Origin of the sequence: Microbacterium testaceum StLB037, from assembly GCF_000202635.1 — a bacterium.
GTDB classification, from domain to species: Bacteria; Actinomycetota; Actinomycetes; order Actinomycetales; family Microbacteriaceae; genus Microbacterium; species Microbacterium testaceum_F.
In genome coordinates, this window is the sequence record NC_015125.1 from 1,421,008 (window position 1) to 1,477,967 (window position 56,960).

The window sequence follows — 56,960 nt, forward strand, 5'->3', positions numbered from 1 at the left end:
GTCCATGGCATCCGCCGCCGATGACGACGTCGCGGCCATCGCCGCCGGAAACACCGCGTACGAGGAACGGTTCGGCCGAGTCTTCCTCATCCGCGCCGCGGGGCGCACCCCGGGCGAGATGCGCGCCGAGCTCGAGCGCCGCCTCGGCAACGACCCCGCCGCCGAGACCATCGAGGCCACCCGACAGCTCGCCGAGATCGCCCTGTTGCGCCTGCGGACGACGTTCGCCGACGATGCCCCCGCCGAGCCCGAGGACGCCGAATGACCCACCTCACCACCCACATCCTGGATGCCACGGCGGGCACGCCCGCAGCCGGCGTCGCCGTCGCGCTGGCCCGGCTCGACGGCACCCCCGTCGCCGAGGGCACGACCGACGCCGATGGCCGCCTCGCCCTCGGCCCCGAGCGGCTCGACGACGGCGACTACGCCCTGACGTTCGAAACCGGCGCCTACTTCCGCGGGCGCGGCGTGGCGTCGTTCCACCCCGTCGTGTCCGTCGCCTTCACCGTCGCGGGCGGAGCGCACCTGCACGTGCCCCTGCTGCTGAGCCCGTTCGCCTACTCGACCTACCGCGGCAGCTGAGGAGCGTCATGAGAGTCATCGTCATCGGCGCGGGCGTCGGCGGGACCTCCGCGGCCCTCGCCCTGCAGAAGCTCGGCCACGAGGTCGTCGTCTACGACCGCATGCGCGAGAACCGGCCGGTCGGCGCCGCCCTGTCGCTGTGGTCGAACGGCGTCAAGGTGCTCAACTGGCTCGGCCTCGGCGCGGAGGTCGCCGCCCTCGGCGGCCGCATGGACGACATGGCCTACTACGACGGCCACACCGGTGACGAGCTCTGCCGCTTCAGCCTCGCCCCCGTCACCGAGCAGACCGGCCAGCGCCCCTACCCGGTCGCCCGGGCCGACCTCCAGCAGCTGATGATGGATGCCGTCGGCTCCGCCCACATCCACCTCGGCAAGCAGCTGGCCGGCGTGTCCGAGGCCGACGGCGTCGTCACCGCGACCTTCGCCGACGGCTCCACCGACACCGCCGATCTGCTGATCGGCGCCGACGGGGCCCGCTCGCTCGTGCGCGACTACGTGACCGAGCCCAGCGGCATCCGTCCCGAGAGGTCGTACTCGGGGTACGTCAACTACAACGGCCTCGTCGCGGCGGACGAGCGGATCGGCCCGCTCGATCAGTGGACCACCTACGTCGGCGACGGCAAGCGGTGCGCGGTCATGCCCGTCGCGGGCGACCGGTTCTACTTCTTCGTCGACGTACCCGGCCCCTCCGGCGTGATCGAGGACCGCATGGCCGCCCTCGAGGCCGCCTTCGGATCGTGGGGTGCGCCCGGGGTGCGGGCGCTGCTGGACGCCATCGACCCGGACGAGTCGCTCAACCGCGTCGAGATCTGGGACATCGACCCCTTCGACACGTGGGTGCGCGGGCGCGTGGCGATCCTCGGCGACGCCGCGCACAACACCGCCCCCGACATCGGCCAGGGCGCGTGCTCGGCGCTCGAGGACAGCTTCGCGCTCGGCATCGTCTTCGCGACCTCGACCCTCGGCGTCGAGGACTCGCTGAAGCGCTACGAGCGGATCCGCACCGAACGGGCCGGCGACCTCGTGCTGCGCGCCCGCAAACGCGCGCACGAGACGCACGCCTTCGACGTCGCCGCGACGCAGGCCTGGTACGACGGCCTGCGCCGGGAAGACGGCACGGGTGTCATCCGCGGCATCGTCGGCAACATCGAGGGCAGCCCCGTGGAGTTGGGCGCGAGCGTGATGCGCTGAGGCCGCTCCGGCCCCGACGTCAGCGCTGCACGACCACCGACCGGTCCACCTCCACGTCCCCGCCCACCACCGTCAGCAGCACCTCGGCGGTCGCGAACGCGTCCGGATCCGCCGACAGCGGGTTGGCGGAGAACGCCGTGAGGTAGGCCGGCATCCCCTCTCCGATCGTGCCGCCGGACTCGCCGACCGAGCGCCACCATCCGCGCGTGTGCGCGTCGAGGGCGACCGGGGCGTCGAGGGCCTGATCGGGGAGGACGGGCGTGACGTCCGCGCGTCCCGCGGGGCGACGGAGCATCGCCGCGGCGAGCGTGGCCCGCGCGTCGTACGGGGCCACCGGCCAATCCGACCCGAGAGCCACGACCACACCCTTCTCGTGCAGGTCGCGCGTGCGCCACGCACGGTCGGCGCGCTCGTCGCCGAGGCGGCGGGACCAGTTGTCGGTGTGGTCGGCGCGCGTGAAGTGCGTGCAGTGCGTGGGTTGCATGCTGACCGAGACGCCCGCGCGGACGATGAGCTCGAGGACGTCGTCGGGCAGCGTCTCGATGTGCTCCATGCGGTGCGGAACCCCCGTCCGCTCGAGCCCGTTCAATGTCGCGGCGACGAACTCGATGCCGCGATCACCGATGGCATGGGTCGTCGTCGGGATGCCGCGAGCATGGAAGTACTCGACGGCGGCGACGTACTCCGGCGGGCTCAGCCACAGGGATGCCGTCGACTCGCCGAGCGTGTCGGGCTCGCGCAGCCACGCGGTGCCGTTGTCGATGGTGCCGTCGATCATGAGCTTGATGCCGCGCACTTCCCACCGGCGGCCGTGGCGGCCCTGGATATCCGCGAGCCGCGCCCAGTCGCTCTCGGCGGAGCCGGGGACGGCCATCGGGGAGACGCGGAGGCGGATCGGCAGTTCTCCCTCCGCTTCGATCGCGTCGAAGAGGTCGAAGGCGTCGGGGTCGGAGGAGTCGAGCATCTGCCCGATCGTGACCCCGGTCTCGGCCATTCCGCGGAAGATCGCGACGAGCGCCTCCCGCCTCTCGTCGAAGGTGAGGCTCGGCACGATGCGCGTCACCCGTCCCGTGGCGCTGTGCTCGAGCAGGTAACCCGTCGGCGTCCCGTCCGCGTCGACCGCGATCGACGATGAGTCGTCGAACGTCTCCGCGCCCGTGATCCCGGCGCGCTCGAGAGCCGCCGCCGAGGCGATCGCGGAGTGGGCGTCGAAGAGCTGCACGAACGCGAGACGGTCCGGCGGCAGCAGGTCGAAGAGCCGCGCGGACGGCGCCACGGCGCCGAAGACGTTGGGGTTCAGCCCCCAACCGAAGACCCACTCCCCCGCGTCCCTCGCTTCCGCGGCGAGCGCTCGCTGTGCCTCGTCGAGCGTCTCCGCCGTGCTGAGGTCGACCCCGCGGGTCATGCCGATCCCCGCCACCGGGTGGATGTGCGCATCGACGATGCCGGCGGTGAGCGTCGCGTCGCCCAGGTCGATGACGCGCTGAGCGCGCGCTCTCCACGAGTCAGCGGCATCCCGGGTCCCCACACCCACGATCTGGCCGTCGTGGACCGCCACGAATCCGGCTTCCGCGGGAGCGCCGGCCAGAGCCGACGGTGTCAAGACCGCTCCCGCGAGCACCAGCAGATCGATGTTCTCCGGCACGGATGCCCTCCTTCTTCCTGAGCGACGGGTGTCGCCCCCAGCGGATGCCGTCACTTCTGCCCCAGGAAGGACTCGCGCGGCAGTTGGTCGATCGCCTCGGTGGTGGGTTCGACCTCCGAGAAGTCGAGCTTTGGGACGGGCCGACGGAACATGCGCGTCTTGACCGCGAGGATCACGACGCCCACGAGAGCCCACGCGCCGCCGATGATCCACGTCACCCCCTCGAGCGAGCTCAACAACCACAGCGTGAGAACGAAGCCGATCGCCGGCACGATGCCGTACCGCACGAGGCGTCCCGCGGTGAGCGCCGTCCGCTCCCGACGCGGCGGGAAGAGATACGTGCGGATGACCGAGAGGTTGACCATGGCGAAGGCGAGCAGAGCGCCGAAGCTGATCATGAACGCCGCCTGCGACAGCGTCACGAACAGGCCCGCGAGGGCGACGACCGACACGAGTGCGGTCGCGACCACCGGGGTGCCGTACTTCTTCGACAGACCGCCGAGCGGACGCGGCAGGATGCCGTCACGCCCCATCGAGAACAGGATGCGGGACACCGCCGCCTGGCCCGCGAGTCCGGCCCCGAGGCACCCGATGACGGTGATGAAGACGAAGGCACCGCCGAGGATCGGGCCCCCGACATGGTCGAAGAGCACCGCGCCCGCGGCATCCAGGAGCGCTTGCGGCGCGGCACTCCAGTCGGGGAGGTGGTAGGCGAGGGCGCCCACCCACGCGACCGCGATGAACAGCAGTCCGCCGACGACGGTCGTGACCATGATCGCGATGGGGATGTCGCGGCGCGGGCGCTTGGCCTCCTCGGAGAGGGTCGAGACCGCATCGAACCCGAGGAACGAGAGCGAGAGCACCGCGGCACCGGTGAGGACCGGGTTGAACTGCGCGCTGCCCGGGAGGAACGGCTCGAAGACTCCGGGGGCGTTCGGGTCGCCGATCGCGGTCTTGATCGCGAAGAAGGCGAAGACGACGACCGCCGCGAACGAGATCAGGACGACCGCGGTGTTGACCTTGCTCACCAGTGAGATGCCGAGGACGTTCAGGATGAGCGCGACGATGATCGCGCCGAGGGTGAACACCCACACGGGCACGGCGGGGAACTGGGTGTTGGCGTAGAGCCCGAGGATCAGGAAGTTGATCATCGGGATGAACAGGTAGTCGAGCAGCAGGATCCACCCGGTGAGGAACCCGACGCCTCCACCGAACGACTGCTGCGCGTAGGTGTAGGCCGAACCGGCGACCGGGTACCGGCGGACCATCGCGGAGTAGCTCGACGCGGTGAACAGCATGACGACCAGCGCCACGACGTAGGACGCGACGAGGTGCCCCTCGGTCAGCTGGTTCACGATGCCGTAGGTCGTGAAGACCGTGCCGATGGCCATGTACGAGATGCCGAAGAGGGTGAGTCCGGTGACGCCCATCGAGCGGGGAAGAGTGGTGCGGGAACGCTGAGACATGAGCGAACTCCTTGGGTGAGGTGCGATCACCAGCGATCGCGCAAAACGAACATAGTTCGATTTACTCCCACGTACAATGATTTTTCCGGCTCGACGGCGAGGAAACAGCGTGAGCGCAGCAACGACGGCAGCAGCCGAGGCCGACGAACGACCTCGGTCCGTGGGGCGCCCGCGAGTCGGCGTCCTCTCTCGCCGCCTCATCGGCGAGACCGCCCTGCGCCTGCTCGACGACGATCGAGACACGGGTTTTCGCATGAGCGACCTGGCTCGGGCACTGGGCGTCCGCGTGTCATCGCTGTACAACCACGTCGAGAACAAGACGGCGGTCTTCGCGGAGATCCGCGAGATCCTGGCCGAACGGATCAACGGAGAAGCCGCGCCGGACCCCCGGTGGGACCGCGCCCTGCACAACTGGGCGCACGCCTACCGCGCGGCGTTCGCCGCGCACCCCTCCACGGTCGCGTACCTGTCCGCCCTCCCCCTGGACCCGCATTCGACCGTCGGCACCGCCTACGACCAACTGGCTTCCCAGCTTCAGGATGCCGGCTGGTCCACCGCGGAATCGATGAGCGTCATCGTGGCCGTGGAGTCCTTCGTGCTGGGTTCGGCACTGGACGCCTCCGCCCCCCAGGACATGCTCGATCCGGGCGACCGGACCGATGTGCCCCGCTTCGCCGGCGCGTACATCGCGCGCCGCGAGCTGGCCGCGGCCGAAGGAGTGACTCCCGCCGACCTCGCGTTCGCTCTCGGCCTCGACGCCCTGCTCGAGGGCCTCCGCCTGCGCCTGGAGCGCGCGGCCGCTTGATCCGCCCCCCCCCAAACCCGGGCCTCACGGCGCCGGCACACGGCGAGCAGAACTCCCGAGAAACCGGATGCCGAGCACCCGGCGACCGCAGAAACACGCGCGGCCTGAACCGCAAACGACGAGAACTCAGGAGTTCTGCACGCTCCGCCCGGCGGGCCCGCCGGGCGTGCGCGTCAGACGCGGAAGACCGCGTGCACGTCGCCGCCGAGAGCCTCCCGACCGCCGAGGCCGTCGATCTCGAGCAGCGTCGCGATGCCGATGACCTCGCTCCCCACCGTCTCGAGCAGCTCGCGGCCGGCGGCGAGCGTGCCGCCCGTGGCCAGCACGTCGTCGAGCAGGAGCACGCGCGCACCGGCGGCGTTGTCGTCGTGCATCTCGATGGTCGCCGAGCCGTACTCGAGGTCGTACTCGATGGCGGCCGCGGGCCGGGGCAGCTTTCCCGCCTTGCGGATCGGCATGAGCCCGACGTTCGCGGCGATGGCGGCCGCACCCGCGAGGAGGAAGCCGCGCGCCTCGACTCCCGCGACGGCGTCGAACCGCCCCGCGAAGGGCTCGATGAGCGCCTCGACGACGGTGCGGAGCGCCGCGGCATCCGTCAGCAGGGGCGTGATGTCGCGGAAGACGATCCCCGGCTTCGGGTAGTCGGGAATGCTCGTGATCAGCGATTCGGCACGGGCGAGGTCGGAGGCGTCGGGCACCGCCCCAGCCTAATCGCGCCCGCGCCGCCGTGCCTTTCCCCGTTGAGTGTCCAAAACACCCGGACGAATTTCGAAAGCCTCCGGGTGTTTTGGACACTCACGTGCGCGAGCGGGCGCGCGCGCGAGCGGGAGCGCGCGGGGGCGGGAGAGAGCGGGAGCGGGAGCGGGAGCGGGAGCGCGAGCGCGCGCGGGAGCCGGAGCGCCAGCAGGAGCGGCGGCGAGGGAGGCGCTTGACGGCGATGTAAGCGCTTGCACTAACGTAGCCCGCATGACTTTCACGCAGCAGGACTCGCGACCCGAACTCGCGTCCGCACCCGGCTCGGAGTGGTGGCGCACCGCCGTCATCTACCAGATCTACCCCCGCTCGTTCGCCGACGCCTCGGGCGACGGCCTGGGCGACCTGCCCGGCGTCACCACCCACCTCGACGACCTGAAGCAGCTGGGAGTGGATGCCATCTGGCTGAGCCCCTTCCAGCGTTCCCCGCAGAAGGACGCGGGGTACGACGTCGCCGACTACCGCGACGTCGACCCGATCTTCGGCACCCTGGCCGACTTCGACGCGATGCTCGCGGGCGCGCACGAGCGTGGCATCCGGGTCATCGTCGACCTCGTTCCCAACCACTCGAGCGATCAGCACGTGTGGTTCCAGGAGGCGCTGAAGGCCGCGCCCGGCAGCCCCGAGCGCGCGCGGTACATCTTCCGCGACGGCAAGGGCGAGAACGGCGAGCTGCCCCCGAACAACTGGGAGAGCGTCTTCGGCGGCGGCATGTGGAAGCGCGTGACCGAGGCCGACGGCACCCCCGGTCAGTGGTACCTGCACATCTTCGACGAGAGCCAGCCCGACTTCGACTGGACCAACGACGAGGTGCGCGCGGAGTTCCGCGACATCCTGCGCTTCTGGCTCGACCGCGGGGTCGACGGATTCCGCGTCGACGTGGCGCACGGCCTCATCAAGGCCGAGGGGCTGCCTGACTTCACGCCCGACCCCGAGGGCGGCTCCATGGGCGGCGACACCGCCGAGGTGCCCTACTGGGGTCAGCCGGGGGTCCACGACGTGTGGCGCGAGTGGCACGAGGTGCTCGCCGAGTACGACGGCGACCGCGCGCTCTGCGCCGAGGCGTGGCTGCCCACCGTCGAGCAGACGGCGCTGTGGGTGCGGCCCGACGAGATGCACCAGGCGTTCAACTTCCACTACCTCGAGACGAAATGGGATGCCGCCGCCCTCCGCGCCGTCATCACCGAGTCGCTCGAGGAGTACGGCGCCGTCGGCGCCCCGAGCACCTGGGTGCTGTCGAACCACGATGTCGTCCGCCACGCCTCGCGCCTCGCGCTGACGGCCGAGAACCCGCAGGGCGCGGGCATCGGCCCGAAGTCGCCCGGCCAGCCCGACCCGGTGAAGGGGCTGCACCGCGCCCGCGCCGCGACCTCGCTCATGCTCGCGCTCCCGGGCTCGTCGTACCTCTACCAGGGCGAGGAGCTCGGCCTGCCCGAGGTCATCGACCTGCCCGACGATGCTCGCCAGGACCCCACCTGGTTCCGCACGAACGGCGAGCGCTACGGGCGCGACGGATGCCGCGTGCCGATCCCGTGGACCGCCGACGCCCCCGCGTACGGCTTCAACACCACCGGCGAGTCGTGGCTGCCGCAGCCCGCCGAGTGGGCCGCCCTCGCGCGGGACGCGCAGGTCGACGACCCCGCCTCGACGCTGTCGCTCTACCGTTCGCTGCTGGCCGAGCGTCGCGCCCGCAACCTGGGTGCCGGCGACGTCGAGTGGCTGGACGGCTACGGCGAGGATGTCGTGGCGTTCCGGAACGGCTCGCTCACCGTGATCGCGAACCTCGGCGACGAGGCTGTCGAGCTCCCCGCGGGCGAGGTCCTCGTCGCGAGCGGTCCGCTCGACGGCGACCTTCTGCCCACCGACACGACCGTCTGGATCGCGGCGGCGTAAGCCGCGGCATCCGGAATCGCGAGACCGTGGCCGGTATCGACGACGTCGCCCGCGCGGCGGGAGTGTCGACGGCCACGGTCTCGCGGGCGTTGAGCGGGCGCGGTCCCGTCTCGACCGCGACGCGCGATCGCGTGCTCGCCGCCGCCGAACGGCTCGGGTACGTCGTCTCGGCGGCCGCATCGACCCTGGCCACCGGGCGCGCCCGGGCCGTCGGGGTGGTCGTGCCTTTCCTCGACCGGTGGTTCTTCAGCACGGTGCTCGCCGGGATCTCCGACGCGCTCGTGCGCGAGGGCTACGACATCACGCTCTACAGCGTGAGCGCCGACCCCGCCGAGCGCCGCCGCGTGTTCGACGACCACCTGCGGCGTCGCCGTATCGACGCGGTCATCACGATCGCGATCGAGATGGATGCCGCCGAGTCGGCGCTCCTTCGCTCCCTCGGGGTCCCGGTGGTCTCGATCGGCGGCCCCAACCCGCTGCTGACCACCCTGACCGTCGACGACCGCGCCGTGGGGCGCCTCGCCACGGAGCACCTCATGGCTCTCGGCCACCGTCGCGTCGGCCACATCGGCGCCGATCCCACGACCGACGCGGCGTCCTCGGTCCCCGCCCTGCGTCGCCGCGGCTTCACCGAGACGATGGATGCCATCGGCGCCACCGCCGTGTTCGAGCCGGCCGACTTCACCATCGAGGGTGGCTCCGCGGCGGCCACCCGCACGCTCAGCGGCGAGGATCCTCCGACGGCGATCTTCGCGGCATCCGACGAGATGGCGATCGGTGCGATCCTCGCCGCGCGCGAACTCGGCCTGCGCGTGCCCGCCGACGTCTCGATCATCGGCGTGGACGGACACGAGCTCGGGCGATGGTTCGGCCTCACGACCGTCGACCAGTTCGCGCGCGGCCAGGGCGAACGCGCAGCCGAGGCGGCTCTCGCCGAGCTCGACGGCGCCGAGCCCGCACCCGGCCTCGGGACCCTCCCGTTCGAGCTGGTCGATCGCGGGTCGACGGGTCCGGTCGAGGCCTCGCGGCGCTGAGGCACCCGACTACGGCACCGGGGTCCGGCATCCGGCCAACGGACCGATGACGGGCGCACGGCGACGCGGGGCCTCGGCATCCCGGGCCCCGCGCCGAGATCAGCGCGCGGATCCCTGCAACGACCCCGTGGTCTCTTCGGCCGGGTCGGTGACCAGGCACGAGATCTCGCGGTCGCCCTGGGTCCAGGTGTCGCTCGAGGGACCGATGTAGTTGTACTCGAGCGTCGAGTCGGCGTACGAGACGCCGATGTAGGACTGGAACGCGGCGTCGCACTGCTCCTGCGCCGAGGCGGTGATCGCGTCGTCGCCGGGGAAGGTGCCGTCGGGCACCGTGAAGTTGCCGAACACCTCGTACGTGTGCGGAAGACCGCAGTCGACGAGGTTGTCGCTCGTGATGTATCCCGTCGAGATGTCGTCGAGGCACTGTCCGACCTGCAGCGACAGGAACTCGGTCGGCGCGTTCTGGTTCGGGTCGAAGAAGCCCCCGTCGTCCGTAGACTGCGCCTCCTCGGCCGCCGCGCCGATCGCGATGAAGACGAAGAAGAGGATCACGCCGACGATGCTGAGCAGCGTCATCACAGAGCCGACGATGATTCCGGCGATCGCGAGCCCGCGACCCTTCTCCCCGGTGCGCTTGACCTGAGAGAGCCCGACCGCGCCGGCGATGATGCCACCGATCGGCACGACGAAGCCCAGCACCAGCGCGAAGATCGACACGACGTTGGTGCGGTTCGCGTAGTCCACGGGCGGGGGGATGGATGCCGACCCGGCGTAGGCCGGCACACCGCCCGGCTGCGCCCCGGCGTACGGAGCCCCAGCGGAGGGCGCGCCGGTGTACGGCGGGGCGGGGGGACCCGCCGGGGTCTCGGGCGCCGCCGTGCCCTCGGGCGCCGGCGCACTCTCGGGAGCGGGAGCGCCCTCGGGAGTCGGAGCCCCCGGTGCCGCGGCGTCCGGCGCCGGCGCCGGCGGGACGGGAACTGCGCCCTGGACGAGACCCTGCTCCGCGAGCCGTACGCCGGTCCGGTGCGCCGCTTCGCGGACCACGTCGCCCGCCTTGACCGCGCCGACCGCGCCGCCCTTGAAGAAGCCGCCGGCTGCGGAGTGGACGAACTCGACCACCGCGCCACCCGGCTCGTCCCTCACGTGGACGTCGAAGCGGACGTGCATGTCCTGCCCGGCGAAAGCGCCCGCGATGAGGGTCGTGCCCAAGCTCCCGCGCGACACGTCGAGCGACCCCGTCGCCGTCGGCTGAACGGTGAACCCCTGCTCGACGAGAGCTGAGGCGACGGCGTCACGCGCCGGTCCGGCGGGGAGTGTGAGACGGATGACGACGGGCTCGGGCATAGCAACTCCTGGGGATTTTCCGCGACGGCGTCGCGCAGAACAGGAGCATCATAGCGATGCGCCCCACCCCCCGCTCGGACGGGCGAGGGCGTGACAAAACCCCTCCGGAGCGCTAGCGGATACGGCCGGGGAGGTCGTCGCGCGTCAACCGGTCGGCCTCGGCGAGGACGCTCCGCGCCGCGTCGCGCGCCTCCTCCACGTTCCACAACAGCACGCCGACGACCCGGTCGTCGTCGAGGTAGTAGACGACGCCTCGCTCGGGGTCGATCCAGTCCTCGACCGTGTCGAGCGAGGAATCCAGCGTTCCGACCGCCTCGTACCGGATGCCGAACACCGCGGAGTAGTAGTACGGCGTGTGCGTGTACGGCTCGGCGGCGCCCGCGAGGTTGCGCCCCGCGGCCCGCCCCTGCTCGTTCGCGTTGTCGACGTGCTCGACGCGGCGACGCCCGAGAAGACGGTCGGGGTAGCTCGCGACGTCGCCCGCGGCCCACACCCCGTCGGCGGAGGTGCGCAGCTGCGCGTCGACGACGACGCCGTCCTCCACGGTGAGCCCGGCCGCCTCGGCCAGCTCCGTGGCGACCTCGATGCCGAGGCCGCTGACCACGGCGTCCGCGCGCACCACGTCGCCGTTCTCGAGCTCGAGGCGCACGCCGTCGGCATCCGCTTCTCCGCCCGTGACCTTGGCGCCGGCCACGATCTCGACGCCCGCGTCCCGAAAGAGCTTCTCGAACCGTTCGGCGAGGGCGGCGGGGAAGATCGCGTCGCCGAGGACGGCGCCGGTGTGGATGAGCACCGTGTCGACGCCGTTCTGGATGAGAGCCGCGGCGAGCTCGGAGCCGATGTAGCCCGCGCCCACCACCGCGATGCGGTCGACCTCGTCCGCGAGCGCACGCAGTCGGCGGTAGTCCTCGGCGGTGCGGAACGTCAGCACCCGCGCACCGCTTGAGCGGTCCTCGATCGGCAGGGGGACGGGCTTGCCCCCGGTGGCGAGGAGAAGGGTTCCGTACGTGAACGTCTGGCCGTCGGCATCCACTTCGCGTGCGTCGGGGCGGATCGCCGTCACGCGCGTGCGCAGGCGGATGTCGGCGCCGGCGTCGTCGGCGGTGCCGAGCGGCACTTTCTCCCACGTGAACTCGTCATCGGTCCAGAGCTTCTTGCTGAGCGCGGGCCGCGTGTAGGGGGCGTCGACGTCGTCGCTCAGGATGCCGATCGTCCCGTCCGCATCGAGCTCCCGGATGCCGCGCGCCGCCGTGTCCGCGACCATGCCGCCGCCGACGATGAGGTGATCGAAGTGAGTGGTGCTCATGCGGCCAGCCTCGCCGTCGCACCCGAGCGACCGGGGCGGCTTGCCAGGGGTCGTGGCATCCGGTAGCGCCGCCGGGGCGGTATCGGCCGGGGCGCGTGGCCGGGAGGCGTGGAAGCACTGTTGAGTGTCCGAAACACCCGGACGTTCTTTCGAAGCGTCCGGTGTCTTGGACACTGAACGGCGCGACACGAGCGCGACGCGGGACCGGACACCGCCCTCAGCGGCGAACTAGGCTCGGGGCATGAGCGTCGACCTCGAGAATCTGTACATCGACCTGCACGCCCACCCCGAGCTGTCGTTCCAGGAGACGCGCACGGCGGGCGTCATCGCACGGCACCTCACCGAGCTCGGGCTCGAGTTCGAAGAGGGGGTCGGCCGTACGGGCATCGTCACGCGGATCGACAACGGCGACGGCCCGGTCGTGTGGCTCCGCGCCGACACCGATGGCCTGCCGGTCGAGGAGCAGACGGGCCTCGCGTACGCGAGCACCGCCCGCGGCACCGACCCGGCGGGCAACGCCGTGCCCGTCATGCACGCGTGCGGGCACGACATGCACATCACCGCCATGATCGGGGCGCTCGAGCGGCTCGTCGCGACGACCGACGAGTGGTCGGGCACCGTGATCGCGGTGTTCCAGCCCGCCGAGGAGTACGGCGCGGGTGCACGCGCGATGCTCGACGACGGCATTCTGGACCGGTACCCGAAGCCCGACATCGTGCTCGGTCAGCATGTGACGCCGCTCCCCGCGGGCACGATCGGCGTGCGCCCGGGCACCCAGATGGCGGCATCCGACGGGCTCACCGTCGTCCTGCATGGCCGTGGCGGACACGGCTCGCGCCCGCACTCCACGATCGACCCGGTCGTCATGGCCGCGGCGACGGTCATGCGGCTGCAGACGATCGTGTCGCGCGAGGTCGACCCCCGCGACGTCGCCGTCGTGACCGTGGGCTCGATCCACGCGGGGCTGAAGAACAACATCATCCCCGCCGAGGCGAAGCTCGAGCTGAGCCTGCGCTACCCCGACGACGCCGCCCGTGACCGCGTGCTCGAGAAGGTCGAGCGCATCGTGCGCGCCGAGGCGCAGGCCTCCGGCGCCGAGCAGACCCCCACGATCACCACCGACCACACGCTGCCGCCGACGATCAACGATCCGGACGCCACGGCCCGCCTGACCGCGGCCTTCCGTCGGGCGTTCGGCGAGACCAGCGTCGTCGACCCGGGCATGTTCACCGGCAGCGAAGACGTCTCGTGGTTCGCGCGCGACGCGGGCGTGCCCCTCGTTTACTGGTTCTGGGGCGGGGTGGACCCGCAGGCCTTCGCCGACGCCCTGGCCGGCGGCACGATCGAGCGCGACATCCCCACCAACCACTCGCCCTTCTTCGCCCCGGTGATGCAGCCGACGATCGACCGCGGTGTGGAGAACCTCGTCGTGGCGGCGCGGGAGTTCCTGGGCTGAGGTCGGGGCACGCGTCTGCGGTGGCGAGCTGCCGAAGCCGCCGGCCAGGCACGGCATCCCGGTCGCTGCCAGGCGGTCGTTCAACGAAGGCGCCCGCACCCCCAACGGGCGCGGGCGCCTCCGCGCGGTCGCGGGACGTCAGCCGAGCTTCACCGTCGACGGCTGCCCGACGCGCACGGGCGCGATGACGACGTAGTCGACGTCGGGCGCGTACGGGCCGTCGTTTCCGAGCACGAGCGCACCACCCGAGGTGGTCAGCGTCACCGGGATCGTCTTCTCCCAGAAGCTGTTCCACGAGTAGGTGTAGCGGAAGTACCCCTCCCCGACGAGACCCTTCCCGCTCTCCGACACCTGCAGGCGCCGGTCGACCACCTGCGGGTTGTAGTCGTGACGACCCGAGACCTCGGCGTTGGTGTACTTCACCACGACGTCGTAGTCGCCCGCCGTGTTGAAGCCCGAGGCGCGCGGGATCGTGAGGGTGTTGCCGGCACCGTTGCCGAGGTATCCGACGTACTTCCCGCCCGAGGCGTTCGTGCCGGTCGAATCGGCGATCGTCCCGACCGCGACGGCGCCCACGCGGGTGCCGGACTCGGCCTCCACCTTGATCGCCGCGCTGTCGGCCGAGGTGACGCGCGTGGTCGTCACCGAGGACAACAGGATGCCGCTCTGCGAACGGACCTCGATCTCGTTGATGCCCTCCGCGAGGTGCAGGCGCGCCGTGGTCGACCACGTTCCCGCCGACGACGCGGATGCCGTGGCCACCCGGCGTCCGTTCAGATCCACGGCGACGTCGGACGCGCCGGTGGTGCGGTAGTCGACGCGGACGTCGTAGTACCCCGAGTCGAACGCCGTGGCGTAGACGTCGGCGCGACCGTCGGAGCCGATGCGGGCGGAACCGCGGGCGCCGGTGACGTCGTACGCGAGAGCGGCGGCGCCCGCGAGGCGGATCGTCGAGGCCGGGTAGACGGTCCGCTCCCCGTCGGTGACGTCGGTGAGCACGAACTTGTCCAGCGTGATGTCGGAGTTCGGCAGCACGGCGGAGCCGTTGGCGCTGGCGCGCAGCGACAGCACGTGCGAGCCCTTCTTCAGCGCCACGGTGACCTCGGCGCTTCCGCGGTACTTCCACTTGCTCGTGTTGTTCAGAGCGAGATCCGCCGTGTACTGCACGGTCGCGGCCGAGGCGCCGTCGACGAACAGTGCGTGACGCCCGGGCGTGCCCGGCGTCGCCCCGATGACCTGGAAACGATAGGTCCCGTCGCGAGGAACGTCGACGGTCCAGTCCGCCTTCGCGGAGGCGTTGTTGAACGAGCCCACGTCACGGCCGTGCGAGGCGAGGAAGATCCACCCGCCGTTGCCGGTCGGCGACTGGTCGTAGACCGTCGCCCCCGTGATCGCGGTGTCTTCGGCCTCGATCGACGTCGACCAGGGCTGAACGGTCGTGGCCACGGCATCCCGCTGCGGGGTCACGACCACCTGATAGCCGGCGTAGCGGTCGTAGTTCGGGACGCTCACCTGAAGGCCACCGTTGGTCACCGTCACACCGGAGAGCGACGCGACGACACGCGGGGTGGCCGCGAGTCCCTCGGCGCCCGACAGCGGAGCCTCGCGCACCTCGACGTCGACGCGCGAGCCGAACACGCTCGAGCTCAAGCCGTTCAGCGCGAGGGAGACCGTGTCGGCACCCGACCCGCCGTACAGGACCGTCGCCTTCTTGTCGGTGGCGTCGATCGCGCCGATGCCCTGCAGGGTGTCCGCGACGTTCAGCTGCGGCGGGGTGACCTTGACCGTCTTGCTGCCGGCGAGGTCGCCGTACCACTTGAACATCCACCAGCCGGCGTTGGCGCCGTTGGGCCGCGCGGAGTTGTCGGAGAAGTTGCCGGCGTAGTTCCAGTACGCCGTCTGGGCGTCGACCTTGGTGTCTTCGAACATCGAGAACCACTGGATGAGCTGACCGGGCACGCCCATATCGCGCAGCAGACCGTACTCGGTGATGTTGATCTGACGCGGGCTGATGCCGCGATCGGCCTCCAGCTTGCGGTACTCGGCGTAGTGCGACCGGTAGGTGGCGAGGTTGTCGATGCCGAGTTCGTGCCAGATCATGAACTGCGGCAGGGTGTTGGTCTGCTTCGCATAGTCGAGCCAGGTGGCCGTGCGGGTGGCGCGCCAGGAGGCGTCGCCCGGGCCGCCGATGACCGGATCGCCCAGACCGTGACGTGCGTACACCGCGCGGATCTTCTCGACCGCCGCCTTCCAGTCGGGCAGGAACTGCTGGGTGAAGACCGTGTTGTCGGCGTACCAGTTGCCCCCGTCCGGCTCATTGAACGGGATGAAGACGTAGTCGTTCGGATGCGCCGACTTCGTCGCGACCGCTTCGGTGACGAACTCGACGACCTCGAGGTAGTCCCAGATGCCGTTGGACTGGTTCGTGTACGTCCCGTCAGCCTGGTTGTAGGTGCGGTCGTCGCCGGGGCGCTTGCCCCCGTTGTACGGCCAGTCGGGGTAGTAGTCCTGCACGTAGATGTCGAGCTGTGTCCCGTTCTTGGCGAAGAAGCCGTTCTCGACTTTGAGCGCGTCGCCGCTCGGATGCTGCGTCCCGAAGGGCGCCTTCTGCGAGGTGTTCGTGAGGTGGGCGCCGTTGATCAGCGCTGAAGTGGGTGCTCCGGCGTCACCGAGGCCGTACAGGGTGCCGGACGCCCCGCCACGGAAGTCGCCGGTGGTGGTGGCGAAGTCCACGGACAGGGTGTCGGTGGTGGCGGCGGTTGCGGGGGGAGCGACAGCGGCGAACGTGCCGAGCAGAACGGCGCAGGCTGCGCTCGCAGCGATCCATCGGGGGTGTCTCATCGGGGGTGTCTCCATCGATCAGAGGACGCGGCGTTGCGCCCGAGGGAAATGTAGCCGGGTTTGATAGCGGTTTCAAGATTGGTGTTGATAACGCTTTCAAACTGAGCTAGCGTCCTCCTCAGTTCGACACGACGGAGAGACGAATGACGACGACGCAACCCGCAGCCACCGGCGCGCAGCCCACCCTGGCGTGGGGCAACGACCGGGTGACGCTGACGTTCGACTGGGATGCCGAGTCGCCCGTCACCTGCTCCGCCGTCACCGTCGCCGGCCGCACCGTGCCCGTGCACCGCGTCCCCGCCGTCGAGGTCCTCACCGCAGATGCCGGCCACCGCCCCGCCTCCGGGCGCCTCGCCCACACCGAGCACGGCGCGCGGCTCCGATATGTCGACCACCGCGAGATCGACGAGAACGGCACCCGCCGGCTCGTGATCCGGGAACGCTCGGGCGACCTCGAGGTGCGCCTCGAGCTGACCGCGCGCGACGGGGTCGCCGCCATCACCAGCCGCGTGATCGCGAGCAACCTCGGCGACGGACGCATCGTGCTCCGCGCCGTCGCGTCGTGGGTGGCCGGATTCACCGCCCGTGATCACTCCGGCGACGCCCTCGCCGGATGGGAGCGCCTCACGGGCACCAACGACTGGCTCGGCGAGGGTCGGTGGACGCGCACTCCCCTGCGCGGTCCCGACTTCGTTCCCCTCGCCGAGCACCTCACCGGACACAACCCGCGCGGAGCGCTGGCCGCCGTCTCCACGGGGACGTGGTCGACCGCGCACCAGCTGCCGACCGGCATCCTGGAATCCCGTGAGGCATCCCTCGCCCTCGCCTGGCAGATCGAGCACAACGGCGCGTGGCGGTGGGAGATCGGCGAGGACACCGCGGGCGGCTACCTCGCGCTGTCCGGCCCCACCGACGCCGACTCCGGGTGGAGTCGCGTCCTCGCCCCGGCCGAGAGCTTCGAGAGCGTCCCCGCGACGCTCGCCCTCGGCATCGATGCCGTGGCCGCGATCGGGGCCCTGACCGACCACCGTCGGGCCACGCGCCGGGCGCACCGTGACAACACCGCGATGCCGGTGATCTTCAACGACTACATGAACACCCTCGACGGCGACCCCACCGCCGAGAAGCTCCTCCCCCTCATCCGCGCCGCGGCCGGAGTGGGCGCCGAGGCGTTCTGCATCGACGCCGGCTGGTATGACGACTCGGGCTACTGGTGGGACTCGGTGGGGGCCTGGATGCCGTCGACCACCCGCTTCCCGAGCGGATTCGGCGAGGTGATCGACGCGATCCACGCCGAGGGGATGATCGCCGGACTCTGGTTGGAGCCCGAGGTGGTCGGCATCCAGAGTCCGATCGCCGATGCTCTTCCCGCGGAGGCGTTCCTCCAGCGCAACGGGGAGCGCGTGGTGGAGCACGACCGGTTCCATCTCGATCTGCGTCACCCGGCCGCGCGCGCGCACCTCGACGCCGTCGTCGACCGCCTGGTGTCCGAGTTCGGGATCGGCTTCTTCAAGATCGACTACAACATCAACCCCGGACCCGGCACCGACCGCGACGCCGACAGCGTCGGCGACGGCCTGCTCCGCCACAACCGCGCGCACCTGGACTGGCTCGACGGCGTGCTGGATCGGCATCCGGATCTCATCGTCGAGAACTGCAGCTCCGGCGCGATGCGTATGGACTACGCGATGCTCTCGCGCCTGGCGATGCAGTCGACCTCGGACCAGCAGGACTTCCGCAAGTACCCGCCGATCGCGGCGAGCGCGCCGATGTCGATCCTCCCCGAGCAGGCCGCGAGCTGGGCCTACCCCCAGCCCGAGATGGATGCCGAGGAGTCGGCGTTCTGTCTGGTCACGGGCCTGCTGGGTCGCTTCTACGTGTCGGGGCACCTCAACCGCATGGGCGACGAGCAGCGCACGCGCGTCGCCACCGCGATCGCTGTCGCGAAGGACCTGCGCGGCGAGATCGCGACCGCGCACCCGCACTGGCCGCTCGGTCTCCCCCGCTGGGACGACGCGTGGGTCGCGCTGGGTCTGCGCGGCACCGACAGCGACCTCGTCTCGATCTGGCGGCGAGGCGGCGCGAACGCGACCACCCTGTCGTTCCCCCACCTCGTCGGTCACGACGTCGAGGTGACCCCGGTCTTCCCCCTGGACCTCCCCGCCTGGCACTCCGACTGGGATGCCACGACGGGAACCCTCCACGTGCGCGGCACCGATACCCGTCTCGCCGCGCGCACCCTGCGTCTGTCATATCGACTCCCCGAGGTCGACGACGACGCCCGCACCGGATCACACTGATCACACCAACAAGGAGCAATTCAATGAAGAAGCGGTTCTTCGCCGCGACGGCCGTCACCGCCGTCGCAGCACTCGCCCTGGCCGGCTGCTCGGACCCCGGCGCCGGCGGTGGCAACGCGGCCCCCGCCGACTGGCCCGCGCAGGACACCAAGCTCGACGGCACCACCCTCACGATCTGGGCGGCGCAGAACTCGAACAAGATCCCCGAGAGCGTCGTGAAGGGCTTCGAGGCGGCGACCGGCGCCACGGTCGACGTCGTGACGATCCCCGACCCGTACGAGCAGAGCGTGCAGACCAAGGTGGCGACGGGCGACAAGCCCGACCTGGCGTTCTGGCAGCCCACGGCCTCGCAGCTGACGGCGCTCAACGCGTCGACGAACCTCCAGTCGCTGGACGGCGCCCCCTTCATCGACGCCTACACGCCCGAGCTGAAGGACATCACCGGCATCCTGAACGGCACGCGCTACGCCGCCCTCATCACGACCCCGGCGGTCGAGGGCGTCTATTACAACAAAGAGGTGTTCGCGAAGGCGGGCATCACGAAGACGCCCGGCAACTGGGACGAGTTCCTCGCCGACGCGCGCCAGCTCAAGGCCGCCGGTGTGACCCCGTTCTTCGACTTCGGCGGCGGGACCCCGTGGGCCAGCCAGTGGTGGGTCTCGGTCCAGCTGGCGGACGCCGCCAAGGACGGCCTGTGGGAGCGCGTCAACAAGAACGAGGAGAAGTTCACCGACCCGACCATCCAGGGCGCGATCGACACCTATCAGGGCCTCATCCAGGAGGGCCTGTTCAACGCCAACCTGAAGACGGCGAAGTTCGAGGACCAGGGCCCCGCACTGCTCTCGGGCGAGGCCGCCATGGCCGTGCAGGTGAACTCGTTCTTCGGGCAGCTGCAGTCCCTCGCCGACACGGCGGAGCTCAACGAGAAGATCGGCTTCTTCCCGATCTCGCCCTCGGGCAACGTCGGCACCTTCATCCCCGACCAGTCGAACGCCCTCGTGACCTTCAAGACGGGGGATGCCAAGCGCGAGGCCGCGGCGCGTCAGCTGCTGTCGTACTGGCTCGGCGACGGCTACAGCGACTTCGTGCAGGCGCAGAAGACGGTGTCGCTGCAGTCCTCGGTGGCCTCGTCGTCGGATGTCCCGGAGGCGCTGCTGGACGTCAGCTCGTCCCTCGGCGACTCGGTCGGTTCGATGCAGGCCCTCGCGGTCGCGAACCCCGACCTGTACCTGAACCTCGGTGACATGATCCAGGGCACCAAGACGCCCACGGAGGTCGCCGACGCCACGCAGAAGCAGTTCGCCGAGCTGGCCAAGGCCATCGGGGCCCCCGGCTTCTGATTCCCCGGGGCGCCGGGTCTCGACCCGGCGCCCCCTTTCCGGTTTCCGGGAGGAACCACCCATGACATCGACCCTCGAGCGTCCCCGCGCGGTGACGCCGCCGCCGCGTTCCGCGCGACCCGCCCCCCGCGGTCGGCACGCGAAGGACCATCCCCTGTGGTTCCTCATCCCCGCGCTGGCGGTGCTGGTGGTGTTCTTCGCCGTCCCCACCGTCTTCAACTTCGTCTACGCGTTCACGAACTGGTCGAGCTTCAAGAGCTCGATCGACTTCATCGGCACCGACAACTTCGCGTCGCTGTTCTCCAACGGCTCGCTCGTGAACGCCCTCACCGTGACGCTGATCTACGCCGTCCTGGTGGCGATCTTCCAGAACCTCTTCGGTCTCGCGCTCGCTCTCCTGCTCGAGCGCGACACCCGCACGAACCGCGCGCTGCGCGTGGCGTTCTTCGTGCCCGTGATCATGTCCGCCCTCGCTGTCGGCTACATCTTCCAGGCGATGCTCAAGCCCGATGGGGCGCTCAACGACATCCTGAGCGCCGTGACCGGGCAGAGCGTCGACATCGCCTGGCTCGGCAGCACCACGTGGACGATCGTGGTGGTCGCCCTGATCCACGCGTGGAAGTGGATGGGGCTGTCGATGCTCATCTACCTCGCCGGGCTGAAGACCATCAACGACGACATCCTCGAGGCCGCCAGGCTCGACGGTGCCGGATGGTGGACCACGTTCCGTGCGATCCGGTTCCCGTTGCTCGCCCCCGCCGTCACCTTCAATGTCGCGACCGCTCTCCTGGGGTCGATGAACGGCTTCGACATCGTGCAGGCCACCACCGCCGGCGGACCCGGCGGCACCACCGAACTGCTCAACATCTTCATCTTCCGAACCTTCGGACAGGGCCTGTTCGCCCAGGCCACGACGATGAGCCTCGTGCTGTTCCTCGTGGTCGCGATCCTGGCCTTCCCCGTGATCCGTTTTCTGCGCAAGCGGGAGGACGTGCTGTGACCGAGACCATGACTCTGACCACCGGCCGCGCCCGGCGGATCCCCCGGCGGCGGTCGCCGCTCGGCCGCTTCGTGCAGCCGGTGGCGGCGATCCTCGTCGCGGTGGTGCTCCTCGGCATCCCGTTCCTGCTCACCGTGCTCACCGCGTCCAAGACGCAGGCGGAGGCGTTCGTCCCCTCGCTCGCCCTCCCGTCGGAGTGGCACCTGCTCGACAACTTCGCCACCGTGATCGGAGACGGACGCATGATCGCCGCCTTCGGCGGAAGCGTCCTGGTGATGGTGCCCGCGGTCCTCGGCGTGCTGATCCTCGGATCGATGGCGGCGTGGATCCTCGGGCGCCGACGCTCTCGCGGCCTCGCCTTCGTCTACGCCGTCGCGATCAGCGGCATCGTGCTGCCCCCGGCCGTCGTCACGATCGTGCTGCTGCTGCGTCAGCTGGGATTGGCCGGCACGCCCGTCGGAATGATCGGGGTGTACATGGGGATGTACATGTCAACCGTGATCTTCTTCGTCACGGGCTTCGTCCGCACCATCCCCGTCGAACTGGAGGAGGCGGCCCGCGTGGACGGGGCCTCGCCGGTCCGGGTGTTCGTGAAGATCATCCTGCCGCTGCTCATGCCGGTGCTCGCGACCGCGACCATCCTCATCTGCCTATACATCTGGAACGACGTCTTCTACGCGCTGTTCGTCGTCGGGGGTCGGCTCGACACCCTTCCGCTGAACCTGTACCAGGTGGCGAGCGCCGGTCTGTACCTTCAGAATTGGCATCTGATCTTCGCGTACATCATCCTGATGAGCCTCCCCCTGCTGATCACGTTCATGGTGGCGCAGCGCAAGATCATCTCGGGCATCACCAGCGGCGCCGTCAAATGAGGACGGGCGCCGCGCACAGACGGAGCGCAATGGACCCCTCCCGCACCAAACCGGCAACCATCGCCGACGTGGCGGCGCGCGCCGGCGTATCGGTGCCGACGGTGTCGCGCGTGCTGACCGGTGCCGCGAAGGTGAGCCCCGCCAAGCGCGAGGCCGTCGAGGAGGCCATCGCGGCGCTGGGTTTCCGGCCGAGCGCCGCAGCCCGTGTGCTGGCGTCCCGCAAGGCACAGGTGATCGCCGTGATCGCGGGGGACACGTCGCAATACGGCTACGCCGAGACGATCCGCGGGATCGAGGAGGCCGCGCGTGCTGGGGACTACACGGTGATGATCACCGTGGTCGAGAGCACGGACGACGACGAGATCGACCGCGCGATCGCGGCGACGCTGGCTCAGCCGCTGGCCGGGGTGTGCGTGCTGAAGTTCGACCCTCCCGGTGTCGCCGCTCTCCACCGCATCCCGCCCTCGCTGCCGGTGGTGGCCCTCTCGGGCGTCCGCGAGCCCGGTCTGCGCCAGGCGGTGCTCGACGAATCCCGTGCCGCGGAAGAGCTCACCGATCACCTGCTGGATCTCGGCCACGCGACCGTGCATCACGTGCGAGTCCCGCCGTCGCGCCGCGAGGACGGCCGAACGACCGGATGGCGCCGGGCGCTGAAGCGACGCGGAGCCCTCGTCCCCCCGCTGAGCGACGCGTCGTGGGATCCGCGTTCCGGGATCGAGATCGGCCGGCGCCTCGCCGATGACCCCACCGTCACCGCGGTGTTCTGCGGCAACGACGAGATCGCGATGGGCGTGATCCGAGGGATCGTGGCATCCGGTCGCCGTGTTCCCGACGACATCTCCGTCGCGGGGTTCGACGACCACCCGCTCGCCTCCCTCTGGACACCCCCGCTCACCACGGTCGATCAGGACTTCGCCGGGCTCGGTCGTCGCGGGCTCCAGCTGCTGCTGAACGAGATCGCCGGGGAGACGGGTCGCCGTTTCTCCTCGGAACGTCCGCAACTGGTCGTGCGCGAGAGCACCGCGCCGCCGCCCGCGGACGCGGCCATCCGACGCATCGTGTGATGCATCCCCTCTCGACGCCCGGCGAACCACCTGCGAGGGTGGAGGGATGAGCGCGACGCAGAGGGACGCCCAGATCACCGTCGGCGACCGCGACGGGCTGCTGCCCGGAGCCCCGATCATCGCCGGCATCCGCTCTCTCGTCATCTGGGGCATCGTCGCCGCGGTGATGATCGGGCTGTTCGTCCGCGGGTCCTACGGGAGTTGCTCCGGCGGCCTCGCGAGCGACGGCGAGGGGTTCCTCGGCGCGGACGGGAAGCCGACCGACACCGAGCCGATCTGCGGCACCGTGACGATGAGTCCGAGTCCGCTGATCTACGTCATCTTCGCGGTGATCGTCGTGGCCGCTCTCACGCGCGTGCTGGGGCGGGCGACAGACATCGATCACGCCCTGCGGATCCTGAGCAACGCGCGCATGACGATCGTGGTCGTGACCCTCGTCGGTCTGGCGGTCACGTGGTTCGCGATCATGACGCTCCGGATCGACGACTGGAGCGGGTTCGCGGTGTGGTCGCCCCTGCCCTTCGGGCAGTTCGAGGTCGAGACGCACCCGATCTCGCAGCGCTGAACCTTCCGAGGCCTTCGACGCAAGGCCTCGGTGACAGCGCGCCCGCGCGCGTACCGTGACGGTCGTGACGTTCAACGACAACGCCCGGGTCGGGGGCAATTCAGCGAAGCGCCGGGGCGGCGGAACCGTCGCCGCGGTGGGCGGCGGAGCGGTCGGCCTCGGGGCTGTCGTCGTGCTGCTGATCTCCCTCTTCACCAACACCGATCTGACCGGGCTGATCGGGGGCGGAGCCGCCCCGGGACCGGCGAGCGGCGGAGAGGCGATCGCCAACTGCGAGACCGGGGCCGACGCGAACAGCGACGACTCGTGCCGGCTGGCGGCGGCATCCCTCAATATCGATCAGTTCTGGCAGGAACGCCTCGACGGCTACCGCGAACCGCAGTTGATCATCGTCGACCAGGCGACGGGCACCTCGTGCGGCACGGCCTCGAACGCGACGGGCCCGTTCTACTGCCCGCCCGATGAGACGGTCTACGTCGATCCCACGTTCTTCGCGATCCTCCGCGAGCAGTACGACACGACCGCGGGCCCGCTCGCGCAGCTCTACGTGCTCGCGCACGAGTACGGCCACCACGTGCAGAACCTCACCGGGGTCATGGAGCAGTACCCGAACAACGGCACCGGCCCCGACAGCAACGGCGTGCGTACGGAACTGCAGGCCGACTGCTTCGCCGGCGCGTGGGTCACCGCGGCCGGCGAGCAGGTCGACGAGGACGGGACGCCCTACCTCCAGCCGCCGACGGCGCAGCAGATCAGCGACGCCCTGGCGGCAGCGGCCGCGGTCGGGGACGACCACATCCAGGCCGAATCGGGTCGCGGCATCAACCCCGAGAGCTGGACGCACGGATCGAGCGAGCAGCGGCAGCGCTGGTTCGACGCCGGGCGCGAGGGCGGCGTGAATGCCTGCGACACGTTCGCCGTGGCGGGGTAGGACCTGTAGGTCGCGGCATCCGGTTCGTCCGTCCGGCGGAGTTCGCCATAGGCGGCGGGCCGTCCCGCGAGTTCCCGCGTGACACGCCGGTTCAGGATGCCGTGCCCCGGCGTGTCCGCGGTCGACTCCGCCTGACGGCACCGGCCCCACCGCCGACCGCGGCGCCACCACCCCACCTCCGCGGGACGGTGGCGCCGCGGCGGCGCGTCACTCCTCGCGCGGACGCGTCCGGAGGATGATGACGACCAGGACGCCCACGAGCACCACGACGCCTCCGCCGACGAGGAGCCCCAGCGTGAGGCCCGACAGGCCGCCGCTCGGAGCCGTGTCGGGCGCGGCAGAGGGCGCCTGCCCCGCGCTGACCGCCGCCGCGCACGGGGACTGCTCGGCCCCCGCCGACGCGCCGGCGGCCGTCGAGGTGAACGAGAACGACCCCGAGATGGGGTGCCCGTCGGACGAGATCGCCCGCCACTCCACCTGGTATTCGCCGGGGGCGCCCAGCGCCACAGGAGCGGTCAGGGTCGGCCCGGACAGGTCGACGCAGTCCGTCTCGTAGTGGCGTCCGTCCGGCCCGAGCACGATGACGATGTTGCCTCCGTCGTACCCGAGCAGGTTGGCGCTGAAGTCGAGCGACACCTCCGACAGCGACGAGACGGTCGCGCCCGAGGAGGGCGACGTTGACTCGAGGCTGTCGTGCGCCGAGGCGGCCTGGGCCCCGCCGAGCACGACGCCCAGCGCGATCGCCGCGATCGCCGCGGTCCGCGCGAGGGCGTTCGACGCGCGCACGCTCAGCCGCGCTTCGGGCGACGGGCGAGAGCGAGGGCCCCGAGCACGGCGCCGATCGCGCCCACGACGAGGGCGGCGATGCTCAGACCGAGAGCGGCTCCCGAGGAGTCCGACGAGGACCCGGATGCCATGGCATCCATGTCGTGTTCCGTCGACGACGGAGCCGCCGAGGCCGCGCCGTGGCTGTGCTCCCCGGTCGGCGGGGTGTCGTTGACGTAGAGCACCGGGGCGGGCTCGAGCGAGGAGTCGGCCGCGACCTGGTCGGGCGTCGCCGCCCAATCGACGACGGACCCGTCGGAGTAGGTCTGCTCGGCGGGCAGGACGAGGTGGCCGACGTCCGGCACCGGTCCGAGCACGGCGGAGAAGATCTGGAACTGGTCCTGACCGATCCCCACGCCCGGGTCGGCCTGCCACACGATCTTCAGGGGAGCGTCGCTGATGGTGTTGCCCTCCACCTGGACGGGCGCGGGGAGCGCGCCCTTCTCGACGGTCGCGGTCCAGCCGGGAACGGGCTGCACGAGCACGGCGCTGAGTGGGGTGTCGGTGGGGAGGGTCACCTCGAGCTTGACCGTGGAGGCCGTCTCCGACTCGGTCGGAACGCGGAAGTTGACCGTGGCGTAGCTGCCCGGGGTGGCGGTGTTGGGGTTGACGGTCACGTGAGCGGATGCCGCCAGCGGCACGCCGATCGCGAGGACGGCGCCCGCCGCGAGGCCCACGAGGGCGCGGCGGAGGAAGGGGGTACGAGACATGGTGCTGCTTTCTGCGAAGGCGCGCGCGAGCGTCTCGCGTCGCGCGAGGGTGTGAGGGTCGAGGAATCACGCCGCGAGCGGCGGACCTCGATGCCTCATCACCGACAGCACGCTCATGGCTGTCGTCAGCAGAAGCGGCTCGGGCGCCGGGCGAACGTCGTCCGTCAGCGGGGGAAGCCCGCGGAAGGGGCGCAGCACGGCGAGCGCCGCGTGGAAGAACCGCGCGATGACGCGCACGGCACGCTCGCCCCGACCGAGCGCGAGGATCGTCACGAGCGCGGCGAAGGCGTGGGCCGCCCACATCCAGGGCGAGTGCGACCCGTGCGCGACAACCGCGTGGCTCGATCCGGTGGCATCGAGCAGGACCGCGGGGGCCCCGTGGTGCCCGCCCGCTGCGACGACGCCGTCTCCGCGCAGATCGAGGGCCAGGATGCCGTGGAACACGGCCTGGCTCAGCACCACCGCGAGCGACAGACGCCACCACGACATCGTGCGTCCGGCCAGCAGGACGCACACCGGCATCGCGAAACTGAGGGCGAGGGCGACGTTCAGCGCGGGAGGGAGTTCCGCGCCGACCGACGCGTGCGAGACGGTCGCGATGAAGGTCGCGACGGCGGCCGCGGCGACCCCGCGACCCACGCGTTGCGCGCGCCCCGCTCTCGACGACATGCGACTCCTCCCGCGCCCAGCCTAGGCGCGGCGGTCGGCCTCGGCACGGGAGGTGCAACGGCGTCGAGACGTCCGGGCCGACGGAGCCGCGCGGTCGCACCGGAGTGGGCGCGCCGTACCGTCACGCGGAGTGACGGAGCCGCGCGGTCAGGCGGGGAGCGTGCTGTCACTCGGAGTCCGACCACGACGCACCGACACGGGATGCCGCCGCCCGGCGTTTCGCCCACGGACTCCGCCCGACGGCCCGCGGTGCCCGATTCGCGGGGGCGCGACTCACGCGCGCAGCGCCTCCCACGCGTCGTGCGCGGCGTCGGCGAGCAACTCGACGTCGGGGACCGCCTCGGGATCGACGCAGAAGCCGATGCCGAGCCAGCGGTCGTTCGAGATCGCGGCGACGCGCAGCGCGTGACGGGGACCGGGTTCCGACGAGGTGTAGACGTGTGCGACGCGGCGTCCTCCGACCGATACGGCCACGCGCGGGCCGGGCACGTTCGATACCGCGAGCGCGAACTCGCGCGGATCGTCCGCGAGACCGCGGAGCGCGGCACCGACGGGACCGGCCGCGGCGAGGGCATGGAAGAGCTCGTCGAGAGCGCGGGCGTCGTGACCGCGTTTCCGGGCCCGGGTGTCGGCGCTGATGAGGTCGAGCCGCCGCGCGTCGTCGCCCTCGTGCAGGTGCAGTCCCACGTCGACGAACGAGTCGCGGTTTCCGGATGCCGCGGCGTCCTCCCCGCGTTCGTGCAGGCTCACCGGCACCTGGGCGTTCAGGCGTGGCACGTGACCGTGGTGCAGGAGACGGCGCCGCAGGGCTCCCGCGATGACGGCGAGGAGCACGTCGTTGACGGTCGCGTGCTCCGCGCGCGCTGCCCCGACCGCGCGAGCTTCGGCGAGGGGGACGTCGACGAACGCGAGAGCGCGATGCGCCGTGATCGGGCGGTCGAACGGCGAGTGGGAGCCCGGGTGACCAAGCTCGCGGGCCAGGGTCAGTGGCATCCGTTCCCATTCGCTCCACCGGGAGGGCCGGGCGTCCGGATCGCGGATGCCGACCTCGTGCGCGGGGGCGTCGTGCGGCTCGAGGACGACCGACTCGAGGAACCGGACGGCCGTGAGCCCGTCGGCCACCGCGTGGTGGAGGCGGATTGCGAGGGCCTCGCGCCCGTCGGCGAGCGGGCCGATGAGGTCGATCGTCCAGAGCGGCCGAGCGCGGTCGAGGGGCTCCGACATGAGCTGTCCCACGGTCGCGCGCAGCGCCGCGGGGTCGGCGGCGGGGCGCTGACGCACGTGGTGGGCGAAATCGACCTCGCCGCCGTCGATCCACGCGGGGCCGTCGTCCTCGTCGACCACGACGTGCCGGCCGCGGGGGAAGGCCGGAAGCCGCGCGGCGACGTTCGTCCGAACGGTCTCGAGATCCAGCGCCTCGCCCGGCTCAAGCACGAGCAGCTTGAGCGCGTGACCGCGCACGACGTCGGACTCCAGCGCCAGGATGCGCGCATCCGCGGCCGACAGTGGCTCCCCCATGGGCCTACGGTAGCGGCGACCCTCCCCACGGTGTGAGCGCGGTTCCCCGGTCACGGCGATCGCGGAGGACCCGGTGCACTCGGATGGCGTCTTCGTCGCCCGCCCGCTCGTCGACCAGACGCCGCCGCCCTGTCCAGACCGTGAGCCCGCGCCCGCTCGTAGCCTGGGGGGATGACCCGCCCCGATGCCCTCCGCGACACCATCGTCCGCCGTGTGGACGAGACCGGCTTCGGCGCACACGGCCTGCACGTCCGCGTCGGCGACGGCGTCGCGGAGCACCGCTGGACGCCCGACGTGCGCGAAGAGATCCACTCGGTCGCCAAAGCCGTGGGCGTGCTGGCCGTCGGCATCGCGGCGGACGAAGGCGTGGTGTCGCTAGACGCGCCGATCGGGGCCGCGCGGGAACGGGATCTCACCCTTCGACACCTGCTCACGATGACCAGCGGCATCGACTTCCCGTGGTCACCGACTCTCATGACCGACTGGCCCGATCTCGCGGCCGAGTTCCTCTCGCGACCCTCCCGCGGACGCGTGTTCCAGTACTCCAACGCCAGCACATACACCGCGATGCACGTGCTCTCCCAGCGAATCGGCGACGTCGAGGAGTACCTCCGGCCGCGCCTCTTCGCTCCGCTCGGCCTCGACGACATCGCGTGGGCCCGCTGCCCGAACGGTCGCGTGCTCGGCGGCGAGGGCCTCTCGCTGCGCACCGAGGAGATGGCGCGTCTCGGCCTGCTCCTGCGCGACCGGGGCGTCTGGCGCGGGCAGCGTCTGGTCTCGGCCGGGATCGTGGATGCCATGCACGCGGGCTGGGTCGACACGGGCAGCGCCGGTGACGGGTATCGCCGGTACGCGCTGGCCGGGTGGGACGGGCCGGGGGCGGCGTGGCGACTGCACGGCGCGGACGGCCAGTTGATCGTGTTCGCGGGCGACGCGGTCGTGACCATCAGCGCCGACGACCACTCCGGCGCCGACGCGATCGCGGCGTTCGTCGCCGAGGCCGCGACCAGCCGCTGAGCGCCCCTCGGCGGGTCCCCGGAGGCGCGGCATCCGGAACCTCCCATCATCACGGTCTGGCGACCATGCCGTGAACGGGTGCGCGTCAGATTGCGCATAGTGCCCAGTGCGCGTAATGTCGCGCGCCGTGACTGAAGAAAGTCGCGAGCCCGGCGTGGAGACGCCGATGGCCAAGCGCATCCTCATCGGCGAGCCTCTGACGTCGGAAAAACTCGACGAGCAGCTCCTGCCCAAGAAGATGGCGCTGCCGATCTTCGCCTCCGACGCCCTGTCCTCCGTGGCCTACGCCCCGCAGGAGCTGCTGATGATCCTCCTCATCGGCGGAACGGCCCTGCTGACGCTCAGCCCGTGGGTCGCCGTGGCCGTCGTGACGCTGCTCGTGGTGGTCGTCCTGAGCTATCGGCAGCTCATCAAGGCCTACCCCTCGGGCGGCGGCGACTACGAGGTCGCGAGCAAGAACCTCGGTGAGGTCCCCGGCGTGATCGTCGCCGCAGCTCTCCTGGTGGATTACGTGCTCACGGTCGCCGTGTCGGTGGCATCCGGAGTCGACAACATCATCTCGGCGCTGCCGGAACTCAATCCGTTCCGCGTCGAGATCGCCGTCGGCTTCGTGATCCTGATCGTCATCGTGAACCTCCGCGGCGTGCGCGAAGCCTCGAGCGTCTTCGCGATCCCCACCTACCTGTTCATCGGCTCGGTCGGCATCATGATCGTCGTCGGTCTCGGCCGCACCCTGCTGGGCAACGCCCCGGTCGCCGAGAGCGCGCAGTACGCCGTGCAGGCGGAATCGCTCACGCAAGCGGCGTTGATCCTGCTGGTCCTGCGGGCGTTCTCGAGCGGCTGCTCGGCGCTGACCGGCGTCGAAGCCGTGTCGAACGGTGTGCCGGCCTTCCGGATGCCGAAGATCCGCAACGCCCAGACGACGCTGACCATGATGGGCGGCATCGCCATCGTGCTGTTCGCGGGGCTCACGATCCTCGCCCTCATCTCGGGCGTGCACTACGCCGAGAACCCGTGCCACCTCATCGGCTTCGACTGCGCGAACAACCCGCAGCCGAGCCTCATGGCGCAGGTCGCCGCCGCGACCTTCGGCATGGGCAGCATCCCGTTCTTCATCATCCAGGCCGCCACCGCGTGCGTGCTCCTGCTCGCGGCCAACACCGCGTTCAACGGCTTCCCGCTGCTCGGCGCCGTGCTCGCCCGCGACGGCTACGCCCCGAAGGCCCTCAACACCCGCGGCGACCGGCTCGTGTACTCGAACGGCATGATCATCCTCGGCATCGTCGCCATCGGCGTGCTGATCGTGTACCAGGCGAACCTCACGACGCTGATCCAGCTCTACATCATCGGGGTGTTCGTCTCGTTCTCGCTCGGGCAGATCGGCATGGTCAAGCACTGGCGCCGCGCGCTGCGGGGGCTGAAAGACCTGCCGCCCGAGGCCGCCAAGCAGCAGTCCGCCGCGATCGAGCGCCGGTCGGCGATCTCGGGCCTGTGGATCAACTCGATCGGCGCCGGCATGACCGTGCTGGTCCTGCTGATCGTGACCATCACGAAATTCACGCACGGCGCGTGGCTGGTCTTCATCGCGATCCCGATCCTCGCGGTGCTCATGCTCGGCGTGAACCGGTACTACCGCGACGTCGAGCACGAGATCCAGATGGATGACACGGTGCACTTCGGCGCGTCGGGCGACGTCGCGATCGTCCTCGTCAACCGCCTGCAGAAGCCGGTGATGAAGGCGATCGACTACGCCCTCGCCGCCAAGCACGACAAGACGCTCGCGGTGCACGTCGCCATCACCGACGAGGAGTCGGCGAAGCTTCAGAAGGAGTGGGACGAGCACGACATGCCGATCCCGCTCGTGATCATCGAGTCGCCGTACCGCACCTACACCTCGCCGGTGTCGAGCTTCATCAAGTCGTACCGCGAGAAGCACGGCTCCTCGGTCGTGACGGTGTACCTCCCGCAGTTCATCGTGGGGCACTGGTGGGAGTCGATCCTGCACAACCGCCGCTCCCGCCGCCTCGCGCAGCAGCTCATGCTCGTGCACGGCGTCTCGATCACCCTCGTCCCGTGGCTGCTCGACTCGTCGGAAGTCATCTACGGCCGCCGCTCGCGGCCCCTCCCCGGCCAGCAGCGCGGTGGCCAGCCCGTCGCCCAGGTGCCGGCGCGGCCCGCGCGGAAGACGCCGGGGGACTCGGCTTCCTGAATCCGTCCGCCCGCGGGGCGTGCCGCTGTCGCGGGGTCGGGTGCGGGTTGGCGCGGGTGCGCGAGCGGGCGAAACTCCTGAGAAATCGCGGTCGAGTCGACGCGCGGACCCCTCAACGGGACTGCGGACGCAGAGTCTCAGGAGTTTCGGCACGCCGCATCGCGCCGCCGGGCGGTAGACGTGGCGAGCGACCTCGGGCAGGGTGGGGCCATGCCCCTCCTCGCCCTCTTGACCCTCGCCGTCATGGTGATCGCGCTGATCGACGCCATCACGCGTCGCGACGACCAGGTCAAGCACATGCCGAAGTTCGTGTGGGTCTTCTTCATCGTGCTGCTGCCGCTGATCGGGTCGATCCTGTGGTTCACGATCGGTCGCGAGTACGAGCAGCGTTCGGCGCCGATGTCGTTCGGCGACCCGCGGCGGTGGCAGAAGGATGCCGACCCGGCACCGGCCCCGCGCACGTACGACTCGCGAAGCACCGAGCAGCAGATCGCCGACCTCGAGCGCGAGATGCACCTCGCCGACCTCGAGGAGCAGGTGCGGCGGCGCCGCGCGGAGGGCGGCGGAGCCGGATCGGGCGCGGGCGCGGGGAGCTGACCCGGGGCGCCGTACCGGTGGAGTGGCCGCCGTCGTTCCACGGGTTCGATCCGGACCGCCCCCAACCGCTGTTGAGTGTCCAAAACACCCGGACACTTTTCTGAGGCGTCCGGGTGTTTTGGACACTCAACAGGGCGGACGGGCGCGCGGGGGCGCGGGTGCACGGGCGCGGGCGCGCGGGCGCGGGTGCGCGGGCGCGGGCGCGCGGGCGCGCAGGAGCGCGGGCGACCCCGCGGGCGTCAGTCCGTCGGGCGCCGGCGCATCCGCTTGACGTCGGTGCGACGCTGCTTGGCCTGCAGGCGGCGCTCTGTCGAGCCGCGCGTCGGTTTCGTCGCGCGGCGCGGCGGCGCCGGAGCGCGCACGGCATCAGCCACGAGCGCGGCGAGCCGCTCGCGCGCGGCGTCGCGATTGCGCACCTGATGGCGGTGCTCCGACGCCGCGATCGTCAGCACCCCACCGACGAGCCGGTTCCCGAGGCGATCGATGAGCCGCTCGCGCTGGACGGGCGACAGGACCGTCGAGGCTCCGGCATCCCACATCAACTCCACGCGCGAATCGGTGGTGTTCACGCCTTGCCCGCCCGGACCGGACGATCGTGAGAAGCGCCAAGACAGCTCCGACGCGGGGATCACGAGCGAACCCGTGACCCGGATGCCGGGATCGTCGGAGGCGCTCATGCCTCCATCTTGCGACAGCGGCCCGAGCCGTGCGGTCGCCCACCGCGAAAATCGCACACCCGCGTAAGCACCCCGTATGCGTCCGTCGACGACCCGTAGGGAAAGCGTTAGGACGTCCGGATGCCACGCCCCCGGCGCGTTGGATCGACACACGTGCCGCCCCGCGGCGCCCGCGGCCCGCCCGCGGTTCTGTCTCGATCCTGGAGTCGTCGTGCTCGATGCCGTCTTCCTCGCCGCGACCGTCGCGCTGTTCGCGCTGGTCGCCCTCGTCGCCAAGGGGGTCGAGAAGCTGGGCCCCGAGGCCCGCCCCTCGTCCGCCCGCCCCGCCGGACGCGGAGGCGACCGCTCGTGATCTTCTTCTCGATCCTCGCCGCCGTGCTCGCGGTCGCCGCCGTGGTGTACCTCGTGGTCGCCCTCGTCCGCCCCGAGAAGTTCTGACCGATGTCGATCGTCCTGACCAGCCTCACCCTCCTCGTCGCCCTGGGCCTGGCGTACCGCCCCCTCGGCGACTACATCGCCCGCATCTACACCGGCCGACGCGACCTCGCGGTCGAACGCGGCACCTACCGCCTGATCGGCGTCGACCCGCGGAGCGCCCAGACCTGGGCGGCCTACCTGCGGTCGGTCCTGCTGTTCTCGTTCGTCGGCGTCGTGCTCGTCTACGCGCTCATGCGCCTTCAAGCGGTGCTGCCCTTCTCGCTGGGCCTCGGTGCCCCGAGCGAGGCGCTCTCGTTCAACACCGCCGTCTCGTTCGTCACGAACACCAACTGGCAGTCGTACGGCGGCGAGTCGACGCTCGGCTACACCGTGCAGTTCGCCGCGCTGACGGTCCAGAACTTCGTCAGCGCCGCCGTCGGCATCGCCGTGGCCGTGGCCCTCGTGCGCGGCTTCGCGTATCGCCGGAGCGGTGTGATCGGCAACTTCTGGGTCGACCTCGTTCGCGGCACCTTCCGTCTGCTGCTGCCGTTCTCCGTGGTCGCCGCCGTCGTGCTCCTCGCGGGCGGGGTGATCCAGAACCTCAACGGATTCACGGATGCCACGACCCTCACCGGCGCCGCGCAGTCGATCCCCGGCGGGCCGGTGGCATCCCAGGAGGCGATCAAGCTCCTCGGCACCAACGGCGGCGGGATCTTCAACGCCAACTCGGCGCACCCGTTCGAGAACCCCACCCCGTGGACCAACCTCTTCGAGATCTTCCTGATGCTCGTGATCCCCTTCTCGCTCCCCCGCGCGTTCGGCCGGATCGTGGGCGATGATCGCCAGGGCTACACGATCCTCGGCGTGATGGGCGCGATCTTCGTGGCATCCACGGCTCTTCTCACCTGGGCCGAGATGGCGGGCGCCGGAACCGCCCCGATGCTCGCGGGCGGCGCGATGGAGGGCAAGGAGGTGCGGTTCGGCATCTTCGGCTCGACGCTCTTCGGCACCACCAGCACGCTGACCTCGACCGGCGCCGTCAACTCGATGCACGACAGCTACACGGCGCTCGGCGGCATGATGCCGATGGTCAACATGATGCTCGGTGAGATTGCCCCCGGCGGTGTCGGCTCGGGCCTCTACGGGATGCTGATCCTCGCCGTGATCGCGGTGTTCGTGGGCGGTCTGCTGATCGGTCGGACGCCCGAGTACCTCGGCAAGAAGATCGGACCGCGCGAGATCAAGCTCGCGAGCCTGTACATCCTGGTGACGCCCACCCTCGTGCTGGCGGGGACCGCGCTGAGCTTCGGGATTCCCGGCATCCGATCCGATGTCGAGAGCACGTCGATCCTCAACCCGGGCGTGCACGGTCTGAGCGAGGTGCTCTACGCCTTCACCTCGGCCGCGAACAATAACGGCTCCGCCTTCGCCGGGCTCACCGCCAACACCCCGTGGTTCAACACGGCGCTGGCCGTGGCGATGCTCCTCGGACGCTTCCTGCCGATCGTCTTCGTGCTGGCCCTCGCCGGTTCTCTGGCAGCTCAGGATGCCGTGCCCGCCACCGCGGGAACCCTCCCGACGCACCGCCCGCAGTTCGCCGGTCTGCTCGCCGGCGTGTCCGTCATCGTGACGGCCCTGACCTACTTCCCGGTCCTCACCCTCGGACCCCTCGCTGAAGGACTTGTTCGCTGATGTCCACGTTGATCTCCTCTCCTGCGTCGCAGCCGGCCCCTGAGCCTGTCGAAGGGTCCGGCGCCCCGACCGACCCCCCGCGCCGCGCCTTCAGCGCCGCGCAGATCGTCGCCGCCCTCCCGGGCGCGGCCAAGAAGCTCAACCCCGCCGCGCAGTGGCGCAACCCCGTGATGTTCCTCGTGTGGGTCGGTGCGGCGCTGACGACGCTGATCGCCCTCGCGGAGCCGTTCCTCGGCGACGCTTCGACAGGCTCAGCGTCCGAAAGCCTCCCCTTCGGCTTCACGTGGGGCATCGCCGTGTGGCTCTGGCTCACGGTGTTCTTCGCGAACATCGCCGAGTCGGTCGCCGAGGGCCGCGGCAAGGCGCAGGCCGCGACCCTGCGCAAGACGCGCACGACGACCTCGGCCCGCCGGGTGGTGTCGTACTCCCCCGCCGACCCGGCGGCATCCGGAGCGGCGACCGAGGACGTGCCCTCGGGCGACCTCCGCGTCGGCGACATCGTGCTGGTCGAGACCGGCGAGCTCATCCCCGGCGACGGCGACATCGTCCACGGCATCGCGACCGTCGACGAGTCGGCGATCACGGGCGAGTCCGCCCCGGTCGTGCGCGAGTCGGGCGGCGACCGCAGCGCCGTCACCGGTGGCACCCGGGTGCTCAGCGACCGGATCGTCGTGAGAATCACGTCGAAGCCCGGCGAGACCTTCGTCGACCGCATGATCACCCTCGTCGAGGGCGCCTCTCGCCAGCGCACGCCCAACGAGATCGCGCTGAACATCCTGCTCGCGAGCCTGTCGATCGTGTTCGTCGTCGTGGTTCTCGTGCTGAATCCGATCGCCTCGTACGCCGCATCCCCCGTCTCGATCCCCGTGCTCGTGGCGCTGCTGGTGTGTCTGATCCCCACGACGATCGGTGCATTGCTGAGCGCCATCGGCATCGCGGGCATGGACCGTCTCGTGCAGCGGAACGTCCTGGCCATGTCGGGCCGCGCGGTCGAGGCCGCGGGAGACGTCACGACCCTGCTGCTGGATAAGACCGGCACGATCACGTACGGCAATCGCCGCGCCTCGGCCTTCGTGCCTCTCAACGGCGTCGGCGGGCCGATGCTCGCCGAGTACGCCTCGATGTCGTCGCAGGCCGACCCCACGCCCGAGGGCGTCTCGGTCGTCGAGCTCGCGTCGGCCCAGGGCATCGTCGCCGAGATGCCCCGAGGTGCCGAGTCCGTGCCGTTCACGGCCCAGACCCGTATGTCGGGGCTCGACCTGCCGGACGGCACGCAGATCCGCAAGGGCGCTGCGTCCGCCGTGCTGGCCTGGCTCGACGGCTCCCACGCCGAGGTGCCCGAGGCCACCCGTGCAGAACTCCTGAATTCCGCGAACGCGATCGCCGAGTCCGGCGGAACTCCGCTGGTGGTCGCGACCCTGACCCCCAGTACGTCAGGAGTTTCGCACGTGCCCGCTCAGGTGCTCGGCGTCATCCACCTCAAGGACGTCGTCAAGGACGGTCTGCGCGAGCGCTTCCAGGAGCTGCGGGCGATGGGCATCCGCACCGTGATGATCACGGGCGACAACCCTCTCACCGCCAAGGCGATCGCCGCCGAGGCGGGCGTCGACGACTACCTCGCCGAGGCCACGCCCGAGGACAAGCTCGCCCTCATCCAGCGCGAGCAGGAGGGCGGCAACCTCGTCGCGATGACCGGTGACGGCACGAACGACGCTCCAGCGCTCGCGCAGGCCGACGTGGGCGTCGCGATGAACACAGGCACCTCGGCCGCGAAAGAGGCCGGCAACATGGTCGACCTCGATTCCGATCCGACCAAGCTCATCGACATCGTCCGCATCGGCAAGCAGCTGCTCATCACGCGCGGCGCCCTGACCACGTTCTCGCTCGCCAACGACATCGCGAAGTACTTCGCGATCATCCCGGCGATGTTCATGGGGGTGTTCCCGGGCCTCGCGGTGCTGAACATCATGCAGCTGTCGTCTCCGGCATCCGCGGTGCTCAGCGCGATCATCTTCAACGCGATCGTCATCATCGCGCTCATCCCGCTGGCCCTGCGCGGCGTGAAGTACCGCGCGGCGAGCGCGTCGAGCATCCTCAGCCGCAACCTGCTCGTCTACGGGCTCGGCGGCGTCCTCGTCCCCTTCATCGGCATCAAGCTCATCGACCTCGTCGTGAGCCTGCTCCCCGGCTTCTGAAAGGCCCCGTCATGCGCACCACCCTGCGTACCGCCGGCGTCGCCGTCCGCGCGATGCTCGTCTTCACCGTCGTCCTCGGCGTCGGCTACATGCTGTTCATCACGGCGATCGGGCAGGTCGCCCTGCCCTTCCAGGCCAATGGATCGCTCGTCCGTTCGGCCGACGGCACGGTCACGGGCTCCCAGCTCATCGGCCAGTCGTTCCAGGATGCCGACGGCCAGGCGCTGCCGCAGTACTTCCAGTCGCGTCCCTCCGCCGCGAGCTACGACGGCGCCGCCTCGACCGGGTCGAACCTCGGCCCCGAGAACCCCGACCTCATCGCGTCGATCCAGCAGGGGCAGTCGGACTTCCGCGCCCTGAACGACGACGGCTCGGTCCCGGCCGACGCGGTGACCGCGTCCGGTTCGGGTCTCGACCCGGACATCTCGGTCGAGAACGCCGAGCGCCAGGTGGCGCGGGTCGCGGAGGCCCGCGGCATCCCCGCGTCGGAAGTCTCGGCGCTGGTCGCGGAGCACACGCTGCCGCGCGACCTCGGCTACCTGGGCGAACCGCGCGTGAACGTGTTCGAGCTGAATCGCGCTCTCGATGCCCGCTGAGCGACGAGAATCGCTGACATGACCGCCGTCGTGTCCTTCGCACCCGCCGTCGCGCCCCTCGCGCGGCGGCGGGATCGCGCGGTTCCGGTCCCTTCGACAGGCTCAGGGACCTCTGCCGCGACAGCGAAGGTTCCGGTCCCTTCGACAGGCTCAGGGACCTCTGCCGCGACAGCGAAGGTGGCTGAGCTCGTCGAAGCCACCGAGACACGCTCGACGCCTCCCCCTCCGACATGCTCGCGGGCATCCACCGGAGGCGCGTCGTGAGGCGCGGCACGCTGCGCGTCCTGCTCGGTATGGCCCCGGGCGTCGGCAAGACGTACGAGATGCTCGAGGAGGGCCGCCGACTCGCCGCCGAAGGCCGCGACGTCGTCATCGCGGTCGTCGAGACCCACGGACGGGCCGCCACCGCGGCGCAGGCCGAGGGTCTCGAGGTCGTCCCTCGTCGGCCGGTCGCCCACCGCGGGGTCGCGCTCGACGAGATGGATCTCGCGGCGGTGATCGCGCGGCATCCGGATCTCGCCCTCGTCGACGAGCTCGCCCACACCAACGCGCCCGGCTCCGCGAACGACAAGCGCTGGACCGACGTCGAAGAGCTCCTCGACGCCGGGATCGATGTCATCACGACGGTCAACGTGCAGCACATCGCCTCGCTCAACGACGTCGTCGAGAAGATCACCGGCGTGACGCAGAGGGAGACGGTACCGGATGCCGTCGTCCGCGCGGCCGACCAGATCGAGGTCGTCGACCTCGCGCCGCAGTCACTGCGGGACCGCCTGTCCGCCGGGTTCGTCTACCCCGCAGAGCGGATCGACGCCGCCCTGTCGAACTACTTCCGCCTCGGCAACCTCACCGCGCTGCGCGAACTCGCCCTGCTGTGGCTCGCCGACGAGGTCGACTCGGCTCTCCAGCGGTATCGCACCGAGCACGGTATCGAGGGATCGTGGCAGGCCCGCGAGCGCGTCGTCGTCGCGCTGACGGGCGGGTCCGAGGGCGAGACGCTCCTCCGCCGCGGAGCCCGCATCGCCGCGCGCTCGGCCGGCGGCGAACTCCTCGCCGTGCACGTGTCCACGCAGGATGGGCTGCGCACGAGCAACCCGGCGGCTCTGGAGACCCAACGCGCCCTCGTCGAGCAGCTCGGCGGCACATACCACCAGGTCGTCGGCGACGACGTCGCCACCGCGCTCGTCGACTTCGCCCGCTCGGTCAACGCGTCGCAGCTCGTCATCGGCGTGAGCCGACGCGGACGCCTCGGGGCGGCCCTGACCGGCCCCGGCATCGGCAACACCGTCATCCGCGAGTCGGGTGACATCGACGTGCACATCGTCAACCACGCCCGGGCGGGCGGTCGCTTCGCGCTCCCGCGGCTCACCGGCCCGGCGCTGAGCATGAAGCGCCGGATCCTCGGTTTCGTCACGGCGCTCGTGGGCGGCCCGATCATCTCGCTGCTCCTGCTGGCGACCGGCTCCGACGACTCGATCACCACCGACGTGCTCAGTTACCAGCTGCTCGTCGTGATCGTCGCCCTGATCGGCGGCATCTGGCCCGCGGTCTTCGCGGCCGTCCTGTCGGGGCTCACCCTCGACTTCCTCTTCATCGCCCCGCTGCACACGGTGACGATCAGCGACCCGGTCCACGCGATCGCCCTCGTGCTCTACGTCGTGATCGCGATGCTCGTCAGCGTCGTCGTCGATCAGGCCGCTCGCCGCGCGCGCGCCGCGCGACGCGCCTCCGCCGAAGCCGAACTGCTCGCCACGGTCGCGGGAAGCGTGCTCCGCGGCGAGGTCGCCGTCCCCGCGCTCGTCAGCCGCGCGCGCGAGGCGTTCGGTCTCGCCGGCGTTCGGCTGATCGCCGCCGACGGACGCGTGCTCGCCACCGACGGCGAGCCGGTCCGGGACGACCGGCGCACCACGGTGCCGGTCGGCGACGGTCGCGCGACCCTCGAACTCCACGGCGGGGACCTGGATGCCGGCGCCCGCCGCCTCCTCGACGTCGTCGTCGCGCAGCTCGCCGCCGCCCTCGAACGCGCCGACCTGGCGGAGACCGCCGCCGAAGCGGGGGCGCTGGCCGAGACGGACCAGGTCCGCAGCGCCCTGCTCTCGGCCGTGAGCCACGATCTGCGTCGGCCCCTGGCATCCGCCGTCGCCGCTCTCGGGGGGCTGCGCGCAGCCGGCGACCACCTGTCGGAGGACGACCGTCGCGAACTCATCGAGACCGCCGACGAGAGCCTCGCCACGCTGTCGGTGCTCGTCACCGACCTGCTCGACGTCAGTCGCGTGCAGGCCGGCGTGCTCGCGGTGTCGCTCGCGCCGGTGGATGCCGCCGACGTCGTGATCGCCGCCCTCGACGAGCTCGACCTGGGCCCCGACGAGGTCGAGCTCGCCCTCGATCCGGACCTCCCGTCGCTGCGCGCCGACGCGGTGCTGCTGCAGCGCGTACTCGTCAACGTCCTCGCCAACGCCCAGCGGTACACGCCCGAGGGCGTGCGCGTGCGCATCGCGACGAGCCGTCTCGGCGGCATCGCGGAGATCCGCGTGATCGACCACGGGCCGGGCATCGCCGTCGAACGCCGCGACGACATGTTCTCGCCGTTCCAGCGCCTCGGCGACACCGACAACACCGCCGGCCTCGGCCTCGGTCTCGCCCTCTCGCGCGGCTTCGCCGAGGGGATGGGCGGCACCCTCGTCCCCGAAGACACCCCGGGCGGCGGCCTGACAATGGTGGTGACGCTGCCCGTCGCCGAGGGCGGCGCCGAGGCCGTGGCATCCGGAATCCGAGAGGACGCACCGTGAAGGTACTGATCGCCGACGACGATCCGCAGCTCGTGCGCGCGCTGCGGATCACGCTCGCCGCCCACGGCTACGACGTCGTGGCGGCGGCCGACGGCGCCGCGGCGATCACGCTCGCCGCCGGGTCCCACCCCGACATCGTGCTGTTGGATCTCGGGATGCCGCACCTCGACGGCGTGCAGGTCATCCAGGCGCTGCGCGGGTGGACGAGCGTGCCGATCATCGTCGTCTCGGGGCGCACGGGCTCGGCCGACAAGGTCGACGCGCTCGACGCGGGGGCCGACGACTACGTGACCAAGCCGTTCCAGATCGACGAGCTGCTCGCGCGCCTCCGGGTGCACGCGCGCCGTTCGGCTCCGGCGAGCGGCGAGGCGGTGGTGCGCTTCGGCTCCGTCGAGGTCGACCTCGCCGCGAAGGCCGTGCTGCGCGACGGCACCCGCGTGCACCTCACGCCGACGGAGTGGCGGATGCTGGAGTTCCTCGCCCGCAACCCCGGCTCGCTCGTCACGCGCCAGACGCTGCTCAAGGAGATCTGGGCGAGCGAGCAGGTCGCCGACAGCGGCTACCTGCGGCTCTACATGTCGCAGCTGCGCAAGAAGCTCGAGGCCGATCCCTCGAACCCCGTGCACCTGCTCACGGAGCAGGGGATGGGGTACCGGCTGGTGGTGTGAGGCGGCGGGTTCGGGCCACGGCCGGCCGGGTCCGACCGCCCGCCGGGCCGAACTCCCGAGAAACCGCGCCGGCCACCAACCCCGCCGACGCCGCGGGCACTCGGGCCATCCGCCCACCGGGCCGAACTCCTGAGAAACCGAGCCGCCGGCCGTCGTACGCCCCGGTTCCGGCCTCAGCCGAGCGAAAACTCAGGAGTTTCGCACGCCCCCGGGTCGCGCCCGCACACTCGACCGAGCGAGAGCTCAGGAGTTCCGCTCGGCCTCGACCTCGCTGTCGGACGAGCACGCCTCGAACTCCGCCTGAACCCGAGCGCAGCGGCAGGCGAAGACGATCGAGTGCAGCAGCATCAGCGGACCTCGCCGACCGTGTGGCATCCGGGGCACGGGAAGGCGACGCGATCCCCGACGCGCACATCGCCCGGCAGCACGACCGTTCCGCACGCGGCCGAGCCGTGGGCGTCGAGCACCACGAAGGGCTCGTCGTAGGCGTGCGAGACACGACCGATCAACCGCGCCTCGCGCCAGACGACCTCGAGCCCCGCGACGCACGCGTCGAGGCGGAGCGTCGCGGGCGTGGCATCCGTCACCGTCGCCACCACCACGGTGGTCGACAGGCTCGCGGATGCCACTCCTCCCGACGCCGGGATCACCGCCGGCCCCGTGCAGACGCAGGGCGTGCCGCAGATTTCGGCGTACCGTCCGACGGACACCGCGCGGACGGTCACGTCGTCGAGTGTGGGCGCCGAGCCCGCGGGCCACGCCGCGGCGTCGAAGGGCGCCGGGATGCTGGCGCGGAGAGTGGGGAGGAGAGCGGTGAGGGTCATGGCATCCGGTCTACGCGGCTCCGCCGTCGGGGTCGGGAGCTCTCACGACTTCCACACGGCGCGCGAGGCGATCCGTACGAATTCCTCTCTGTGCGGCGCGTGCCGCGCTCCGGAGAACGGCCCCGGATGCTCCCGGTTCGGCCGCTCTGTGCGGCAGTCGGGCAGTTTTCTCCGGAGCGCGGCACGCGCCAGCACGCGAAACTCGTGAGATTCAGCCCCCTCGGCGCCCGAACCCTGGCCACGGGGCACGGCCTCCGCGTTGTCAGCGGTTTCACTCGCCCCGCCGTCCAGACCGCCCCTCGACACCGGCCGGACCGGCCCGCCCACCGGCGACCACCCACCCCACGCCGCGTAGCCTGGAGAGGTGACCCTCCCCTTCGACGTCGACGCCGTGCGCGCCGACTTCCCGATCCTCGAGACCGAGGTCGACGGCCATCCGCTCGTCTACCTCGACTCCGGCGCGACGAGCCAGAAGCCGCGCGCCGTGCTGGACGCCGAGCGCGACTTCCTCGAGCACGCGAACTCCGCCGTGCACCGCGGCGCGCACACCCTCGCCGCCGAGGCGACCGAGCTGTTCGAAGACGCCCGCGCCACCGTCGCCGAGTTCGTCGGGGCTCAGCCCGAGCAGCTGGTCTGGACGTCCGGTGCCACCGCCGGCCTCAACCTCGTGGCGGGTTCACTCGGGTACGCGGGGCGCCTCCGCGAGGGCGACGAGATCGTCGTCACCGAGGCCGAGCACCACGCGAACCTCATCCCGTGGCAGGAGCTCGCCGCCCGCACCGGCGCGCGCCTGAGGCACATCCCCGTTCTCGAGGACGGCACCCTCGACATGCGCGCCGCGGCCGACCTCATCGGCGAGCGCACGAGAGTCGTCGCCTTCCCGCACGTCTCGAACGTGCTCGGCATCGTGAACCCCGTCGCGAAGCTCGTGACCCTCGCCCGCGGCGTCGGCGCGCTGACCGTGCTCGACGCGTGCCAGTCGGCGCCGCACCTCGCGCTCGACCTCCCGGCATCCGGAGTCGATCTCGCCGTCTTCTCGGGGCACAAGGTCTACGGACCGTACGGCATCGGCGCCCTGTGGGGCCGCGACGAGGTGCTGGAGTCGCTGCCGCCGTTCACCACGGGCGGCTCCATGATCACCACCGTCACTCTCGAGAAGGCCGAGTACCTTCCGCCGCCGCAGCGCTTCGAGCCCGGCACGCAGCCGGTGTCGCAGGCCGTCGGCCTCGCCGCGGCGGTCCGGTGGCTCGGCGAGCACGACCTCGCCGCCGCACACGCGCACGAGGCGACCCTTGAGAAGCGCATGCGCGAGGGGCTTCGCTCGATTCCCGGCGTCCGCCTCCTCGGAGACACGGATGCCGCCGACCGCGTCGCCCTGCAGGCCTTCGCCGTCGAGGGTGTCCATGCGCACGACGTCGGGCAGTTCCTCGATTCCCGCGGTGTCGCCGCCCGCGTCGGCCACCACTGCGCGCAGCCCCTGCACCGGCGCTTCGGCCTCACCGCCACCGTGCGGGCGAGCGCCGCGATCCACACCACGGCGGCCGAGATCGACACGTTCCTCGACGCGGTGTCGGGCGTGCGCGGCTTCTTCGGGGTCGGCGCATGAGCGGGCTGGAGTCGCTGTACCAGGAGCTCATCCTCGACCACGCCAAGAACCGCCGCGGCTTCGGTCTGGCCGAGCCGGGCGCGCACAGCGCGACCGTTCACCAGCGCAACCCCGTCTGCGGTGACGAGATCACCCTCCGCGTCGACGTCGAGGGCGACCGCGTCGTCTCCGTCACGTGGGAGGGCGCCGGCTGCTCGATCTCGCAGGCGTCGGCCTCGATGCTCGTCGCGCTCCTGCAGGAGGACGGCGGAGACGAGGGGATGCCACGCGCCGACGTCGAGGCCCTGATCGCGGCATTCCGCGAGGCGCTGCGCTCGCGCGGCAAGACCCCGCTCGACGAGGAGACCTTCGCCGACGCCGCCGCGCTCTCCGGCGTCTCGAAGTACACCGCGCGCGTGAAGTGCGCGATGCTCGCCTGGGTCGCGCTCGAGGAAGGGCTGCGGCAGGCCTGAGCCCGCGGCATCCGGTCGTCGGCCGCGCCACGCCCACGCCCACGCCCACGCCCACTGAGTGTCCAGAACACCCGGACGATTTTTCGAGACGTCCGGGTGTTTTGGACACTCAACGGCCCACCGTGCCGGGCAGCGCCGGAGCCGCGCACAGCGCTGACCGAACCGTCGCCGCGGCGATATCCTGCGTCCATACCGGTGAGAGGACGGATGCCATGGGCAACGGATTCAGCGCAGAAGAGCGCGCGGCGATGAAGCAGCGCGCCGAGGAGCTCCAGGCCATGAAGGGCTTGAAGGGCCTCGCGAAGCTCCAGAAGGAGAACGAGGCGTGCCTCGAGGCGATCGAGAAGCTCGAGGGAGCCGACCGCTCGATCGCGGAGCGCGTGCACGTGATCGTGCTCGAAGAGGCTCCGCACCTGAACCCGAAGACGTACTACGGCTTCCCGGCCTACGCGAAGGACGGCAAGGTCGTGGTGTTCTACCAGCCGGCCTCGAAGTTCAAGACGCGGTACGGAACGGTCAGCTTCGACGAGACCGCGCAGCTCGACGACGGCCCGATGTGGCCGGTGTCGTTCGCGGTGCTCGACGTCACGGCCGAGGTGGAGCAGAGGATCCGCGAGCTGGTGCGGCGGGCGGCGCCGGCGGCCTGAAGCGCGGCACCGGAATCGGAGCGCGGCAACAGAATCGGAGCAGCGAGGCCGCGGCATCCGAATCCGCTACTTCGGTCCGATTCTGCGTGCCCGGCTGAACGGATGCCGCGACCCCGAGGCCGCGGCATCCCGAGATCAGCCGATGACCACGCGCTCCATCCGCTCGAAGCTCTTCTCCATGCCGTCGACCATGCCCGTGGCGAGGACCGCGTCGCGGGTGGCGGCATCCGGATACTCGATCAGCAGTGTCACGAGCGTCGCGCCGTCCTCCTCGTAGAACGACAGGTCGTTCGTGGTGGAAGGCCAGTCCGTGCCGGTCATGTGCTCGGTCTGCACGATACGGCGCGGCTCGTCGAGGAGCAGGGTCTCGCCGTCGAAGCCGAACCCCTCGCCTTCCGTGCCCGGCTCGGGTTCCCAGGCGATGCGGTACTTTCCGCCGACCGACAGGTCGACGTCGCTGACGCTCATGCGCCAGCCGTCGGGGCCGAGCATCCACTGACGCATGAGGTCGGGCTCGACGTGGGCGCGCCAGACGAGCTCGCGCGGACCCTCGATGAGCCGCGTGATGCGCACGTGCTGGTCGTCGAGGATCTCGAGCTGCGTGCCCTTGCCCTGGGCGAACTCCCGCAGCCCCGCCAGCACCACGTCGAGCTGGTTCATCGCGAGGGTCGAGCCCTCGACGGCGCCCATCGCGATGAGCTGCTCAAGCGCTTCGGCGGAATCGAAGTACGTCACGTTCGTGAGCCGCGAGCCACCCTCGGTCTCGTCGAACGCGAAGGTCATGCGCATCGCGGGCATGCCGGGGATCGCCTCACCGGTCTCGTCGACGAACGAGTCGACGACCTCGAAACCGCGCGGGGCGTCGATGTCGAGGAACTCCCAGCTCCCCCGCGCGATCTCGCCGGTCGCGCTGGCCATCGAGTAGCGGGCGCGTCCGCCGCGTTCGAAGGCGAACGAGGCGAAGGTGGCCGGCCACCCCGGAGGCCCCCAGAACCGCTCGAGCTGACGCGGATCGGTGAACACGGCCCACAGCCGCTCCGGGTCGACGGGGAAGTCGGCGACCAGGGTCATGGTGAGCGCCTCGGTGTCGCTCTCGACGGATGTGACGGGCATGACGAACTCCTTGGTCGGTTCAGTTCACGGATGGAGGGACGGATGCCGGGACCCCGGCGTCTTCGCGGCGCGGCCCCGCGGGCGCGGGTTCGGCCAGCAGGGCGTCGAGTCGATCGATCCGGCCGCGCCACAGGTCTTCGTACGAGCGGAGCAGGTTCTGCGCCCGCGCGAGCGCGGCGGGATCGGCGCGCACGAGCCGCACCCGTCCCTCCGCGCGCTTGGTGATGAGCCGCGCCTCGGCCAGCACGGAGATGTGCTTGGACACGGCGGCGAACGACATGGCGTACCCCGCGGCGAGGTCCGACACCGACTGCTCAGCGACGAGCGTCCGCCGCACGATGTCGCGCCGCGTCGCGTCGGCGAGCGCGTGGAACACGCGGTCGATGTCGGCGTCGGCGAGCGGCTGTTGTTTAACCATTTGGTTGCACGTTAGCGCTGTTCGCGCGGGGGCACAACAACAGATTGGCCGCACTCTCGCGCCCGGCCGCGCTATCACGAGAACAGGGGATGCCACCAAAACAGGGCGATGCTCCGCGCGGCGGCCTGTTGCCGCGGCATCCCCTGTTCTCATCGCACGGGGGCGCGGCCACGGTCGCCGTCACGCCTGCGGCGGGAGGAAGGCGGCGACGCCGCCGTCAGGCTCACGGAGCGGGTCAGCTCGTCGCAGCCACGCGCTCGCGAAGCCACGGGAGACCCGCGTCACGCAGGTCTGTCAACACATCCGCGGCGAGGAGATCGACATCCTGCCCGCCGAAGAGGCGCCACCACTTGTCGGCACCGTCACCCACGAGCGAGCCAATGCGCTTCGGCATCACAGAGCCATAACCCATGGAGGCAGAGGGCTTCACCGGAAAGTAGGAATTCTCGGCTGCCTGGGCAAGCCATTCGTCCCGCCGGACAACCATAAGATTCACGGTGAACTGGATCTCACGGCGATCGCTGTACGCGGATTTCTGGAACCCGACGAGCGCCCAGTGGGTGTCCGATTTCACGGAGTAGCGGCCGCCGGACCCGATGAGCCCCTCTGCGCGGAGGGCTGGCGAAATCGTGTCCTTGATCATGGCGGCATACAGATCTTGGGCGGGAATCTGTGCGGCTACCGTCGCCTTGCCTCGGGACCGAAGCCTCCACGGCCAGAACGACTCGGAGGTGAGCGGCATGGCTCATTGTCGCATGGGCATACGCGCCATTCACCAGAAGGTCGACGATGTCCGCCACGCACCCCGTAGAGACGCCTTCATAGCGAGCGCGCGGCCCATCTCCCGCACACCTGCGCTACCCCGGCGTTTCGCAGCCCATGACCCGTTCCATATGCGCTGCAAATGTTTCCGCGCGCCCACGAGACGAATCCACGAATCCGACCTCGACGTCAGTACCTAACGACAAAGTGCGTACCTGCGCCTTGGGAAGAAGCCTGCGATTCTGCCGGTACTCCACGAGCCGCAGAACGCGCGCCCGTGTCTCCGGATCACCCTGAGGAGAACAAGATGCCCCTGATCGACTCCCGCCACCTCACCCGCACCGCCGCCCTCGTGGCGGGAGCCGTGGTCGTCGCCGGGCTGGCTCTTGCCGCCCCGGCCACCGCGGCCACTCCCGCAACCGGATCGACGGCACAGGTGACCGACGCGGGCAACCGGCTGGACGCCGGAACCGAGCACCGGAACACCTGCGTCATCCGCACCCTGTTCGCCGCGACCTTCGACGATCCCCGGAGCGAGTTCTCCCAGAAACTCGCCAAGTGGTTCGTCGCGCCCGACGCCGTCGCGCACGGTGCCGGCGCGGCGTCCGGTCCCCAGGGCCTGCTCGCGCAGTTCGCCGCGGACCGCGACCGTGTCCCCGGTGCGCGGGCGGTCATCAAGCACATCGCCGCCGACGGAGACCTCGTCGCCGTGCACTGGCAGATCGCGCCCGACCCGAGCGACGAGCGCCGTGGGGACGCGGCCGTCGACCTGTTCCGCCTCCGGGGCGGCCGGGTCGTCGAGCGCTGGTCGCTCGAGCAGGCGATCCCGACCGGCACCCCGGCAAGCGGGAACACGAACACGATGTTCAGCGACCTGTACCACCCATCGGAGCCCACCCCGACGCCGACGGAGGAGCAGGAAGAGCAGAACCGCGTCTTCGCCGTCTCGGCCTACGAGACACTGTTCCGCGACAAGGACGTGTCGATCCTGGACCGCGCGTTCGACCCCGCTTACCTTCAGCACAACTCGGTCGCCCCGAACGGCACCGCCGCCCTGAAGCAGTTCTTCCTCAGCGGCATCCCCTTCCCCGCTCAGCAGTCGGTCATCTCCCTGTCCGACGGGGACATCGTCTGGACCTTCTCGCAGGCCGTCGGGGCGAAGCCCGGTGACCCCCTGCTGGCCGCCGACCTGTTCCGCGTCGACGGCGGCCTGATCCGCGAGCACTGGGACGTCGTCCCGACGAGCTGACCGTCGTCGGATCCGGGGGGGGCGCCGAAACGGCTTCGGATGCAGGGCGCCCCCTCCCTCTCCCGTTCTTCACGCCCGAGGAGGCGCAGGAGGGCTCAGCCCTTCAACGCCTCCAGCAACGCCCCCACGGGGTGGTCACTCTCGACCGGGTGGCGCATCGGGAGGTCCTCGACGCACTCGTAGCGATTGCGTCGGCCCTCCTTCTCGCGCTTGAGGTAGCCGGCTTCGACGAGGTCGGCCAGGATGCCGTGCGCCGTGCGCTCGGTGATGCCGACGGCATCCGCGATCTCTCGGACGCGCGCACCGGGATCGCGGGCGACGTAGATGAACACATGGGCGTGGTTCGTCAGGAACGTCCAGGTGTTCATCAGGACAGCATAGTGACCGGCGCTACCGGAATCCAAGAACGTGTTATTTGTTGCCTGTGTTTTGACACACGTAATTTATTGCATGTAACGTGCTGCGCATGTCACCGCTCGCTCCGCTCTTGACGGCCGCGCTCCTCGCCGCGGTCATCGCCGCCCTCCTGCCGGATGCCACGCGCCACCGCACTCCGGGCTCGCTCGCCGTCTGGCCCGGAGTCGCCGCAGCGGCTCTCGCCACGCTCGGTCTCGCGGGCGCCCTCGCCGAACGCACCGACGTGGCCGGTGCCGCGCTCGCACTGCTCATCGTCGCCCTCACCGTCGTCGTGCAGGTGTACGCGAGCCGCAACCTCCGCGGCGACCCGCGCGCGCGCAGCTTCTTCGCGCTGTCGTTGCTCGCGGCACTCGGGTCGACGACCGCCATCGCCGCGGACGACGTCGTGCTGCTCGCCGTCGGATGGACCCTCTCGACGCTCAGCGTGATCGCCCTGATCGCCTCGGGGGGTTCGGGACCGCAGACGCGGATCGCGGTCCGGCGGAGCGCGGTGGCGCTCCTGATCGGGGATGCCGCGCTGTGGGCGGCCGTGGTCGTCGCCACCGCGTCGACCGGGTCGATCTCGCTCGCCGCCCTCGGCAGCCTCGAGGGAACCTCGGCGGCCCTCGTCGGCGCCCTGGTCGCGATCGCCGCGATCGCCCGCGCGGGGTCCTTCCCCCTGCACGGCTGGCTTCCGGCCACCGCCGCGACGACCACTCCCGTCTCGGCCCTCCTGCACGCGGGGTTCGTGAACGCCGGGGCCCTGCTGCTGCTGCGCTTCTCCGCCGTTCCCTCGGACCTCGGCCCCTGGATCGCGGGGATCGCCGGCGCGATCACGCTGGTCGTCGCGACGCTCGCGATGCTCACCCGCGCCGACGTCAAGGGCCGACTGGTGCACTCCACCGCGGCGCAGATGGGCTTCCTCCTCCTCGCGTGCGCGCTCGGGGCCTACGGGCTCGCGTTCGTCCACGTGATCGGCCACGCCCTCTTCAAGGCGAGCCTGTTCCTCGGCGCCGGTTCCGCGGTCGAACACGCCCTGCGCGAGCGCGCGCTCCCCCGCCCGACGCCCTCGCGGGTCGGTGGCGTCGTCGGGACCGCCGTGGTCCTCGCGGCGGCCGCGATCGCCGTCGCCGCAAGCGACGCATTCGCCCACCCGCCCGCGGCCCTCCTCCTCTTCGCGATCACGACCGCGACGGTCGCCGGAGCACGGATCGGCGCCTCCTCGGCGCGCGTCTCCACCCGCGCGGGACTGCTCCTCACGCTGGCGCTCGCGGTCGTCGGCTACGTGGCCGTGGTCTTCCCGGGAGCCGAGGCACTCGTTCCCGTCGCGGGGGCGGCGGTCCTGCCGTGGGGCGTCACGGTCGCGGTCTTCCTCATCGCCGCGGCATCCCTCCTTGCCATCCGCTCCGCGAGGCCGCTCTCCGATCGGATCTTCGCCTTCGCTCTCGCGTGGGGACGACCGCCGCTCGGCGCCCCCACCACCCCGTCCTGGGCTTCGGCATCCGCCGGCGGTCCCCTCGAGTACCGGAGAGTCTCATGACCACCACCGCTCCCCCTTCACCGGCCACGATCCGGGGCTGGGTCGCCGCCGCCGGCCGCGCGATCGCCCCGCACTTCCCCCTCGAGACCTTCATCGCCCGCAACCCGGTCGCCGGTTACGAGGACCTCGACTGGGAGGACGCCCTCGCAGAGGTCGCCCGCGACCACGGCATCCTGCTCTCCCTCCCGGAAGAGCGCTTCCGCGAGTTGCACGCGCAGGGTCGGATCTCGTCCGACGACCTGCTGGCCGCCCTGCACGTCACGGTGGCGGATGCCCGGGCGACCACCGTCCTGTCGCTGGGGCGGGTCATGGCCACGGTCGGCGACGTGCTGCGGCAGGACCTCCTCGTCTCGCCGCCGATGTCCCCCGGCTCCTCGCTCCCCACCCCGGCGAGCGCGCTCTCCCCGCGCGTCCACGCGCGGGTCGACGACCTGACCGCGCGGTGGCTGACGGCCACCCTCGGAACCGGCGCCTGGGCGGGGCCCGTCCGGCGCGACGGCATGTGGACCGGCTGGCGGCGCCTCGCGGCGGTCGACCCGACGCTGTCGCGGCGGGTGCGCAGCGGCATCCGGAGCACTCCCGCCAACGCGGCGAGCGCGATCGCGGTGGCCCTCGAACGCTGGCAGCTCGAGGGCTCGGCGGCCGAGGACTTCCTGCGGGCGCACGTGCTCGCGCAGCCGGGCTGGTCGGCGCTCGTCCGGCACCTGACCGACGGCTCGCGCGAGATCGACCTCACCTCGCTCGTCGCGATCCGGGTCACCCTGGAACGCCTCCTCCTCCCGGCCGACGCCTCTCTCCCCGCCCCGGCGCAGATCGCACCGGATGAGAAGGCGCGGATCGGCGCGGTCGCGCTCGCGCTGGGCGCCGACCCCTCCGACCCCGCCACCCGCGCGGCCGTGGGGCGCACCCTCGCGCTCGTCACCCCCGCGACGCGGCTCACCGTCTGGCAGGAGGCGTTCGAGCGCGGCGCCGCGCGGGAACTCGCCCCGCGCCCGGTGCCGGCGTCGCCCACGGTCTCTCGTCCTCTCGCGCAGGCGGTGTTCTGCATCGACACGCGGTCCGAGAGCTTCCGGCGCCACCTCGAGGCGGCAGGTCCCGTCGAGACGCTCGGGTTCGCCGGATTCTTCGCGGTGCCGATCTCGTTCCGCCCCGCGGACGGTTCCGGCGAGATCGCCTCCTGCCCCGTCCTGCTGACCCCGCGCGTCGCGATCACCGAGTCGTCCGTCGAGCGCGATGCCCTCGCGCGGTGGCGACGGCATCGCATCGCGGACGGAGAACGGGATGCCACACTCGACGCGCTCAAGGAGTCGCCGGTCACGCCGTTCGCCTTCGCGGAGACGGCGGGCTGGGTGATCGGCGCGGCCTCGGCGATCCGCACGCTCGCCCCGGAAGGCTGGCGCGCGCTGGTCGAGCGGGTCCGGCCGACCAAGCCCTCCACGCACGTGGACGCCGACGTCGTCTTCTCGCTCGACGAACGGGTCCTGTACGCCGAGACGGCGCTGCGGATGATGGGCCTGGTCGACGACTTCGCCCCCATCGTGCTGCTGTGCGGCCACGGCGCGACCGTGACGAACAACCCCTTCGCCTCGAGCCTGCAATGCGGAGCGTGCGGCGGACACGAGGGCGAGCCCAACGCCCGCGCCGCGGCGATGATCTTCAACGACCCCGAGACGCGCCGGGCCCTGGCCGCGCGCGGCATCCGGATCCCCGCCGACACGCTCTTCCTGGCGGCGCAGATGGACACCGTCACCGACGAGGTCACGCTCCTCGAACCGTGGGCTGTGCCCGCCACGCACGAGACGGCCGTGCTCGAACTCGGGCAGTACCTCGAGGCGGCGCGCGCGGCCGACGCCGCCGATCGGAGCGCGAGCCTCCCCGGGGGAAGCGACGCGGCCGGAGCGGTGCGCGACACCGAGCGGCGGGCCGCCGACTGGGCGGAGTCGTACGCCGAGTGGGGGCTCGCGGGCAACGCGGCCTTCATCGTCGGACCCCGGGCGATCACGGCCGGGCACGACCTGGGCCGGCGGGCGTTCCTGCACAGTTACGAGGCCGCCGCCGACCCCGACGGATCGGGGCTCGAGACGATCCTCACCGCGCCGATGATCGTGGCGCAGTGGATCAACTCGCAGTACGCGGCGTCGACGGTCGCGCCCGACCGGTTCGGCGCGGGCCCGAAGCCCCTGCACAACGTCGTCGGGACCGTCGGCGTGCTCTCGGGCTACGGCGGCGACGTGCGGCTCGGCCTGCCCTGGCAGTCCGTGGGAGTCGGTCAGGAGGCACGGCACGAGCCGGTGCGCCTCCAGGTGTTCGTGCAGGCGCCCCTCGCGCGCGTCAACGACATCGTCGACTCCTCCGAGGTCGTCCGCACCCTCGTCGCGAACCGCTGGATCACCCTCCGGGTGCGCGATCACGAGACCGCCCCGTGGATGCGCTGGGCGGCCTACGGCTGGCAGCTCGACGATCTCGACGCGGCCGCGGCCCCCGGCATCCCCGCCCTCCACCCCGAAACCACCACGAAGGAGTCCCACTCATGAGCACGTCCGAACTGACCCCGATGACCAAGATCGAGGTGGTCGTCGCGAGCGACGACGTCGCCGAGGTGTCCGCGCTGATGCAGTCGCTCGGCGCCCGCGGGTACACCGCGATCACCGGCGTCGCCGGGGTGGGCCACCACGGCCCGCGCGGCGGGCGCCTGCTGTTCAACGACCACGACGCCCTGACGCTGCTCGTGACGGTCGTCGCCCCCGAGCACGCGGACGGGATCGTCGCCGGTATCCGTCCCCTGCTCGACCGCACGGTCGGCGTGATGTTCGTCTCGCCGACCGCGGTGAGCCGGGCCGACTACTTCGTGTGATGGGCGCCCCCTCGCCCTTCCACGGGACCACGGTGGCGATCGGCACCGTCCACGGGAAGGAGGCGGCGTTCGCGCCCGCCTTCCGACGGTGGCTCGGCGCGCAGGTCGTCGCCACGGTGGCCCTCGACACCGACGCCCTCGGCACGTTCACGCGGGACGTGCCGAGGGTCCTCACGCCCGAGGAAGCGGCCACGGCCAAGGCGCGCGGTGCGGCGGCCGAGCTCGGCACGGCGACGGCCGTCGCGACCGAGGCGTCGTACTCCCCCGCCCTGGGCGGATTCGGGCCCATGGTGCACGAGGAGCTCGCCGTGTTCGTCGACCTCGAACGCGATGTCCGCGTGCGTCATGGCATCCGTCAGTTCGTCCATGTCGCACCACCCCGCGTCGTGCGGACCGAGAGCGAAGCGCGCCGGTACCTGCATCGCGTCGGCTTCCCCGCGCAGGCCGTCGTCGCACGCACCGACGAGGCAATGACGAAGGGGATTCAGGATGCCGCGGCCGTCCTCACTCTCGTCGCTCGGGGCCCTGTCGAACTCGAGCCGGATCTGCGCGCGCACATGAACCCGGAACGGCGACGCACGCTGCGCCGGCTCTCGTGGCTGCTCGCGGCACGGCTCAGCTGCGCGTGCCCGGGGTGCGCGTGTCCGGGATTCGGACCGGTCGGCGTCGTGCGCGGCCTCCCGTGCGGCGCGTGCGGGAACGCCACGTCGCAGGTGCGCTTCGACGTGGACGGCTGCCCCCAGTGCCCGGAGCAGCGGAAGCGTCGCCGCCCGGCGAAGGTCGCCGACCCGGCCACGTGCGATGCGTGCAATCCGTGAGCCGAGCGGTCTCAGCTCAGAGATGAACGCGGGGCGGACGGCGTGCGCGGTCGTCGTCCGGCCTGCGGATGCCGCGGCCTCGGGGTCGTGGCATCCTCCACCTCCTCGCAGAGTGCGACGTTTCTCGCAGATCGCGGGCGAGATTCTGCGAGAAACGCACGAATCTGCGAGCAACGCGCGGGGCCGTGGCCGGACACCTGCGCCGACGCACCGGCGGCGGCCCGAGGGTCAGGACGCGACCGATGAGTCGGTCCTGTCTCTGCTGAGTTGGCTGATGCGGGCGGGACTGACGCCGAGAAGCACCGCGGCGTCGGAGACCGTGACGCCATGCGCGCGGAGTTCGCGCACGACCGTCCGGGCCTGGCGTGCTGCGGCGACTTGACGCTCCTGCGCGGCCGCGGTGGCCTCCCGCGCCTCCCTCACACGCACCGACACGTCGGCCCCGAGGTCGGGGATGAGGTTCACGAGCACATCGCCGTGGTCGACGTCGGGGGCGAGCGTGTCGAGGTAATCGCGGACCTGCTGCTCCGCGCGGTCAAGGGTGCGCACCTGCGTCACGGGATCGCCGTCGATCGCGAGTTCCCAACCGCCGTCCCACCGGGTGGCGATGACATCAATTCTTGTCATTGACGCTGTCCCTTCACTTCCTCGATCGCCGCCAGCGCCTTTCGGGTCAGTCCCGGCGACACCTCCCGCGTCTGCGTGATGATGACGGGGCGCGACAGCACGGGCGCCGACCACTTCTCATGATCACCCTTGCCCTGTTCCGAGTCGAACCCGGCATCTCGAAGCAACGCGACCAGGTCTCGGTACTTCATCGGCTTGACCCTGGTCGCACTGTAGCCCCCCTGAACACATCCCTTAAGAGGGGGTAAATCCGACGCCAGGACGGTTCGCCCTACACTCACACCGGAAAGGCCCCGTCCCACGCGGGACCCGCGAAACGGGGAGCATCAGCATGACGTCGATACGCTGCGGCAAATCCCCCCGCGAGGGCAACCGGGCTCACCTGGTTCAGCACGTTCGCAGGGCCTCGAAGGCCTACGGCCCCGCCAGCCCCTCCACCGGTCCCTCCGGCAGCACGACCCACCCTTCCCGCCGGGCGACCTCCAGAACCTCGGATGCCGGAGGCGCGAACGCCCCGAGCGCACCGGCGCGCGTCGCCAGAGCGGCCACCACGGCGTCGAAGGCGTCCGCGTTCGCGATCGCGAGCGGGGCGAAGCCGCCGAGATCGAGCCACGGTGTGCGCGCGGACAGCGCGTCGAGCAGGACGGCCCGGCGCTCGGCATCCACCCGGTATCCGGTCGTGTCGAAGCCCCAGAGGCGCAGCGATCCGCCGGGATACACCTCGAAGAGGCGCCCCTCGGCCGCGCGGTCGACGGGGAAACCGTCCGCCGCGAGCCGCTGGAGCAGCCCGGCGCAGCGGAGCGCGGTGACGCCGAGGCGATCGGTGGAGACGCTGAGCGGCCAGCGCCCGATGCGCTCGCGCACCACGTGGTCGGTGTGGCGGTAGACGAGCGGACGACGCCACTCCGCGCCTCCGTCCACGGGCCGCTGGGCGGAGCCCATGTGGTGGTCGCTCAGGAAGTCGACGAACGCGTCGGGCCACCCGAGCGGACAGTCGACACCGAGCCACACCGCTTCGCCGGAGACGGATGCCACGATCGTGGCGTCGTCGACCCCGGTCTCGAGCCGCGTGAGCCGCGCGCCACCCTCCGCCCACACGATCTCGGCGAGGGCGGTGCCGGGCAGCCCGGCGGCCAGGTCGACCCCGATCGTTCTCACCGGCGCAGCCTACGTCCTGAACGGGGTGAGCGGACGTCCGCGGCGAGAATCCCCCGCCGGATCACCGGCTGCCTCGGAATACCGTCGACCGCCACGCGGTTTTTCGCCTCGTGACCTCCCACGCCGCCGCCCTCGATCGCGCGCTCGCCTCGCTCGAGATCCGCCCCGAGCAAGCGCAACGCTCAACGCTCAGCGCGGGCGAACGCCTGTCGGTGCCCCGCGGCGCGGCGACCCTGCTCTTCGTGCGCTCCGGCGAGATCACCGGCGACATCGGAGAGAACCCCGGCTGCACGATCGACGCCGGATCGGGTCAGGCGGCGACACTGCGCGGCCGTCGCACGCTCCTCGCGGGGGACGCTCTCGTCTCGCTCGGGTGCGAGCAGCTGGCGCTCACCTCGCAGTCCGGGGCGGAGGTCACCGTCATCTCCGTGAACGTGGCCCGCACCCTCATCTCCGGCGCTCTCCCGGGCGTCGTCTTCGTCAACGACTTCACGCGGGCCGAGCCCGCCGCGGCGGCCCTCGCCGCCCACCTCGGCCAGTCCCCACGCCCCGGTGACGCGACGATCTGCCACATCATGGTGCGCACGGTGGTGCTCGCGGCGATTCGCGCCTGGGCGTTCGCCGATGCGAACGCCGCCTGGCCGCCGCGCTCGGAGGACCCGTTCCTCGATCGTGCCGCCGCCGCCATCGTCGCGGATCCCGGGCACGCCTGGACCACCGATGAACTCGCGGCGGTCGCCGCGATGTCGCGCTCGGTCTTCGCCGAGAGGTTCCGCGAGACCTTCGGCCGCTCCCCCGGCGGCTACGTCACCGACGCCCGCGTCCGCCGCGCGAAGGAGCTCCTCGAGGCGGGCGAGTCCGTGTCCGAGGTCTCGCGTGCTTTGGGCTACGCCTCCGATGAGGGGTTCCGCCGCGCCTTCCGCCGTGTCACCGGCGTGGCTCCCTCGCGATGGCGCGCGTCCGCGGGGCCCGTCCCGATCACCCGGGGCTGAGCTCGCCGAGCGCGCTCAGCGCGAGCGCGGAACCCGCAGCGACACACCGAACAGCACGGCGCCGACGACGAGGAGCGCCGCGCCCACGGCATCCGTGACGACGACACCCACCCCGTCGACGAGCAGCCCGCCGACGCCGGCGGCCGCGACGATCGCGAGCTGGAAGCCCGTGACCACGAGGCTGCCACCCGCCTCGAGCCGGTCCGGCATCCGGTGTCCGACCCAGGTGTTCACGATGATCAGCCACGACGCGAAGAGGAAGCCCCACGCGAACACCGCCGCGGCGACCGCCACGAAACCGGGGAGCGCCAGGACGACGACGATCGACGCCGCGATCGCCAGCGGACCGACCACGGCCAGGATGCCGAACGCCCGGTCGACCACGATCCCGATGACGATGTTGCCGATGAGCCCGCCGGCACCGAAGAGCGTCAGCAGCAGGACCACCGTTCCCGCATCGACCTCCGGCAGACGCTCCAGCGCGAGACGGACGTAGGTGTAGGCGAGGAAGTGTCCGAGGACGATGAAGACGTGG

53 protein-coding genes (2 of these 53 only partly in view) are annotated in these 56,960 nt (G+C 71.2%); 33 read left to right on the forward strand and 20 right to left on the reverse strand.

From position 1 onward, the window contains the following. The 3 genes in view from uraD to hpxO are tightly spaced (at most 8 nt apart) and all read left to right on the forward strand, a layout consistent with a single transcriptional unit that may run on beyond the window. A protein-coding gene (gene uraD / locus MTES_RS06525; RefSeq protein WP_013584426.1) for a 2-oxo-4-hydroxy-4-carboxy-5-ureidoimidazoline decarboxylase crosses the window boundary here: on the forward strand, positions 1–265 show its 3' portion. 263 nt of this gene lie to the left of the window's left edge; only the last 265 of its 528 coding nucleotides appear in the window; its start codon lies off the left edge, out of view; the stop codon is at positions 263–265. Then, positions 262–582: a hydroxyisourate hydrolase gene (uraH, locus tag MTES_RS06530; protein ID WP_013584427.1), complete on the forward strand. Its 321-nt coding sequence runs from the start codon at positions 262–264 to the stop codon at positions 580–582. The genes uraD and uraH overlap by 4 nt, the downstream gene beginning before the upstream one ends. A gap of 8 nt (positions 583–590) precedes the next feature. Next, positions 591–1,775, forward strand: a complete 1,185-nt coding sequence (gene hpxO / locus MTES_RS06535) for an FAD-dependent urate hydroxylase HpxO (RefSeq protein ID WP_013584428.1) — start codon at positions 591–593, stop codon at positions 1,773–1,775. A gap of 19 nt (positions 1,776–1,794) precedes the next feature. On the opposite strand, the gene MTES_RS06540 is transcribed toward hpxO, so the two are convergent. Next, complete coding sequence (locus MTES_RS06540) at positions 1,795–3,420, reverse strand: amidohydrolase (RefSeq protein ID WP_013584429.1); 1,626 nt, start codon at positions 3,418–3,420, stop codon at positions 1,795–1,797. Between the two features lie 50 nt (positions 3,421–3,470). Further along, positions 3,471–4,886 carry an APC family permease gene (locus MTES_RS06545; RefSeq protein WP_013584430.1) on the reverse strand — a complete coding sequence of 472 codons (1,416 nt, stop codon included), beginning with the start codon at positions 4,884–4,886 and terminating at the stop codon, positions 3,471–3,473. A gap of 109 nt (positions 4,887–4,995) precedes the next feature. Here MTES_RS06545 and MTES_RS06550 point away from each other — a divergent pair, with 109 nt between their 5' ends. Further along, on the forward strand, positions 4,996–5,691 hold the full coding sequence (locus MTES_RS06550) for a TetR/AcrR family transcriptional regulator C-terminal domain-containing protein (protein WP_231848152.1): 696 nt from the start codon (positions 4,996–4,998) through the stop codon (positions 5,689–5,691). Between the two features lie 173 nt (positions 5,692–5,864). Here the strand turns inward: MTES_RS06550 and MTES_RS06555 are convergent, their stop codons facing one another. After that, positions 5,865–6,389, reverse strand: a complete 525-nt coding sequence (locus tag MTES_RS06555) for an adenine phosphoribosyltransferase (RefSeq protein WP_013584432.1) — start codon at positions 6,387–6,389, stop codon at positions 5,865–5,867. Positions 6,390–6,657: 268 nt separating this feature from the next. Between MTES_RS06555 and MTES_RS06560 the strand changes: the two genes are divergently transcribed. Both MTES_RS06560 and MTES_RS06565 read left to right on the forward strand, forming a co-directional pair. Then, positions 6,658–8,337, forward strand: a complete 1,680-nt coding sequence (locus tag MTES_RS06560; RefSeq protein ID WP_013584433.1) for a glycoside hydrolase family 13 protein — start codon at positions 6,658–6,660, stop codon at positions 8,335–8,337. 26 nt (positions 8,338–8,363) lie between these two features. Beyond that, positions 8,364–9,371: a LacI family DNA-binding transcriptional regulator gene (locus MTES_RS06565; protein ID WP_013584434.1), complete on the forward strand. Its 1,008-nt coding sequence runs from the start codon at positions 8,364–8,366 to the stop codon at positions 9,369–9,371. A gap of 99 nt (positions 9,372–9,470) precedes the next feature. Here MTES_RS06565 and MTES_RS19980 read toward each other — a convergent pair whose 3' ends face one another. Together MTES_RS19980 and MTES_RS06575 are read right to left on the reverse strand one after the other, a co-directional pair. Further along, a complete protein-coding gene (locus MTES_RS19980) occupies positions 9,471–10,715 on the reverse strand; it encodes a DUF4190 domain-containing protein (RefSeq protein ID WP_013584435.1) in 1,245 nt (414 codons plus the stop codon). Between the two features lie 112 nt (positions 10,716–10,827). Then, positions 10,828–12,021 carry an NAD(P)/FAD-dependent oxidoreductase gene (locus MTES_RS06575; protein ID WP_013584436.1) on the reverse strand — a complete coding sequence of 398 codons (1,194 nt, stop codon included), beginning with the start codon at positions 12,019–12,021 and terminating at the stop codon, positions 10,828–10,830. Between the two features lie 241 nt (positions 12,022–12,262). Here MTES_RS06575 and MTES_RS06580 point away from each other — a divergent pair, with 241 nt between their 5' ends. Further along, on the forward strand, positions 12,263–13,477 hold the full coding sequence (locus MTES_RS06580; RefSeq protein ID WP_013584437.1) for an amidohydrolase: 1,215 nt from the start codon (positions 12,263–12,265) through the stop codon (positions 13,475–13,477). A 138-nt stretch (positions 13,478–13,615) separates the two neighbouring features. Here MTES_RS06580 and MTES_RS06585 read toward each other — a convergent pair whose 3' ends face one another. Continuing rightward, the gene (locus tag MTES_RS06585) at positions 13,616–16,318 is read right to left on the reverse strand and encodes a carbohydrate-binding protein (protein ID WP_013584438.1); all 2,703 of its coding nucleotides are present in this window, start codon (positions 16,316–16,318) and stop codon (positions 13,616–13,618) included. 143 nt (positions 16,319–16,461) lie between these two features. Between MTES_RS06585 and MTES_RS06590 the strand changes: the two genes are divergently transcribed. The 7 genes from MTES_RS06590 (at position 16,462) to MTES_RS06620 (ending at position 24,390) form a co-directional block, all read left to right on the forward strand. Further along, a complete protein-coding gene (locus MTES_RS06590; RefSeq protein WP_013584439.1) occupies positions 16,462–18,618 on the forward strand; it encodes an alpha-galactosidase in 2,157 nt (718 codons plus the stop codon). A gap of 23 nt (positions 18,619–18,641) precedes the next feature. Then, the gene (locus tag MTES_RS06595; protein WP_013584440.1) at positions 18,642–19,958 is read left to right on the forward strand and encodes an ABC transporter substrate-binding protein; all 1,317 of its coding nucleotides are present in this window, start codon (positions 18,642–18,644) and stop codon (positions 19,956–19,958) included. A gap of 61 nt (positions 19,959–20,019) precedes the next feature. After that, positions 20,020–20,958 carry a carbohydrate ABC transporter permease gene (locus MTES_RS06600; protein WP_013584441.1) on the forward strand — a complete coding sequence of 313 codons (939 nt, stop codon included), beginning with the start codon at positions 20,020–20,022 and terminating at the stop codon, positions 20,956–20,958. Then, positions 20,955–21,830, forward strand: coding sequence for a carbohydrate ABC transporter permease (locus tag MTES_RS06605; RefSeq protein WP_013584442.1), 876 nt, complete (start codon positions 20,955–20,957; stop codon positions 21,828–21,830). The genes MTES_RS06600 and MTES_RS06605 overlap by 4 nt, the downstream gene beginning before the upstream one ends. 29 nt (positions 21,831–21,859) lie before the next feature. Continuing rightward, on the forward strand, positions 21,860–22,894 hold the full coding sequence (locus MTES_RS06610; RefSeq protein ID WP_013584443.1) for a LacI family DNA-binding transcriptional regulator: 1,035 nt from the start codon (positions 21,860–21,862) through the stop codon (positions 22,892–22,894). Between the two features lie 46 nt (positions 22,895–22,940). Beyond that, positions 22,941–23,459 (forward strand): hypothetical protein, encoded by a 519-nt coding sequence (locus MTES_RS06615; protein WP_013584444.1) that lies wholly within the window; start codon positions 22,941–22,943, stop codon positions 23,457–23,459. A 64-nt stretch (positions 23,460–23,523) separates the two neighbouring features. Then, the gene (locus MTES_RS06620) at positions 23,524–24,390 is read left to right on the forward strand and encodes a neutral zinc metallopeptidase (RefSeq protein WP_043362329.1); all 867 of its coding nucleotides are present in this window, start codon (positions 23,524–23,526) and stop codon (positions 24,388–24,390) included. A 207-nt stretch (positions 24,391–24,597) separates the two neighbouring features. Here MTES_RS06620 and MTES_RS06625 read toward each other — a convergent pair whose 3' ends face one another. From MTES_RS06625 to MTES_RS06640, 4 genes are all read right to left on the reverse strand, one after another. After that, positions 24,598–25,176 (reverse strand): copper resistance CopC family protein, encoded by a 579-nt coding sequence (locus tag MTES_RS06625; RefSeq protein WP_013584446.1) that lies wholly within the window; start codon positions 25,174–25,176, stop codon positions 24,598–24,600. A gap of 2 nt (positions 25,177–25,178) precedes the next feature. Beyond that, positions 25,179–25,925: a YcnI family protein gene (locus MTES_RS06630; protein WP_013584447.1), complete on the reverse strand. Its 747-nt coding sequence runs from the start codon at positions 25,923–25,925 to the stop codon at positions 25,179–25,181. Positions 25,926–25,991: 66 nt separating this feature from the next. Then, complete coding sequence (locus tag MTES_RS06635; RefSeq protein WP_013584448.1) at positions 25,992–26,594, reverse strand: hypothetical protein; 603 nt, start codon at positions 26,592–26,594, stop codon at positions 25,992–25,994. A 273-nt stretch (positions 26,595–26,867) separates the two neighbouring features. After that, a complete protein-coding gene (locus MTES_RS06640) occupies positions 26,868–28,112 on the reverse strand; it encodes a wax ester/triacylglycerol synthase domain-containing protein (RefSeq protein ID WP_013584449.1) in 1,245 nt (414 codons plus the stop codon). A gap of 171 nt (positions 28,113–28,283) precedes the next feature. Between MTES_RS06640 and MTES_RS06645 the strand changes: the two genes are divergently transcribed. From MTES_RS06645 to MTES_RS06655, 3 genes are all read left to right on the forward strand, one after another. After that, on the forward strand, positions 28,284–29,129 hold the full coding sequence (locus MTES_RS06645) for a serine hydrolase domain-containing protein (RefSeq protein ID WP_013584450.1): 846 nt from the start codon (positions 28,284–28,286) through the stop codon (positions 29,127–29,129). Positions 29,130–29,244: 115 nt separating this feature from the next. Next, positions 29,245–31,338, forward strand: a complete 2,094-nt coding sequence (locus tag MTES_RS06650; RefSeq protein ID WP_043361123.1) for an APC family permease — start codon at positions 29,245–29,247, stop codon at positions 31,336–31,338. Between the two features lie 210 nt (positions 31,339–31,548). Continuing rightward, positions 31,549–31,935, forward strand: a complete 387-nt coding sequence (locus MTES_RS06655) for a PLD nuclease N-terminal domain-containing protein (protein WP_043361125.1) — start codon at positions 31,549–31,551, stop codon at positions 31,933–31,935. Positions 31,936–32,174: 239 nt separating this feature from the next. On the opposite strand, the gene arfB is transcribed toward MTES_RS06655, so the two are convergent. Beyond that, positions 32,175–32,612, reverse strand: a complete 438-nt coding sequence (gene arfB / locus MTES_RS06660) for an alternative ribosome rescue aminoacyl-tRNA hydrolase ArfB (RefSeq protein ID WP_013584453.1) — start codon at positions 32,610–32,612, stop codon at positions 32,175–32,177. Between the two features lie 211 nt (positions 32,613–32,823). Here arfB and MTES_RS18815 point away from each other — a divergent pair, with 211 nt between their 5' ends. From MTES_RS18815 to MTES_RS06685, 7 genes are all read left to right on the forward strand, one after another. Continuing rightward, the gene (locus tag MTES_RS18815) at positions 32,824–32,964 is read left to right on the forward strand and encodes a hypothetical protein (protein ID WP_013584454.1); all 141 of its coding nucleotides are present in this window, start codon (positions 32,824–32,826) and stop codon (positions 32,962–32,964) included. After that, positions 32,961–33,050 (forward strand): K(+)-transporting ATPase subunit F, encoded by a 90-nt coding sequence (gene kdpF, locus MTES_RS19250; protein WP_074696280.1) that lies wholly within the window; start codon positions 32,961–32,963, stop codon positions 33,048–33,050. The genes MTES_RS18815 and kdpF overlap by 4 nt, the downstream gene beginning before the upstream one ends. 3 nt (positions 33,051–33,053) lie before the next feature. Continuing rightward, entirely contained in the window at positions 33,054–34,721 is a 1,668-nt protein-coding gene (kdpA, locus tag MTES_RS06665) for a potassium-transporting ATPase subunit KdpA (protein WP_013584455.1), read from the forward strand. Continuing rightward, a complete protein-coding gene (gene kdpB / locus MTES_RS06670; RefSeq protein ID WP_013584456.1) occupies positions 34,721–36,916 on the forward strand; it encodes a potassium-transporting ATPase subunit KdpB in 2,196 nt (731 codons plus the stop codon). The genes kdpA and kdpB overlap by 1 nt, the downstream gene beginning before the upstream one ends. A gap of 11 nt (positions 36,917–36,927) precedes the next feature. Further along, on the forward strand, positions 36,928–37,512 hold the full coding sequence (gene kdpC, locus MTES_RS06675; protein ID WP_013584457.1) for a potassium-transporting ATPase subunit KdpC: 585 nt from the start codon (positions 36,928–36,930) through the stop codon (positions 37,510–37,512). A gap of 260 nt (positions 37,513–37,772) precedes the next feature. After that, positions 37,773–40,301: a DUF4118 domain-containing protein gene (locus MTES_RS06680; RefSeq protein ID WP_043362334.1), complete on the forward strand. Its 2,529-nt coding sequence runs from the start codon at positions 37,773–37,775 to the stop codon at positions 40,299–40,301. Beyond that, positions 40,298–40,969: a response regulator gene (locus MTES_RS06685; protein ID WP_013584459.1), complete on the forward strand. Its 672-nt coding sequence runs from the start codon at positions 40,298–40,300 to the stop codon at positions 40,967–40,969. Before MTES_RS06680 ends, MTES_RS06685 begins: the two co-directional genes overlap by 4 nt. Positions 40,970–41,316: 347 nt before the next feature. On the opposite strand, the gene MTES_RS06690 is transcribed toward MTES_RS06685, so the two are convergent. Next, complete coding sequence (locus MTES_RS06690) at positions 41,317–41,793, reverse strand: hypothetical protein (protein WP_013584460.1); 477 nt, start codon at positions 41,791–41,793, stop codon at positions 41,317–41,319. Between the two features lie 364 nt (positions 41,794–42,157). On the opposite strand from MTES_RS06690, the gene MTES_RS06695 reads away from it, so the two are divergent. The 3 genes from MTES_RS06695 to MTES_RS06705 all read left to right on the forward strand — a co-directional run bounded on the left by MTES_RS06695 (position 42,158) and on the right by MTES_RS06705 (position 44,498). Continuing rightward, on the forward strand, positions 42,158–43,399 hold the full coding sequence (locus tag MTES_RS06695; RefSeq protein WP_013584462.1) for an aminotransferase class V-fold PLP-dependent enzyme: 1,242 nt from the start codon (positions 42,158–42,160) through the stop codon (positions 43,397–43,399). Then, positions 43,396–43,851: a Fe-S cluster assembly sulfur transfer protein SufU gene (gene sufU / locus MTES_RS06700; RefSeq protein WP_013584463.1), complete on the forward strand. Its 456-nt coding sequence runs from the start codon at positions 43,396–43,398 to the stop codon at positions 43,849–43,851. Before MTES_RS06695 ends, sufU begins: the two co-directional genes overlap by 4 nt. 212 nt (positions 43,852–44,063) lie before the next feature. After that, positions 44,064–44,498, forward strand: a complete 435-nt coding sequence (locus MTES_RS06705) for an iron chaperone (protein ID WP_013584464.1) — start codon at positions 44,064–44,066, stop codon at positions 44,496–44,498. A 135-nt stretch (positions 44,499–44,633) separates the two neighbouring features. Here MTES_RS06705 and MTES_RS06710 read toward each other — a convergent pair whose 3' ends face one another. The 3 genes from MTES_RS06710 to MTES_RS06720 form a co-directional block, all read right to left on the reverse strand. Further along, complete coding sequence (locus tag MTES_RS06710) at positions 44,634–45,611, reverse strand: SRPBCC family protein (RefSeq protein WP_013584465.1); 978 nt, start codon at positions 45,609–45,611, stop codon at positions 44,634–44,636. A gap of 19 nt (positions 45,612–45,630) precedes the next feature. Next, positions 45,631–46,029, reverse strand: a complete 399-nt coding sequence (locus MTES_RS06715; protein ID WP_013584466.1) for an ArsR/SmtB family transcription factor — start codon at positions 46,027–46,029, stop codon at positions 45,631–45,633. Positions 46,030–46,264: 235 nt separating this feature from the next. After that, on the reverse strand, positions 46,265–46,771 hold the full coding sequence (locus tag MTES_RS06720; RefSeq protein ID WP_013584467.1) for a DUF4304 domain-containing protein: 507 nt from the start codon (positions 46,769–46,771) through the stop codon (positions 46,265–46,267). 327 nt (positions 46,772–47,098) lie between these two features. Here MTES_RS06720 and MTES_RS06725 point away from each other — a divergent pair, with 327 nt between their 5' ends. Further along, positions 47,099–48,040 (forward strand): nuclear transport factor 2 family protein, encoded by a 942-nt coding sequence (locus tag MTES_RS06725; RefSeq protein ID WP_013584468.1) that lies wholly within the window; start codon positions 47,099–47,101, stop codon positions 48,038–48,040. 95 nt (positions 48,041–48,135) lie between these two features. Here MTES_RS06725 and MTES_RS06730 read toward each other — a convergent pair whose 3' ends face one another. After that, positions 48,136–48,408: a helix-turn-helix transcriptional regulator gene (locus tag MTES_RS06730; RefSeq protein WP_043361129.1), complete on the reverse strand. Its 273-nt coding sequence runs from the start codon at positions 48,406–48,408 to the stop codon at positions 48,136–48,138. Between the two features lie 98 nt (positions 48,409–48,506). Between MTES_RS06730 and MTES_RS06735 the strand changes: the two genes are divergently transcribed. The 4 genes from MTES_RS06735 to MTES_RS18425 are packed head-to-tail and all read left to right on the forward strand — an operon-like array spanning position 48,507 to position 53,648. Further along, on the forward strand, positions 48,507–49,976 hold the full coding sequence (locus tag MTES_RS06735) for a proton-conducting transporter membrane subunit (protein WP_043361132.1): 1,470 nt from the start codon (positions 48,507–48,509) through the stop codon (positions 49,974–49,976). After that, entirely contained in the window at positions 49,973–52,510 is a 2,538-nt protein-coding gene (locus MTES_RS06740) for a DUF2309 domain-containing protein (RefSeq protein ID WP_013584471.1), read from the forward strand. The genes MTES_RS06735 and MTES_RS06740 overlap by 4 nt, the downstream gene beginning before the upstream one ends. Continuing rightward, complete coding sequence (locus MTES_RS06745) at positions 52,507–52,830, forward strand: P-II family nitrogen regulator (RefSeq protein WP_013584472.1); 324 nt, start codon at positions 52,507–52,509, stop codon at positions 52,828–52,830. Before MTES_RS06740 ends, MTES_RS06745 begins: the two co-directional genes overlap by 4 nt. After that, positions 52,830–53,648, forward strand: a complete 819-nt coding sequence (locus tag MTES_RS18425; RefSeq protein ID WP_013584473.1) for a DUF6671 family protein — start codon at positions 52,830–52,832, stop codon at positions 53,646–53,648. The genes MTES_RS06745 and MTES_RS18425 overlap by 1 nt, the downstream gene beginning before the upstream one ends. A 228-nt stretch (positions 53,649–53,876) precedes the next feature. Here MTES_RS18425 and MTES_RS06755 read toward each other — a convergent pair whose 3' ends face one another. The 3 genes from MTES_RS06755 to MTES_RS06765 all read right to left on the reverse strand — a co-directional run bounded on the left by MTES_RS06755 (position 53,877) and on the right by MTES_RS06765 (position 55,433). After that, positions 53,877–54,275, reverse strand: coding sequence for an antitoxin HicB (locus tag MTES_RS06755; RefSeq protein WP_013584474.1), 399 nt, complete (start codon positions 54,273–54,275; stop codon positions 53,877–53,879). Beyond that, the gene (locus tag MTES_RS06760; RefSeq protein WP_043361134.1) at positions 54,272–54,466 is read right to left on the reverse strand and encodes a type II toxin-antitoxin system HicA family toxin; all 195 of its coding nucleotides are present in this window, start codon (positions 54,464–54,466) and stop codon (positions 54,272–54,274) included. Before MTES_RS06760 ends, MTES_RS06755 begins: the two co-directional genes overlap by 4 nt. Positions 54,467–54,689: 223 nt before the next feature. Continuing rightward, positions 54,690–55,433 (reverse strand): DUF429 domain-containing protein, encoded by a 744-nt coding sequence (locus MTES_RS06765; protein WP_013584476.1) that lies wholly within the window; start codon positions 55,431–55,433, stop codon positions 54,690–54,692. A 110-nt stretch (positions 55,434–55,543) separates the two neighbouring features. Between MTES_RS06765 and MTES_RS06770 the strand changes: the two genes are divergently transcribed. Further along, on the forward strand, positions 55,544–56,425 hold the full coding sequence (locus tag MTES_RS06770; protein WP_013584477.1) for a helix-turn-helix domain-containing protein: 882 nt from the start codon (positions 55,544–55,546) through the stop codon (positions 56,423–56,425). A gap of 15 nt (positions 56,426–56,440) precedes the next feature. Here MTES_RS06770 and MTES_RS06775 read toward each other — a convergent pair whose 3' ends face one another. Next, positions 56,441–56,960: the 3' end of an MFS transporter gene (locus tag MTES_RS06775; RefSeq protein WP_043361135.1), read on the reverse strand. The gene runs 665 nt beyond the window's last position; the window shows 520 of its 1,185 coding nt (coding positions 666–1,185); its start codon lies beyond the right edge, outside the window; its stop codon occupies positions 56,441–56,443.

Bases quoted from the DNA above. Each gene is read 5' to 3' on its own strand.
- uraH (WP_013584427.1), top strand. From the start codon at position 262: ATGACCCACCTCACCACCCACATCCTGGATGCCACGGCGGGCACGCCC.
- hpxO (WP_013584428.1), top strand. From the start codon at position 591: ATGAGAGTCATCGTCATCGGCGCGGGCGTCGGCGGGACCTCCGCGGCC.
- MTES_RS06545 (WP_013584430.1), bottom strand. From the start codon at position 4,886: ATGTCTCAGCGTTCCCGCACCACTCTTCCCCGCTCGATGGGCGTCACC.
- MTES_RS06560 (WP_013584433.1), top strand. From the start codon at position 6,658: ATGACTTTCACGCAGCAGGACTCGCGACCCGAACTCGCGTCCGCACCC.
- MTES_RS19980 (WP_013584435.1), bottom strand. From the start codon at position 10,715: ATGCCCGAGCCCGTCGTCATCCGTCTCACACTCCCCGCCGGACCGGCG.
- MTES_RS06575 (WP_013584436.1), bottom strand. From the start codon at position 12,021: ATGAGCACCACTCACTTCGATCACCTCATCGTCGGCGGCGGCATGGTC.
- MTES_RS06580 (WP_013584437.1), top strand. From the start codon at position 12,263: ATGAGCGTCGACCTCGAGAATCTGTACATCGACCTGCACGCCCACCCC.
- MTES_RS06585 (WP_013584438.1), bottom strand. From the start codon at position 16,318: ATGAGACACCCCCGATGGATCGCTGCGAGCGCAGCCTGCGCCGTTCTG.
- MTES_RS06590 (WP_013584439.1), top strand. From the start codon at position 16,462: ATGACGACGACGCAACCCGCAGCCACCGGCGCGCAGCCCACCCTGGCG.
- MTES_RS06595 (WP_013584440.1), top strand. From the start codon at position 18,642: ATGAAGAAGCGGTTCTTCGCCGCGACGGCCGTCACCGCCGTCGCAGCA.
- MTES_RS06600 (WP_013584441.1), top strand. From the start codon at position 20,020: ATGACATCGACCCTCGAGCGTCCCCGCGCGGTGACGCCGCCGCCGCGT.
- MTES_RS06610 (WP_013584443.1), top strand. From the start codon at position 21,860: ATGGACCCCTCCCGCACCAAACCGGCAACCATCGCCGACGTGGCGGCG.
- MTES_RS06615 (WP_013584444.1), top strand. From the start codon at position 22,941: ATGAGCGCGACGCAGAGGGACGCCCAGATCACCGTCGGCGACCGCGAC.
- MTES_RS06630 (WP_013584447.1), bottom strand. From the start codon at position 25,925: ATGTCTCGTACCCCCTTCCTCCGCCGCGCCCTCGTGGGCCTCGCGGCG.
- MTES_RS06635 (WP_013584448.1), bottom strand. From the start codon at position 26,594: ATGTCGTCGAGAGCGGGGCGCGCGCAACGCGTGGGTCGCGGGGTCGCC.
- MTES_RS06640 (WP_013584449.1), bottom strand. From the start codon at position 28,112: ATGGGGGAGCCACTGTCGGCCGCGGATGCGCGCATCCTGGCGCTGGAG.
- MTES_RS06645 (WP_013584450.1), top strand. From the start codon at position 28,284: ATGACCCGCCCCGATGCCCTCCGCGACACCATCGTCCGCCGTGTGGAC.
- MTES_RS06650 (WP_043361123.1), top strand. From the start codon at position 29,245: ATGTCGCGCGCCGTGACTGAAGAAAGTCGCGAGCCCGGCGTGGAGACG.
- MTES_RS06655 (WP_043361125.1), top strand. From the start codon at position 31,549: ATGCCCCTCCTCGCCCTCTTGACCCTCGCCGTCATGGTGATCGCGCTG.
- arfB (WP_013584453.1), bottom strand. From the start codon at position 32,612: ATGAGCGCCTCCGACGATCCCGGCATCCGGGTCACGGGTTCGCTCGTG.
- kdpA (WP_013584455.1), top strand. From the start codon at position 33,054: ATGTCGATCGTCCTGACCAGCCTCACCCTCCTCGTCGCCCTGGGCCTG.
- kdpB (WP_013584456.1), top strand. From the start codon at position 34,721: ATGTCCACGTTGATCTCCTCTCCTGCGTCGCAGCCGGCCCCTGAGCCT.
- kdpC (WP_013584457.1), top strand. From the start codon at position 36,928: ATGCGCACCACCCTGCGTACCGCCGGCGTCGCCGTCCGCGCGATGCTC.
- MTES_RS06690 (WP_013584460.1), bottom strand. From the start codon at position 41,793: ATGACCCTCACCGCTCTCCTCCCCACTCTCCGCGCCAGCATCCCGGCG.
- sufU (WP_013584463.1), top strand. From the start codon at position 43,396: ATGAGCGGGCTGGAGTCGCTGTACCAGGAGCTCATCCTCGACCACGCC.
- MTES_RS06705 (WP_013584464.1), top strand. From the start codon at position 44,064: ATGGGCAACGGATTCAGCGCAGAAGAGCGCGCGGCGATGAAGCAGCGC.
- MTES_RS06710 (WP_013584465.1), bottom strand. From the start codon at position 45,611: ATGCCCGTCACATCCGTCGAGAGCGACACCGAGGCGCTCACCATGACC.
- MTES_RS06715 (WP_013584466.1), bottom strand. From the start codon at position 46,029: ATGGTTAAACAACAGCCGCTCGCCGACGCCGACATCGACCGCGTGTTC.
- MTES_RS06720 (WP_013584467.1), bottom strand. From the start codon at position 46,771: ATGCCGCTCACCTCCGAGTCGTTCTGGCCGTGGAGGCTTCGGTCCCGA.
- MTES_RS06725 (WP_013584468.1), top strand. From the start codon at position 47,099: ATGCCCCTGATCGACTCCCGCCACCTCACCCGCACCGCCGCCCTCGTG.
- MTES_RS06730 (WP_043361129.1), bottom strand. From the start codon at position 48,408: ATGAACACCTGGACGTTCCTGACGAACCACGCCCATGTGTTCATCTAC.
- MTES_RS06735 (WP_043361132.1), top strand. From the start codon at position 48,507: ATGTCACCGCTCGCTCCGCTCTTGACGGCCGCGCTCCTCGCCGCGGTC.
- MTES_RS06740 (WP_013584471.1), top strand. From the start codon at position 49,973: ATGACCACCACCGCTCCCCCTTCACCGGCCACGATCCGGGGCTGGGTC.
- MTES_RS06745 (WP_013584472.1), top strand. From the start codon at position 52,507: ATGAGCACGTCCGAACTGACCCCGATGACCAAGATCGAGGTGGTCGTC.
- MTES_RS18425 (WP_013584473.1), top strand. From the start codon at position 52,830: ATGGGCGCCCCCTCGCCCTTCCACGGGACCACGGTGGCGATCGGCACC.
- MTES_RS06755 (WP_013584474.1), bottom strand. From the start codon at position 54,275: ATGACAAGAATTGATGTCATCGCCACCCGGTGGGACGGCGGTTGGGAA.
- MTES_RS06760 (WP_043361134.1), bottom strand. From the start codon at position 54,466: ATGAAGTACCGAGACCTGGTCGCGTTGCTTCGAGATGCCGGGTTCGAC.